The sequence below is a fragment of the Paraburkholderia sp. BR10882 genome, assembly GCF_040948855.1.
Lineage (GTDB): Bacteria > Pseudomonadota > Gammaproteobacteria > Burkholderiales > Burkholderiaceae > Paraburkholderia > Paraburkholderia nodosa_A.
The window spans coordinates 513,590-571,260 of record NZ_JBFPKP010000003.1; the positions used below are offsets into that span (position 1 = coordinate 513,590).

Consider the following 57,671-nt stretch of genomic DNA (forward strand, 5'->3'; position numbering starts at 1 on the left):
GACCGCGGACACGGTCAGCACGACGCGAAAGAGCGTCAGGAGCGGTTCGTGATGGTCGCGGATTGGCGCCGCGATCGCTTCGTCGGTGCGGGTTTGCATGGCTGCATCGTGCGGGCGAAGGTCCGTGCGGATCTGTGCGCGAAGGCACGCGGTTCGCGCAACTCACTGGAAGGCGTGGACAATGCGCAATCTGCGCGCCGGCCTCGCGTCAGCGCGATTGCGGCGCGTCGCTCAGGCGCTCGTTGCGGCGATCTTCGCGTGCGGCTTGCGTGCCCGCCGGCTGCGTCGCGCTACAGACGCCGAAGCGCTCGATCAGCGCGGCCACGCCTTCCACGGGCACGGGGCGCGAGAACAGGAAGCCCTGCGCCTCGATCGGGCCGAGCGCGGAGAGCCACGCGATCTGCTCTTCGGTTTCGGTGCCCTCGACGACTACCGTGAGCCCGAGCGAGCGCGCGAGATTGACGATCGCCGAGACCATCACGCACACGCTGCGGTCGGCGGGGATGGCCTGCACGAACGAGCGGTCGACCTTGAGCGTGTCGACGGCGAAGCGGTTCAGGTAGGACAGCGACGAATAGCCGGTGCCGAAGTCGTCGAGCGCGACGCGCACGCCAAGGCGCTTCAGCGCGAAGATCTTTTCCGAAACGAGCTCCGGGTACTCCATCATCGCGGTTTCGGTGATCTCGAGTTCGAGCCGGTGCGCGGCAATGCCGGTTTCCTCGATGGCGCGCGCTACGGTCTCGTACAGGTCGCCGCGCCAGAACTGCACCGCCGAGATGTTGATGGCGAGCGTGAGCGACTCGTAGCCCTGCTGCTGCCACTGCGCGAGTTGCGCGCACGCGGTACGGATCACGAAGTCGCCTACGGGCACGATGAGGCCCGTGGATTCGGCCACAGGAATGAATTCGCCCGCAGGAATGAGCCCGTATTGCGGATGGTTCCAGCGCACGAGCGCCTCGAAGCCCGTGATGCAGCGCCGGCGCAGATCGATCTTCGGCTGGTAGGCGAGAAAGAGCTGGTCCTCGGCGAGCGCGACGCGCAGCTGCTGCTCCCACTTCATCAGGTGGTCGGCGCGGTGGGCGAGTTGCGGCGAGTAGAAGCGAAAGCAGTTGCGTCCGGCCTCCTTGGCGGCGTACATCGCGAGGTCGGCTTTCTTGAGCAGATCGATTTCGCTTTCGTGCGCGACCGCGAAGAGCGCGATGCCCGTGCTCGCGTGCAGCACGAAGGCGCTGCCGCGCACGTCGAACGGATGCGTGAACGCGGCGTTGGTGGCTTCGGCGAGCGCGATGGCGCGTTTTTCGATGTCGTCGCCCTTCACGATCACCACGAACTCGTCGCCGCCGATGCGCGCAAGCGTGCCCGCGCCGCCCACGGCGTCGGCGAGGCGCGCGGCGCTCATCTGCAGCACGATGTCGCCGGCGTTGTGGCCCAGCGTGTCGTTGACCGTCTTGAAATTGTCGAGGTCGATGAAGAGGATGGCGAGCCGCCCGAGGTTGCCCGGCTGCGAGACCTCATGACGCAAACGCTGCAGCGTGGCGTAGCGGTTGGGCAGGCCCGTGAGCAGGTCGTACTGCACGAGTTGCGACATCTCGCGCTCGCGCCCGAGCAGCTTGCCGATCAGTCCCGTGGCCACGGCGAAGAACGAGAGCATGGCGAGCGAGATGAACGTCGCCATCATCAGGTAGACGTCGCGCGTGTGGTTGTAGTCGGCGAATTCCTCGGCCTGCGAGAGACCGACCAGCACGGCGAGCGGATAGCCATCGATATGGCGGTACGAGACGATGCGCGTGACGTGATCGATCGGGTCGACGTAGGTGCCCGACACATGCTCGGAAATGGGATACACGCCGCTCGCGGAGAACGTGCCGTTCGCGCGCTCGGCGCTGCCCGTGCGGCGCGCGAGCACGGCGCCGCTGTCCGAGATCACGGCGATCACGCCGTCGCGGCCGATCGCGGCGTTGTTGTAGAAGTCGCTCGTGAAGTAGCTCGGGTCCTCAGAAACCACGACGACGCCCGCGAACGAGCCGTCCGGGTGATTGAGGCGGCGCGTCATCTGCAGGGTCCAGTGGCCGGACACGCGGCCGAGCACCGGCTTGCTGATATAGAGCTGGTCGTCGTTCTCGTGCTCGTGCACCTTGAAGTGCTCGCGGTCCGAGAGGTCGATGGGCTTGGGATTCGGATCGGCCGTGTTGGCGACGAGCGTGCCGTGCTCGTCGATGATCGACACCTGCACGAGCGAGTCGCTCTGCACCACACCCTTTTCGACTGTGCTGCCGAGATCGAAGCGGCCCGGCGACTTTTCGAACTCGTACTTCACGAAGCGCGTGATCTGGTCGACCTGGTGGATCGCCTTGACGGTGTGCTGTTCGAGCGCCGCCGAGAGAATCGCGGCCGAGGCCGTGGCCTCGCGCATGGTCGCTTCCTTCTCGACGGACAGACGCGTGAAGATGACGGCCCACAGCAGCACGAGCACCAGCACGCCGAGCAGCGGAATGGCGAGCAGTGCGCGCGGACGCGTGTATGCCGGGCCGGGCGCGTTGCGCAGGCTCGAATCGCGCGAGAACGGACCCCGCGTGGCGCTCATCGCGGCCGCCGTAGGCGCGGGAACTCACACCGCGGATGCGGCGGCCGGAACGGCAAGGATGCGCTCGGTTGAGTCGGCGGCATGAAGGACGGATGGCTGGGGGAATACGTGCATTGCGCGCGCGCAATGCACGCCGGACGCGTCGTGCGTCCGATGTTTCGATATTACTGGTTGGGGAATGATTAAGGAAGCTGTGGTCCCTCGGGTATACGCGAGGGTCGCCTCAACCGGCGCGCGATGCTGATGTGCGGTGCATAGCTGCGAGGCGGTGCATCGTGGTCGATGCACCTTGCATGAATCGGGGCGCCGCTGCGGGCGCTTAGCCGAGCCGGCAGGTCCCGTCGACGACGGTCACCGAGTGGCCGCCAATCCAGATCTTTTTCGCCGCATCGTCATAGTCGACGCGCACGCGCCCGTCGCGGCCGAGCGCCGTGCCCTGGCGCACCGTATAGCGTGCGCCCGGACGCCGGTTCTGCTGTTCGAGCAGCATGGCGATGGCGGCGTTCGCGCTGCCGGTGACGGGGTCTTCGCCCTTGCCGAGCCCGGTCATGAGGCAGCGCACTTCGAAGGTTGCGGGACCATCGGCCTCGTGCGGGCCGTAGGCGGCCACGCCATGTGCACCCACGCTCGCGGCAACGGCTTCGATCGCTTCGTAGTCGACGTCGAGCGCGAGCACCGCTTGCGCCGACGCGAGACGCACGACGAGCCAGGGCGCGCCGTTGTCGACGCCGCAGGGCGCGGCCGAGAAGTCGACGGCGTTCGAGCGCAGCGCCGCGCGCAATGCGTCGAACTGTGCGGCGGCGAGCGGCGTCACGCGCGCGGGCGGCGCAGCGAAGGCCCATGCGCCGTTCTCCGCGGCGGCCAGATCGATGAGACCGGCGCCGCATTCCTGCACGAGGCGCCCTGGCGTCTTCGGCGTGCGGCCGCTTTCGAGAAACGCATGCGCCGTGCCGAGCGTCGGATGGCCTGCGAAGGGCAGTTCGCCCTTGGTCGTGAAGATGCGCACGCGGTAGTCGGCGCGCGCGTCGGTGGGGGCGAGCAGGAAGCTGGTTTCCGAGAGATTGGTCCAGCGCGCGATGGCCTGCATCTCGTCGCCGCTCAAACCGTCGGCGTCGAACACCACGGCGAGCGGGTTGCCCTTGAAGGGTACCGACGTGAAGACGTCGACCTGTTTGAAGCGGACGCTGGGCTGGGTCATGGCGGGACGATCATGGAAGGGGGAGAGCGGCGCAAGAGGCGCGCCAGGTTGCGCGAACGCACAACAGAAAATGCAGTAACGTGCGCGGACCCCGATGCAGGTCCGCGCGCACTGGCAAAGGTCGCTAGTGTTGTTTACTCGACTTCGGCGATCAGCTCGATCTCGACGCATGCGCCAAGCGGAATCTGCGCGACGCCGAAGGCCGAGCGCGCGTGCTTGCCCTTCTCGCCGAACACGTCGGCGATCAGCTCCGAAGCGCCGTTCGTGACGACGTGCTGTTCCGTGAAGGTGAGCGTCGAGTTCACGAGGCTCATGAGCTTGACCACGCGCTTGACCTTGTTGAGGTCGCCCGTGTGGGCGTGCAGCGTGGCGAGCAGGTCGATCGCGATCGAGCGCGCGGCGGCCTTGCCTTCCTCAGTCGTGAGCGACTCGCCGAGCTTGCCGGCCCACACCTTGCCGTCCTTTTTGGCGATGTGACCCGACAGGTACACCGTGTTGCCGCTCTGGGCGCTCATCACGTAGGCCGCGGCGGGCGCGCCTGCCTGGGGCAGGGTGATGCCGAGCTGTTCGAGACGGTCGTAGATGTTGATGTCAGCCATGATCAGGATTCCTCGTTCGGGTGTTGAGTCGGAAAGAGCCTGGCGCTGCGCCAGGCCTTCGCCGGGCTTGCGTCAGGCGTGCGCGCGGATCAGGGCCGCGAGCTTCGCGACGCCTTCTTCGATCTTCGCGGGCGGCACCGTGACGAACGACAGGCGCAGCTTGTTGTGTTGCGGCTCGTCGGCGAAGAACGGCGCGCCGGGCACGAAGGCCACGTTCTGCGCGACGGCTTCGGCCAGCAGCTTCATGCTGTCGATGTTCGAGGGCAGCGTCACCCAGATGAACATGCCGCCTTCGGGGCGGTTCCAGCTCACGCCTTCGGGCATGTTGCGCTTGAGCGAGTCGAGCATCGCCTCGCACTGGTCGCGATAGAGCGCGCGCACCTTCGGGATGTGCGTGTCGAGGAAGCCGTCCTTCACCACCTCGTAGACGATGCGCTGCGTGAAGCTCGGCGTGTGCAGATCGGTGGCCTGCTTGGCCTGCACCAGTTTGAAGTGCAGGTCTTCGGGCGCAATGATGTAGCCCACGCGCAGGCCCGGGGCCAGGATCTTCGAGAACGAACCCAGATGCACGACATGCTCGGGCGCGAGCGAATGCACCGTCGGCAGCGGCTCGCCCGCGTAGAGGAGCGCGCCGTAGGGGTCGTCTTCGATCACGGGGAACGGCGAGTGCTTCGCGAATTCCGCGAGTGCCCGGCGGCGTTCGAGCGGCAGGCGGCGGCCCGTGGGGTTCTGGAAGTTCGGGATCGCGTAGAGCAGGCGCGCGCCGGCCGTTAGGTCGGGCGTCAGGCCTTCGGGCACGAGGCCCTTTTCGTCGGTCGGGACCTGGACGTACTTCGGCTCGTAAAGCGAGAACGACTGCAGCGCGCCGAGGTAGGTGGGCGTTTCCACGAGCACGGGGCTATTGGGGCAGACCAGCACCTTGCCGATCAGGTCGAGCGCCTGCTGCGAACCCGTGGTGATGAGCACCTGCGAGGGACGCACCGTCACGCCGCCCACCGAGTGGCGCGCGGCAATCCATTCGCGCAGCGGCATATAGCCTTCAGTCGCGCTGTACTGGAGGGCGCCCGAGGGGTCGTCGCGCAGGATGCGGTCGGCGGCGGCGCGCATTTCCTCGGCCGGGAAGCTGGCCGGCGCGGGTAGGCCGCCCGCGAACGAAATGACTTCGGGACGCTCGGTGACCTTCAGGATTTCGCGAATCGCCGAGCTGGTCAGCTTGATTGCACGCTCGGACAGTTGCCACGCGGGCGCGGCCTTGAGATCGCTCTGGTCCATGGGGTCTCCTTGTTGGGGTGAGGCGAGTGGCTGTTCAGCGGCGGCATGGGGCGCGATCGCGCGCCGCCGGAGGCCGCCGAAAACCTTGAATTATGACGTGAAACCGGCTCATGCGCGCGCGGGCGCCGGGGCCGTGCCGATCGCCGCGCGGCGACCGAGTACGACTGTGGCGATCACCGCGGCCGCGTAGAGCCACGCCGAGGGCGCGACCTGCTCGCCGAAAAAGAGCGCCGAGAACGCCATCGTGAAGAAAATCTGCAGCAGCTGCACCTGGCCCACGCGCGCCGTACCGCCCATGGCGAGCCCCGCGTACCACGCGAAAAAGCCGATGAACTGCGAAAACAGCGTGACGTAGCCGAAGGCGAGCCAGGTCTTGAGCGCGACGGGGCCCGGGTGCGCGACGTGATGCGCCCATGCGAGCCAGCCTACCGGCAGCACGAGGAACGGCGCCGAGAGCACGAGCGCCCAGCAGATCACCTGCCAGCCGCCCAGTTGACGCGCGAGGCGCGCGCCTTCGGCGTAGCCGAGCGCACCGATGCCCACCGCGATGAGCATCCACGCGTCGCCCGCATGCAGCGAGCCGCCGCCCGCCTGGAGCGCGAACGCGACCACGAGCGCGCTGCCGATGAGCGCGCTGGCCCAGAACGCCTTCGAGGGCCGCTCGTGCGAGAGCCACGCCGCGTAGATCGCCACGGCGAGCGGCTGCAGGCCGTTGACGATGGCGCCGTGCGAGGCCGGCACGGTCTTCATCGCGAAGGCGGAAAACACCGGAAACGCGACGATCACGCCAAGCGACACCACGGCGAGGCTCTTGACCTGCGGCCAGGTGGGCCATGTCTCGCGACGGATGGCGAGCAGCAGCGCGGCCGGCACGGCGGCGGCGAGTGCGCGGCCGAGGCCGTTCAGAAGCGGGTGGAATTCGGCGACGACGATGCGCGTCATCGGCAGCGTGAGGCTAAAGATCATGACGCCGACGAGGCCGAGCAGCATGCCTTGGGTTTCGCGTGCTTTCATGCGGGACTTTGCGCTCGACGGATCAGCGTGCCGGCGCGCCGAGCGTGCGCGGACCGGACGGGGTTTCGAACTGCGCGACGAGCGCTGGCGAGAGGGCTTCCTCCACGGCGATCAGGTGCGCCGCGCCGAGCCACTGCAACTGCTCGCGCGCCGTCTGCGCCTCTGGGTGAAACCCGGTGAGGGACGTGAGCGCGATGCCGGTGTCGGCCAGCACCTGTGACGGATGATGCGCCGTGTCCCACTGGATCAGCGAGGGCAGAATGCCGTCGCCCGCGCCTTGCCAGAACGGGAAGGCGCCGTTTTCCGGAACGGTGAGCTGCCACGAGAAGTCGCCGCGCGTCATCGGCACGAGCGAGGGAATGCGCTGGGGATACTGCTCGCGCCAGCGTGCGAGGCTCTTCGGCGGATCGACGCGCGCGACCCAATGCGACAGGTACGGGCCCTGTTCGAGGCGCGCCAGTACGGCGGGGTCGTCGAGCGCGAAGAGGCGCGCGCGGGCGTTCGCGTCGCTTTTCGCCGCCGGATCGAGCGCGATGACTTCCAGATACGCACCGCCCCACAGCCCGAGCAGACGGTTGTGCGTGCGCATGAGCGGGTGAGCGCCGCCGCCCGAGGGCGCGGCGCCGAGCGCGTCGCTCACGTACTGCACGCCTTCTTCCAGCGTGCGCGCGGCAACGACGAGGTGATCGAGGCGAAGCGGCGAGGCGTTCATGGGCGGTCGAGCGGAGCCAAAAATACGGAGGGGCCGGAGAGAAGGGGGACAGGAGCCTGCGCCTGGACAGTGTGCCGACGCCGCTACCGAATCCTTACCGGTACGCATGCGATCAAATGTACCGGTATGGTGGCAGACAGTAACGGTACAATCGGCCCGATAGTGCTCTGTACAGTTCGAGTTCAGGGAGTCCTCATGTCCTCCGTACCGCTAGACCAGATTCCCGCCCCGCACGACGCGGCGACGCTTACGCTCGTCGACCAGCTCGTGCAGTGGGGCCGCCGCCGCATCGAGGAGCGCGTGTTCCGGCCCGGCATGCGCATGCCGTCCATCCGCAAGCTCGCGCTCGACAAGGGCGTCTCGCGCTTCACCGTGGTCGAGGCGTACGAGCGTCTGGTCGCGCAGGGCTACCTCGACTCGCGGCGCGGTTCCGGTTTCTATGTGCGCGAGCGGCTGGCGCTCGTGGCCGGCGGCGAACGCCAGCCGCTGACTGCGGGCGCCCCGGCGCGCGCCGACGCGGTTGCTGCCCCCGCGCCGCCCACCATTGACGTGGTCTGGCTGCTGCGCAACATGCTTCACACATCCACGCGGCCGGAAAAAGGGCCGGGTTTGGGCTATCTGCCCGCGCGCTGGCTGGATGGCGAGCTGCTGACTGGCGCGATGCGCTCGCTTGGCCGCCAGAGCGGCACGCAACTGCTCGGCTTCGGCTCGCCGCAAGGCTTCCTGCCGCTGCGCCAGCAACTCCAGACGCGCATGGCGGAACTCGAGATCGGCGCGACGCCCGACCAGATCGTGCTCGTCTCCGGCATCACCCAGGCGATCGACCTGCTCGCACGCATCTACGTGCAGCCCGGCGACACGGTGATCGTGGGCGACCCCGCGTGGTTCCAGATGTTCGGGCGCTTCGCCTCGCAGGGCGCGCGGCTCGTCGGCATGCCGTACACGCCAGACGGGCCGGACCTCGACGCGCTCGAAGCGCTGGTCGAGACCTGGCGGCCGAAAATGCTCGTCATCAATTCGGTGCTGCAGAACCCCACGGGAACGTCGCTTACCGCCGCGCAGGCGTTTCGTATTCTGCGGCTTGCCGAACAGTACGATTTCATCGTCGTCGAAGACGATATCTACGGCGACCTCTGCCCGGCCGGCTATCCGGCCACGCGCCTCGCGAGCCTCGACCAGCTTCGCCGCGTGATCTATCTCGGCAGCTTTTCGAAGACGCTCGCACCGAACCTGCGCGTGGGCTATATCGCGAGCGCGCTCGACGTGACCCAGGCGGTGACGGACCAGAAAATGCTCGTCGGCATGACGAGCCCGGAACTCAATGAGCGCGTGCTGTACCGCGTGCTCACGGAGGGTCACTACCGGCGTCACGTGGAGCGCCTGCGTGCACGGCTGGACGGCGTGCGCGACAAGGCGGAGCGCATGCTGGAGCGCGCCGGCCTGCGCCTTTTTGCGGCGCCGGGCGCCGGCATGTTCCTATGGGCGGACACGGGCGTCGACGCGGATGCGCTCACCGCGGCGGGCCACGAAGCGGGGTTCCTCCTCGCGCCGGGGAGCCTGTTCTCGCCGCACCAGTCGCCGACCACGTGGATGCGCTTCAACATCGCCAACTGCGGCGACCCGGCGCTGCCCGCGTTCCTCGCCGACTACCTCGAAGGCGTGGGCCGGCGGGGCGGCTCTTGAAAACGGTGCCGTCTGTCCCCAACTGGGCGGGCGGCGCGTCGCGATGCGAATTGCCGAGAACTCGCGGCCACAAATTTGTCAGACTAGAACTGCAACGTAAGAGGACTCGACCATGGCACAAGAAACCATGAGCTTCCAGGCAGAAGTGAAACAGCTTCTGCACCTGATGATCCATTCGCTGTACAGCAACAAGGAAATCTTCCTGCGCGAACTCATCTCGAACGCATCGGACGCGGCGGACAAGCTGCGCTTCGAGGCGATCGCGAATAGCGCGCTCTATGAGAACGATCCGAATCTGCGCATCCGCGTGGGCTTCGATAAGGAAGCGCGCACCATCACGATCGACGACAACGGCATCGGCATGAGCCACGACGAAGCCGTGTCGAACCTCGGGACGATCGCGCGCTCGGGTACGAAGGAATTCTTCGGCAAGCTCTCGGGCGACCAGCAGAAGGACGCGGCGCTGATCGGCCAGTTCGGCGTGGGCTTCTATTCGGGCTTCATCGTCGCGGACAAGATCACCGTGGAAAGCCGCCGCGCGGGCCTGACGGCGGCCGAAGGCGTGCGCTGGACGAGCGCGGGCGAGGGCGAGTTCGCCGTCGAGGCGATCGAGCGCGCGCAGCGCGGCACGACGATTACGCTGCATCTGCGCGAAGGCGAGGACGAGCTGCTTTCCGCATGGAAGATCAAGTCGATCATCCAGAAGTATTCGGATCACGTCGGTCTGCCCATCGAGATGAAGAAGGAAGAATGGGACGCCGAAAAGAGCGAGATGGTCACGAAGGACGAGTACGAGACCATCAACCAGGCGAGCGCGCTGTGGACGCGTTCGAAGAGCGAGATCAGCGACGAGCAGTATCAGCAGTTCTATCAGCACCTCGCGCACGACCACCAGAACCCGCTCGCGTGGACGCATAACCGCGTGGAAGGCCGCAGCGAATATACGCAGCTCCTTTACGTGCCGTCGCATGCGCCGTTCGACCTGTGGAATCGCGATCACAAGAGCGGTCTGAAGCTCTACGTGAAGCGCGTGTTCATCATGGACGACGCCGAGCAGCTGCTCCCGAACTATCTGCGCTTCGTGAAGGGCGTAGTCGATTCGAGCGATCTGCCGCTCAACGTCTCGCGCGAAATCCTGCAGGAAAGCCGCGACGTCAAGGCGATTCGCGACGGCGTGACCAAGCGCGTGCTCTCGATGCTCGAAGAGATGGCGAGCGCTGTTACGGACGCCGAAGCAAGCGAAGAGGACAAGGCGAAGTACGCGACGTTCTGGACCGAGTTCGGCCAGGTGCTCAAGGAAGGCATCGGCGAGGATCACGCCAATCGCGAGCGCGTGGCGAAGCTCGCGCGTTTCGCGTCCACGCACAACGACACGAACGAGCAGACCGTCACGCTCGCCGACTACGTGGCGCGCATGAAGCCCGAGCAGACGAAGATCTACTACGTCACGGCGGATACGTGGCAAGCCGCGAAGAACAGCCCGCACCTCGAAGTGTTCCGCAAGAAGGGCGTGGAAGTGCTGCTCCTCACGGACCGTGTGGACGAGTGGATGCTGTCGTTCCTGAACGAGTTCGACGGCAAGCCGCTCGCGAGCGTGGCGCGCGGCGACCTCGACCTCGGCGCGCTCAACGACGAAGAAAAGCAGCAGCAGGAGAAGGTGAGCGAAGAGTTGAAGCCGCTCGTCGAGCACATGAAGGAAGCGCTCAAGGACAAGGCCAAGGACGTCCGTCTCACCTTCCGCCTGACCGATTCGCCCTCGTGCCTCGTGGCCGACGAAGGCGACATGAGCGGCTATCTGCAGCGCATGCTGAAGGCGGCGGGACAAAATGCGCCGCAGATGCAGCCGATCCTCGAAGTGAACCCGGAGCATCCGCTCGTGAAGGCGCTGCGCACCGATAGCGCGGACTTCGGCGACTGGTGCAATCTGCTGTTCGATCAGGCGTTGCTGGCGGAAGGCGGCGCGCTGGAAGATCCGGCCAGCTTCGTCAAGCGTACGAACGCGTTGCTGATTGCCCGCGCCGGTTAAAGCGCGCGGCTTCGTCGCATGAGCGAAACCCCTTGCGGCTACTGGCTGCAAGGGGTTTTTCTTTGGCTCTTCGCGAATTTTAGTTGAGGATGGACAATTCTTGCCGCTGTTGGCAATCAATTGTCAGTCGACCGTCCTGCATAGGTCGTTGACAATGCAGGTAGCGAGTCTTGTGGGACGATCCGATCGCCATGGCCATGCAAATAGATGTCCAGTGTTTCGGCGTACGCGATGGGCGAGCGCTATCAGGTGGACGCCAGTGCCCGGCTCTCAGCTCACCGCCGGATCGCTTGCCGCATTGTTCTTGCGCGAGACCTCGCGCGACTGGGTGCGCCTCTTTTTACTGGCGCTGCTGTGGCGGAAGCGGTAGATCGCGTCCCGGTTTGCACGACGAGGTAGTGAGGGGTCCGGCGGTCCAGCAGCGCTGTCGTCATACGAAGAATCTGGGAAGGTTGTTCGAAAAGCCGCCTGTAACTTACCTCATAGACCTCCAGACCTGAAATCTTGCGTCACATACGCTTAGTACTCGGCGATGGACTTTTTAACCAGTGCTTCCCTCATCGTCGCTTAGCCCCCTACGACCGAGGGATTAGAAATTCATGAAAGATGGGAAGATGAAAAAACATATCGCGAGCTGCGTCCTGACGCTCGGGGCCTTGCTTTTGCTATCGCCGGGATTGGCGAACGCGCAACTTGACGATGGGTATATAGAGCGACTCTTTTTGGACCAGTTTCACGTCGGCGTCGGCGAGCGTGCGATTGCCTTCGGGGGCAAGTCCGATCATCCGTATACGGTCACCGTGTTTGGCGCGGGGGTGCTCTATCTCGATGGCTACGATCATGACAAGAACCGCATATGGCGTTCCGCGCCGTTGCCACTCGGGGAATGTTATGCGGCAGGCCGGCTCGGCGATATGAGAATTTCGGCGCTGTCGGACGACAGGCTACTCCTCGGTGCGCCCTGTGCCGGGGCGAGCTCATTCTATATCCGGCTTCCCAGCGGTCTTATGCTTTCGTTCTCCGCGACGACGCCCGGCGAGGTCACGGTCTGGCCGGCCGGCGAGGAGCCGTCTGCCGATACGGCGGTGCTGGAAGCGGCATTGCGGGCCGTGTGGCAGGGTTCGCCCTTCAATCAGAACTTCGCCGGCAGCCCTCCGTCTGCATTCCATTTCCACACCGCGCCCCGCCCCTCGCCCACGGAATGGGCCGATACGATTGAACGGGCGCGCGCGCTGTTCCGCCAGCCAGGGCAACGTGCGAGCGCGGCAAATGTCCTGGAGCCCTTGCTGACTCGCAGCGACTGGCGCAACGCGGGGCTCGATACCGGGCAGCTCAACGACGCGGCTTACTTCCTGTCGTCCGGCGACCGTTGTGACGGCCAGTTCGAAGCCGTCAACATGCTGCAGGACATTCTGCGGCGCGACCCCGCCCGGACAGTGGCGCATCTCAATCTAGGCGACATTTATGCGCAAACCGGGCCGCAGGTTTGCCGTGAACGATTCTACCAACATGCCTCGCAATACGGGCAAGAGGAATATCGTCTGTACTGTTCGGCCTTGGGTCCGGCAAAAGTGCCGCGGGTCACGGCGGCTCGATTGAGCAAGGCCCTGGGCAGCGAAAAGCTCAATGAACAGGTTTGTCATCCTCACTATGGACTGTTTCGCGCCATAGCGGCACGGGATGCCGGCGCGTTTGCCCAGGCGTTGGCGGATCCGGACATCGACGTGAACGAGCTGAATCCCGCTGGCGTCACGGCCGTGCTGGCGGCGCTGCAAGCCAGGCAGGGCGAGTTTGCGCGCCAGTTGATTGCGCACGGCGCGGACCCGAACACAGCGCTCGGCGACGGAGTCGCACCGCCGCTGGTGCGGGCCATCTATAACAACGATGCAGAGACGGTACAGGTGCTGCTCAAGGCCGGTGCGGAGACGGAATATTTTGGCAGCAATCGAAGCGTTAATCCGTTTCCGCTGGCCGCAAGTCTCTCCTCCTGGACTCCCGAGGCTGCCGCCGCAAAAATGGCAATCCTTCGCACTTTGCTGGCGGCGCATCCCGCGTTGATCAGCCAGGTGGATGACGAAGGCGACAATGCGCTCTATCGTGCGGCGGGAGCGTTGAGCAAATTTGGTGGGGATGAGGTCATAGATCTCCTGTCGAAAGCAGGCGTGGCGGTCAATCAGCCGAACAAATACGGCCGGACTCCGATCTTCGCTGTGGCGCCGTTCAAAGACAACAATGCAGCAGAAAAGCTAATGCAATTGCTGGCAATCGGGGCAAATCCGAACCAGCAGAATGCGGGAGGAGAAACGCCTTTGATCTATCTGTTCGACTGGTCAGGGGCGGTCCCGAGCGTGCAGGCGGCGATGGTTGAGGTGCTGTTGGATCATGGCGCGAACCCGAATCTGACGGCGGCCGACATTGATCGAACCACCGCCCTGACCCGATCCGCCCTGATGGCGAATCCGGAGGCGGTCGCCACGCTTCTTGCACATGGTGCCCGTGTCCCCGCCGCGAGCCCAAATTGGCCGCCCCTGCTGGCGCGCGTTCATGAGCGTGGCGACATTGCGGCGCGTTGCGGCTGCGACGCCGGATCGGCCGCACGGTACCGGCGTGTGGAGGTCTTGCTGCAGGCTGCGGACAAGCCCGAGTTGGTCAAATAGGGTAGCCAGAATCTGGACAGTGGAGCCATACAGTCGCGGTGGATCGCGCTTCGGAAACCGACGACGGCGCTCTTGTACGTCGCCTGGCGCTGGCCGGACATGGCACTGTGCACAAGACCATCTGGGATGCCGCTGCCGACTTGCGCTACGGTCCACTCAAGATCTTGATGCCCGACTATATCGTTCCCGAAGACGGCGTATATGGGGTTCTACATCGCACGCTATGCGGTTCCACGGGTACGCCAGCTAATCGATTTTTTGGTCGGGGGCTTTGCACAAGCAGGTGGGGAACTTGTGGCATGGCTTGATTGGATTAAGTGCACTTCGGCGCAGCCCTGAGAGCACACGCATGTCGCTTTGCTAGCCTTCTGTGGGTGGCGGGGAATCTCGGGAGCGTACGGCGCGTGATTTTATCGCGCGACAAACACCGCCGCCCGTCATCGCTTGTCCGCCGCGCTTGCAGCGAACTGAAATCCTCGCAGCCTATAATGCGCGCCATGCCTCTTCGATTCGATGCCGCTAACGCGCACTGGCGCGTCACGCCCTTGCCCGCCTTGAGCGCCGACCAGAAGGACTGGCTCACGCGCGGCGGTTCGCTCACGGCGCATTTGCGCATGCTCGGCCGCGTCGTGGTGCGGGTCACGCGCGAAGCCGTCGACATGCCCTGGTCCGATGAATGTGCCGCGCTCGGTCTGGCGCCGCGCGAGCGCGCGTGGGTGCGCGAGATCGTCCTCGAAGTCGATGGTGTGCCGTTCGTCGCCGCGCACAGCGTGACGCCACTCGCCGCGAGTCAAGGCGTGTGGCAGGCCATGCGCCGCTTACGTACGCGGCCGCTCGCGGAACTTCTCTATAGCGATAGCGGTGTGGCGCGCTCCGCGCTCGTGAGCCGGCGCGTAAGCGCGCGGCATCCGCTCTATACACTCGCGGCGCGCGAGCTCATGCTAGAACCGAAGCACACGCCGCATGCGTTCGTCGCGCGCCGCTCGGTATTCGAGCGCGCAGGCGCGCCGCTGCTCGTGACCGAATGCATGCTGCCCGCGCTGTGGTCGCGCCTCGCAAGCGGACCTTTGGCGCAAGAAGCCGGCGTGCATCTCGGACGCGAACGCGGCCCGCTCGATCACACCGCCTCGCGCGCGCATCACGCGCCGCGTTGAACGTGCAGCATCCGTTGCCATGACCTTCAAGCGCTGCTTCGATCCCGTCGTCGATGCACGCACGCGTGTGCTCATCCTCGGCAGTCTGCCTGGCGAGGCGTCGCTCGCGCATCAGCAGTATTACGCGCACAAGCAGAACAAGTTCTGGCATTTGATCGGCGATGTGATTGGCGAAGCGCTGCCGGGCATGAACTACGAAGCGCGACTGCAAGCGCTGCTCGAGCATCGCGTGGGGCTGTGGGACGTCATTGCGCAAGCGAAACGCGAAGGCAGTCTCGATAGCCGCATTCGCGACCACGCGGCGAACGATCTCGTGGCACTGATCGCCACGTTGCCCAATCTGGCGTGTATTGCGTTCAACGGCGGGACGGCTGCGAAGATCGGCACGCAGGCGCTGGCGGTGAGCCGCGTATCGCTCGATCTCGTCAAGCTACCGTCGAGCAGCCCAGCGTATGCGGCCGTGCCTTATGCGGGAAAGTTGCGCGAGTGGGAGAAGCTGCGCAAGTGGGTTGCGCCGTGACCGCTGCACCTGTCAATACACGGCAAAAGTGCGCGGCCGGATAGTCGCTCCAGCCGCGCCGTCGAAGCGTTACTTCTGCAATTCGGGCGCCGTCGCGAGCGCCGACTGCAACCTGGTCACCGCATCGGCCGTTGCAAGCTGGCCAGCCAGGCTGAAGTTGCGCTTGAACTCACTAAACTCCGCGTGGCCGGTTCCCGTCACGTCCGTTGTGGTCACGGTCTGGCCGCTCGGGTCCGTGACGGTGCAGGCAAGCGTGACCGAGAAATCCGTGGGCGGCCAGGTGAGAAGGCTAGGGGACGACGACGTCGTCTTGATCGTCGGCGTGATCACGTAGTCGAGATGCTTGGCCTGAATCGTTGCCGCATCCGGTGCGCTTTTGAGCTTGGTCACGTTCTTGAACACGTGACCGAGTCCAACGTACATCGGCAGTTCGAGGTCGTGGTACGGGTGATAGCTCACCTTGTCGCCGCCGCCGCCGGGCGTGATCACTTCCTTCGACAACTCGTCGTCCGTAATGACGAGACCCACGGACTTGTCGAGCGGTTGCGTCGAGAGCGTCGGAATCTTGCTTGCGTCGCCGGTCAGCGAAATTTCGTGCGCACAGCCTGAAAGTGCGGCGACCACGCTTGCCGCCGCGATCATTCGAATCATTGTCATGGTGTTCGTTCCCCGTTGGATGGCTGGTTGAGTTATTGGATTGCCTGAATGAAGGCAGGGTCGGCGTAGAGTTCGCCGAGCAACTTCTGCACGGCGAGCGGATATTCTTCGCGCGCCTTCGGTACTGCGATCATGGCCGCGAACGCCGAATCCCATTGCGTGTGCGCGAACTTCACCTGGTCATAACGCACGCTGCCCGATCGCATCACGATGAAGCGTGCCGACAGTCGTGCAGCGCCGGTTGCAACGCCGACGTCGATGTCGTTTTCCAGTAGCGTCGCCTTGATCTCGACATCGCTTTCCGGAGAAAGCTTGCCGGCCATCTGCAATTCCTTCGTCATTGCATCGGCAAGATAGGCGCCGAATGAATTGCCGACCGGCGACTTCAAGCTATTTGCACGCAAGGGAACCGGATACGGATTTTTTGCGTCTGCCTGGGAATCGAATGCGCCGACTTTCGCGTGCGCTGCGGTCACGTTCTTGAGCGACTGGATATTGTCGACGTCGGGAGAGTACGGCGGAGCGACCACAGCACATGCGGTCAGAAACAGGAGCGGCGTGATCACGCCGATGGTTCGCACGGTGTTGAACATATTTGTTTTACCTTGTGATTGCGGAACTCTGCTGCCTCGGAGACTTTCGGTCTTGTGCGCCGGATCAGTTTTGGTCTCCTGGAGGAATATCGGCGCTGAATTGCGAATCTTGAGTCTGCGAGACTGCGCACCGATGCGCCTATGAGTGCTGGCGCACGCAAACATAAGCGCGCTGCAAACTCGCCCCGCTAGCATCGTTCCGCAGCACGCTGCGGCGCGCGCTGATCCCGTCGGGACACGGGACCATAACGAACAAGAAACGTCTGCCCCTGATCATTTTGCCAATGACGCACATGCCAGGCGCTCCAGGCGACAGTCACTGACTCGCGCAGCGCGTGGGCCAGGCGCTCGAAGTGCCTGCGAAATCAGGCCCGAAGCGCCGCGAATGCTATGCTCTCGGTCGCCTGAGCAAATGCACCTGCATTTGCGCCCCCACAGCAAGCGATTTTCTACATGACGACTCTCATCAAGCGCGCCTCAGCCGAGGCCCGCGCATTCAAGCAAACCGGCAACGCGACGCAATCGGGCGACACCGCGAGCAAGACCGCAAAGGTCACGAAGCGCCCGCGCCGCGCCGCTGCCGCCGAAGAACTCGACAACGCCCCGGTCATCGAAGCGCCGCGCAAGCCGCGTTTCGCGCCGGTCACGTTCTCGGAAGAGAACGGCGTGCGCTATCTGCACTTCGGCACGGAGTGGGTACAGGGCGCGATGCGTCTGGCGAAGCCGCTGCACATCGAACTGGAATACGCGCAGCAGATGATGGCCTGGCTGCTGTTCCTGGCCACGCCCGAGCGCATCGTGCAACTGGGTCTGGGCGCCGCCGCGCTCACCAAGTTCGCGCACCGCTATCTGCGTCCCGCGAAGGTCGAGGCGATCGAACTGAATCCGGCGGTCGTGGTGGCCGCGCGCACGATGTTCGATCTGCCGTACGACGACGCGCGCCTCACAGTGCGCGAACTCGACGCGTGGGACTTCGTGCAGGATCGCGCCAATCACGGCACTATCGGCGCGCTGCAGATCGACGTGTACGATGCGACCGCGCGCGGCCCGGTGCTCGACAGCGTGGCGTTCTACCGCGCCGTGCGCGCCTGCCTGACCAATGCCGGCGTTGCGACCATCAACCTGTTCGGCGACCACCCGAGCTTCGTGCGCAACATGAAGCGCCTGAACGAAGCCTTCGAGGGCCGCGTGATCGCGCTGCCCGAAGTGCACGAAGGCAATCGCGTGGCGCTCGCGTTCTCGGGCCCGGCACTCGAAGTCACCTTCGATGCGCTCGAAAAGCGCGCGCGTCTGCTCGAAAGCAAGCTCGGCCTGCCGGCGCACCAGTGGGTCAAGGCGCTGCGAGAATCGAGCGGCCAGCACGGCGCAACGTTCTCGATCTGATCCGCGCGAACGGCGGCAACGCCGTTGCGGCACGGAAAACCGGCTTCAGGGGCATCCCTGGGCCGGTTTTTTTTCGCCTGCATAGCGCATTTCCGGCCAATTATCAGGACGCGGCTCAAGCCGTTGGCTCTTGACAACGTCCTCGGAATTGGGGTCCGCCCTGCTTGACCGTGCGGCGTGGCCTCGATACTCTTTTCTGCGCTTTCGGGGACCTTGCGGACCATCCGTCCGTGAGGCCATCGGCCGCCTCACGCCGGGCGGCGGACCGCAGACAAAGCAAGGCCGCATAACTACATAAGCAACGAGGAGACGTCATGGCTCACGACGCCGACGCCGGAAAACCAAGCAAGCATTGGCTGTGGCTTTTGCTGCTGCCCTGGATCGCGATGGTCTGGGTGCCGTCTTACAACAGAATCGAGCCCACTCTGTGGGACTTCCCGTTTTTCTACTGGTATCAGCTTCTCTGGGTGCTGATCAGCGCAGTCATTACCGCGCTCGTCTACTTCAAGACGAAGACCCGCAAGGGCGATGAAGGGGGCGCGCAATGAACGTCACAGCAACGATTGTCTTTATTCTGTTTTTCCTCGGCGTCACGGTGCTCGGCTTCGTCGCCGCGCACTGGCGCAAGGGCGACCTCGCGCACCTCGAAGAGTGGGGCCTCGGCGGCCGCCGTTTCGGCACGATCGTCACCTGGTTCCTGCTCGGCGGGGACCTCTACACCGCGTACACCTTTATTGCCGTGCCGGCGCTCGTGTTCGGTGCGGGCGCAACGGGTTTCTTCGCGCTGCCGTACACGATCCTGATCTATCCGTTCGCGTTCGTCGTGTTCCCGAAGCTCTGGGCCGTCGCGAAGCGCCATCAATACGTCACCTCGGCCGACTTCGTGAGCGCGCGCTATGGCAGCCGCATGCTCGCGCTCGCCATCGCCGTGACGGGCATCGTCGCGACCATGCCGTATATCGCGCTGCAGCTGGTGGGTATCGAAGTGGTGATCGGCGCGCTCGGCTTCGACACGACGGGCTTTGTCGGCGACCTGCCGCTCATCATCGCGTTCGCGATTCTCGCCGCGTACACGTACACGTCGGGCCTGCGCGCGCCGGCCATGATCGCCGTGGTGAAGGACATCCTCATCTACATCACGATCATCGTCGCGATCATCGTGATTCCCGCGCAGATGGGCGGCTTCGGCCACATCTTCGGCGCGGTGCCGCCGGCCAAGCTGTTGCTCAAGTCGCCGGATGCCACGAGTCTGAACGGCTATAGCGCCTACGCGACACTGGCGGTAGGGTCGGCGCTCGCGCTGTTCCTGTACCCGCACTCGGTCACGGCCATCCTGTCGTCGTCGTCGGGCAACACCATCCGCCGCAATATGGCGATGCTGCCGGCGTACTCGCTGGTGCTCGGTCTGCTCGCGCTGCTCGGCTACATGGCGCTCGCCGCCGGCGTGAAGGACATGCCCGAATTCGCGCCGTACTTCAAGGCCTTCGGTCCGAACTTCGCGGTGCCGGCGCTGTTCCTGCACTTCTTCCCGTCGTGGTTCGTGGGCGTGGCGTTCGCGGCCATCGGTATCGGCGCGCTGGTTCCCGCGGCGATCATGTCGATTGCGGCTGCTAATCTGTACACGCGCAACATCCACAAGGAGTTCATCAACCGCAACATGAATCACGAGCAGGAGACCAACATCGCCAAGCTGGTCTCGCTGATCGTGAAGGTCGGCGCGGTGGCGTTCATCCTGGGCCTGCCGCTCACGTACGCGATCCAGCTGCAGCTGCTCGGCGGTATCTGGATCATCCAGACGCTGCCCGCCATCGTGCTCGGTCTCTACACGCGCATGCTGGACTATCGCGGTTTGCTGATCGGGTGGGCGGCCGGCATTGCCACGGGCACGTGGATGGCGATCTCGCTGCAGTTGAAGGGCTCGATCTTCACGATCCACCTGTTCGGCATGGCGATTCCGGGCTACGCCGCGGTGTGGTCGCTGATCGTGAACCTCGTGGTCGCGATCGTCGTGTCGGCCCTCGTGCACGTGGTCGGCATGCAGAAGGGCGCGGACCGCACGCGTCCGGAAGACTATCTCGACGTCGTCGAGGGCTGATGTCCCCATGCCCGGCGCGAGCCGCGGGGCGTGGCGTTAGCGAAAATGCCCGCAACACAACAGTTGCGGGCATTTGTTTTTCTGGTGCACGATGATTGCTGATCCGGCTCACGTTCAGCCCGTGCCATGGCCTCGTCCCAAACCGAATCCCGTTCCCGATCCGGGCGCAGCGGCGCGCAACGCCTGCGGGCGCCGCGCCGCCGCTCGCGTCTCGCGCGCATGTGGCGCGCGTTGGCCTCGCCGTACTATCGCTACCTCAACGCCAAGGTGATCCACAGCGTGCGCGTGGGTCTCGCCATGCTCGCCTCGATTCTCGCCACGTCGGGCATCCATATTCCGCACGGCATCTGGGCGTCGGTCACGCTGCTCGTCGTGATCGGCGGACTGCAGCACCAGGGCAACATCCGCAAGAAGGCCGCCGAGCGCGCGCTCGGCACGCTGCTCGGCGCCGTGATCGGGCTCTCGCTCATCGCCGTGCAGGCCATTTCCGGCTCCGTGGCGCTCACCTACGTGCTGATGTCGCTCGTCGCCGCCGTGTGCGGCTACTACGCCATCGGCAAGCCCGGCTACGTCGCGCTGCTGGCCGCCATCACCATGTGCATCGTCGCGGGGCACGGCGACAACCTCATCGATACGGGCCTCTGGCGCACGCTCAACGTGATCCTCGGCATCGTCATCGCGCTCGTGTTTTCGTTTGCGTTGCCGCTGCACGCGACGTATTCGTGGCGCTACAGCCTCGCCGACAATCTGCGCGACTGCGCTCGCGTCTATGCGCAGGTGGCGAACGGCGTGCACGTCGACGCCGACGAGCAGGTGCAGACCTTCATGCGCCTGAACGCACGGCTCGTGCAACTGCGCGCGCTGATGCCCTCGGTCGCCAAGGAGATCGACGTGCCGCTCGCGCGGCTCGAACAGGTGCAGCGCCTGCACCGGTCGCTGCTGAGCGCGCTGGAGATGCTCTGTACGGGCACGGGCAGCTACGAGCAGGCGCTCGTGCGCGTGGCGTTCGCCGAGCGTAGCGAGACCGTGCGCCGTGCGCTGCTCGCCACGGCGCGGGCGCTGCGTTTTGGCGGCGGGCGTCACCCCGAGGCGGCGCAGCAGGCGCTGCGCACGGTCGGGGCACGGGGAGAGGGCGGTGGCGGAGGCGACGGCGTGGCCGAGTCCGACCAGGAAAGCACGCAGGCTCAGCCGCAGGGCTGCCCCGAGCCGCAGATGCAGGGACCCTACTGGCTGAGCCTGCGTGTGGAGGAGCAGGTGGAGCGCCTTCGTGCGCTCCTGCTCGAGACCGAGCCGCGCTGGAACATCGAGCGCGCCGCGACGCACCGCATGGTGTGACGCCGGGCGCGCTTCTCCGGTCGTGCCGGCGGACGATCAGGCGGGCTGCTCGTGCGGCGCCGAGACCATCCACGGCACGCCGAACTTGTCGGTCAGCATGCCGAAGCCGGGCGACCAGAAGGTCTTCTGGAACGGCATCGTGACCGTACCGCCTTTGGCGAGCGCGTTGAAGTAGCGTTCGGCCGTGGCGAGGTCGGACCCGGTCAACGAGACGCCGAAGCCGAGGAACTTGTCGTTCTGCGTCATGCAGCCGCCGTCGGACACCATGATCTGCGCATCGCCGATCTGGAGCGTCGCGTGCATGATCTTTTCGGCGAATTCGGGCGGCATGGGGCGCGCGGGGTCCGGCGGCGCTTCCTTGAAGCGCATCTTCATCACTTCCTTCGCGCCGAGCGCTTCGCCATAGAACGCGATCGCTTCATCGCAGTTGCCGGGGTAAAAGAGATAGGGCTGGATTTGCATCGTCGGTTTCCTTGCGGACGGGACGTTGGCCGGCCTTGATCGTGCGATTCCGTGCGAGGGTGTGCACGGGGCCGGATCGCGCGGCGGGTTGCGCCGCTGCCCTGATTCTAGGCGCGCGCGATGACGTGACCGAGCGGTGTGTCGTCAGGGTTTGCGAGCGTGCAGACGGGAACGGTCGTTGCAGTCCGCCCCGTAAAACAAAGGGCCGCACGTGCTCCCTGTGCGGCCCTCCTCGGTCATCGATACGGCAATGCGCGCTGCGTGGGCGCGCCGGCGCATTACTTCGCGCGCAGTTCTTCGATCATCTTTTCGAGCTTGATCGCGTCTGCGGCGAACGCGCGGATGCCTTCAGCGAGCTTTTCGGTCGCCATGGCATCGTCGTTGAGCTGGAAGCGGAACGACGACTCGTCCACGGCCACGCGCTCGATCTTCGCGTCCTTGAACGCTTCCGGCGAGAGCTTGCGCTCGACCTTCTCGTTGCTGTCGTGGAGCTTCTGCAGCAGGTCCGGGCTGATGGTGAGCAGGTCGCAGCCGGCCAGCTCGACGATCTGGCTCGTGTTGCGGAAGCTTGCACCCATCACCTCGGTTTTGTGGCCGAACTTCTTGTAGTACGCGTAGATCTTGCGCACCGACTGCACGCCCGGGTCGTTTGCGCCGCCGTCCTTCGCATCGTCCCAGTCGGCCCCCTTGGCCTTCTTGTACCAGTCGTAGATGCGGCCCACGAACGGCGAGATGAGCTGCGCGCCCGCTTCGGCGCACGCGGCGGCCTGCGCGAGCGAGAACAGCAGCGTCATGTTGCAGTGAATGCCGTCCTTTTGCAGCGCTTCGGCGGCGCGGATGCCTTCCCAGGTGGAGGCGAGCTTGATCAGCACGCGTTCACGGCCGATGCCGGCCTGCTTGTACAGGTCGATGATGTGGTGCGCCTTTTCGATCGACCTTTTTGTATCGAACGAGAGGCGGGCATCGACTTCGGTCGAGACGCGGCCCGGAATGATCTTGAGGATTTCGGTGCCAAAGGCGATCAGCAGATGGTCGATGATCGACTCGAGCGACTCGCTCGCGTGATCGCGCACGGTTTTTTCGAGCAGCGGACGGTACTCGGCTTTCTGGACCGCCTTGAGGATCAGCGACGGGTTGGTCGTCGCGTCCTGCGGCTTGTACTGCACGAATTGCTGGAAGTCGCCCGTATCGGCGACGACGGTGGTGTACTGCTTGAGCTGGTCGAGTGCGGTAGTCATGTCAGGCCTTGTGGGCGCGTGCGCGCCTGCATCGGTGAGAGTTGAACGGCCGGCGCGCTTCAGGCGTGAACCCGAGGTGCGCCGGGCGGAACGAGAAAGGCGCTGCGCCTTTGCGGCACGGCCCGCGCGGATTGGGCGGGGAACCGGGTGGGGCGCATCTTGCCGCGCGTCCGGGCGCGGCTCACATCGTCATTTTATGGCGGAAACGCATGGCGTTGCGTTTCGCGCGGGCAGGGCGCATGACAAACGCGCCGCGCACACCGTGCCAGCGGCGTTGGCGGGCGCACGCGGCGGGGGCTCGCCCGCGTCAGGCGCGCCGCGCGTTGAGCACGAACTGTGTCATGACCCCCGCCACGAGCCCCCAGAACGCCGCGCCGATGGACAGCAGCGTAAGCCCGGAAGCCGTCACCATGAAGGTGATGAGCGCGGCTTCGCGCTCCCTCGGGTTCTGCATGGCGTTGGTGAGGCCGCTCATGATCGAGCCGAACAGCGCGAGCGCCGCGATCGACACCACGAGCGCCTGCGGGAACGCCGCGAACAGCGCCGCGATGGTCGCGCCGAAGGTGCCGGCGATCAGGTAGAAGATGCCGCACCAGACGGCCGCCATGTAGCGCTTCGTGCGATCTTCGTGGGCGTGCGGGCCGGTGCAGATCGCCGCGGTGATGGCCGCGAGGTTCACGCCGTGCGAGCCGAACGGCGCGAGCACGAGCGAGGCGATGCCCGTGGTGGCGATGAGCGGCGAGGAGGGCGCGGCCGTGTGGTCGTAGCCGTCGGCGCGCAGCACGGCGATGCCGGGCACGTTCTGCGAGGCCATCGCCACGACGAAGAGCGGAATGCCGATGCTCACCACCGCGGTGAGCGAGAACGCCGGCATCGTGAACACGGGTCTCGCCACCGCCACGCGGAAGTGGCTGAAGTCGAGCAGCCCGAGCATGGCGGCGGCGGCGATGCCGATCACGAGCGTCGCGACGATCGCGTAGCGCGGCACGAAGCGCTTCACGATCAGGTAGCCGAAGAACATCGTGAGCACGAGCGGCGTCTGCACCTGCGCGGCGGGGAAGATCTCGATGCCGATCTCGAACAGGATGCCCGCGAGCAGCGCCGCCGCGATGCCCGCGGGAACGCGCTTCATGAGCGCGTCGAACCAGCCGGTGAGGCCCACGGCCGTGAGCAGCACGGCGCAGACGAGATAAGCGCCGATCGCCTCGGCATAAGGCACGTGCGGCAGCGAGCTGATGAGCAGCGCCGCGCCCGGCGTGGACCACGCGATCACGATGGGCGCGCGCAACCACAGCGACAGGCCGATGGTGGTCAAGGCCATGCCGATGGACAGCGCCCAGATCCACGAGGAGATCTGCGCGTCGGACAGATGCGCGGCCTGGCCGGCCTGAAACATCAGCACGAGCGAGCTGGTGTAGCCGGTCATCATCGCGACGAAGCCGGCCACGATCGTGGCGACCGAGGTGTCGGCGAAGGGCCGCAGCGGTCCCGGCCTGAACGCCGCTGGCAGGTCGGAGGACGAGGGGGCGGTCATGCGGTTGGTCTCCAGATTTTGCTTAGGTATGACGGCATCGGGCGGCGCGGCCTGAAGACACCTTCAGGCACGCGCCGCCTCGAACTAGCGGAAAAGGGCGGGAGTGGTGGCGCCTATTTGCTCAGCACGCGCATGGCCGTTTCGAGCCCGGCGACGGTGAGCGGGTACATGCGGTGGCCGAGGATCTCGCGGATGATCGACACCGACTGGCGGTACTCCCATAGTCGCTCGGGCTCGGGGTTGAGCCAGGCGAAATGCGGGAACTGGTCGGCGAGGCGGCGCAGCCACACGGCGCCCGCTTCGGGGTTGTTGTACTCGACCGAGCCCCCCGGCTGCAGCACCTCGTACGGGCTCATGGTGGCGTCGCCCACGAAAATGAGCTTGTAGTCGGGTGTGAACTTGTGCAGCAGGTCCCACGTGGGCGTGCGCTCGGCGTGGCGGCGGCGGTTGTTCTTCCACAGGTGGTCGTACACGCAGTTGTGGAAGTAATAGAACTCGAGATGCTTGAACTCGGCCTTGGCAGCCGAGAACAGCTCCTCGGTGCGCTTGATGTGATCGTCCATCGAGCCGCCCACGTCGAGCAGCATCAGCACTTTCACGTTGTTGTGGCGCTCCGGCACCATCTTGAGGTCGAGCCAGCCCGCGTTCGCGGCGGTGCTGCGGATCGTGTCGCCGAGGTCGAGTTCTTCCGCCGCGCCTTCGCGCGCGAAGCGGCGCAGGCGCCGCAACGCGACCTTGATGTTGCGCGTGCCGATTTCGACCTGGTCGTCGTAGTCGCGGTACGCGCGCGCATCCCACACTTTCACGGCGCTGCGCTGGCCGCCTTCGCCGCCGATGCGGATGCCTTCGGGGTTATAGCCGCCGTGGCCGAAGGGCGACGTGCCGCCCGTGCCGATCCACTTGCTGCCGCCCTCGTGACGCTCCTTCTGTTCTTCGAACAGCTCTTTGAGGCGCTCCATGAGCTTGTCGAGGCCGCCCATCGCCTCGATCTGCGCGCGCTGTTCGGGCGTGAAGTCGCGCCCCAGCCGCTTCTTGAGCCAGTCTTCGGGGATCTCGAAGGCCAGTTCCGACTTCTTCTCGATGCCGCGAAAATACGCGCCGAACGCCTGATCGAAGCGGTCGAAGTACTGCTCGTCTTTCACGAGCGTCATGCGCGCGAGATAGTAGAAGTCGTCGAGCGAGGGCGCGATCACGCGCGCCTTGAGCGCTTCGACGAGCGTGAGGTACTCCTTCACGGAAACCGGCAGCTTCGCGTCGCGCAGCGTGTAGAAGAAGTCGATCAGCATGCGGTGTCTCCGGCTTTCGCGCGCGGTTTCCCGGTCAACGGTTGTGGCGGTTCATGTAGATGAGGCGCTCGAACAGCGTCATGTCCTGCTCGTTTTTGAGCAGCGCGCCGGCGAGCGGCGGCATGGACTTCGAGCCGTCGACCGCGCGCAGCGCCGAGGGCGGGACCTCTTCGGCGAGCAGGAGCTTGAGCCAGTCGAGCAGTTCCGACGTCGACGGCTTCTTCTTGAGGCCCGCGACGTTGCGCAGTTCGAAGAAGCTTTCCATGGCCGCGTTGAGCAGTTCCTTGCGGATGCCCGGATAGTGCACCTCGACGATACGTTGCATCGTCGCCGGATCGGGAAAGCTGATGTAGTGAAAGAAGCAGCGGCGCAGGAAAGCGTCGGGCAGCTCCTTCTCGTTGTTCGACGTGATGATGACGAGCGGACGCTGTTTCGCCTTGATGAGCTGGCGCGTCTCGTAGACGTAGAACTCCATGCGGTCGAGTTCGCGCAACAGGTCGTTCGGGAACTCGATATCGGCCTTGTCGATTTCGTCGATTAGCAGCACGCTTTGCTCGTCCGACTCGAACGCCTGCCACAGCACGCCTTTCACGATGTAGTTGGCGATGTCCTTCACGCGTTCGTCACCGAGCTGCGAGTCGCGCAGGCGCGAGACCGCGTCGTACTCGTAGAGCCCTTGCTGCGCCTTGGTGGTGGACTTGATGTGCCACTGCATGAGCGGCATACCCAGCGCAGCGGCCACTTCTTCGGCCAGCATGGTCTTGCCCGTGCCGGGCTCGCCCTTGATGAGCAGGGGGCGTTTCAGCGTGATCGCGGCGTTGACCGCGAGCTTGAGGTCGTCGGTGGCGACGTACTGCGATGAGCCTTCGAAACGCGTGGCGCGCATGGTGAATCCGCTCGCTGGGAAAAAAGCCCAGTATAAGTCAGATGGGGTGTTGCGTCGGCGCGCCACCGCGTATCGTTGGGTCCGCACTTTGGGGCACGGTCGCGAGGGCCGTCAGCCGCTTCGCGACGGCGCGCGGCGGGTCCGTTGCGCGTGCCAGGGTTCCTCCGGGTTGTCTGCGGGCGAGGCCGCGCGACAGGGCGCTGCGTGGCCGCCGCGGGCCCGTCGCGGGGCCTCGCGATGCGCTCCGAGGCCCGCCAGGCGTGGCGCGGCCGGTGGACGGGCGGCGCGGCGTCGCGGTATACTCGGACCGATTTTTTTCGGCCTGCACGGCGACCCCAAAAGTAAAACAGCAGTAATGCGGCGCAGGCCGTGGCCTGCGGTTCGGGCGTTCGAATCCCCTCAAGCCAGGTTGGATGCTATGAAAAAAATTGTCGGCAAGCACGTCATCACGGGCGCAATCACCATGCTGGCGTGCTTCGCGGTCACGGCTCACGCGGACATCGTGGGCAACGCGAAGGCGGGTCAGGACAAGGTGGCGATGTGTATCGGCTGCCATGGTATTCCCGACTACCGCACCGCTTACCCCGAGGTCTACCACGTACCCATTCTGGGCGGCCAGAACGCGCAGTACATCATGAACGCGTTGCTCGCCTACAAGAAGGGCGACCGGCATTTCGAGACGATGCACGCGATCGCGTCCTCGCTCACCGAACAGGACATCGCCGACATCGCGGCCTACTATGCGTCGCAAACGGCCGCGTCGAAAGACAATCCGAATAAATAACCGGCAGGTGGAGAACCCATGAACAAGCCCTACACGGCTATGCCTTCGTTTGCCGGTGCAACCATCAAGCTCGCGGGTACCGGGCTCGCACTGGCCGCCGCGCTCGCGCTCAACCCCGCATACGCGGCCGATGCCTCCAACGGCAAGGTCCTCGCCGACAGCCACAACTGCGCGGCCTGTCACGGTCCGGGCCTGAACAAGCCCGTGAGCCCCGAATATCCGAAGCTCGCCGGCCAGCACGCCGACTACATCTACTGGGCGCTGCGCCAGTACCAGATGGGTACGAGCAATCCGCACCTCGGCCGCAACAATGCGATCATGCAGGCGCAGGTGCAGAGCCTTTCGCAGAGCGATATGAAAGATCTCGCCGCGTACATCGAGTCGCTCGGCGGCGACCTCGTCAACAAGAAGTAAGCGTGAGCGCGGCGCGCCATGCGTGCCGCATCATGTGAAACGCCCCGCGGGGGCCTCGTTTGCGGCGAGGCGTTCGCGGGGTGTTTTTTTGCGGTGGCGTTTGCCTCCGTCGCGCTTTCAGTTGCGATTCAGTCGGGATTGAATCGCGCTTCAATCGCGATTCAATCGCGAGAAGCGCGGCGCTCGATGCGCATGAGATAGGCGTCGGTGTCGGGTGGCGTGTTCGTGCGTTGCGCTTCCCAGATCGTTTCGCCGAGGCACTCCATGATCGCGTGCTGCGCATCGTGCGTGGAGCCGAGGCGTGCGGCGAGCCGGTCGTGCGCGGCGCGGATGCCGGGCGGCTGGTCGATCGAAAGCTGCTCGCTGATCGCGAGATGCATCGACAGATGCAGGAACGGATTGCTCTGGCCGCGCTCGGGCGAGTAATCCTGCGCGGCGGCCGCATCGGCGTCGGCGAGTTCGGCGTGATATTCGGGGTGCTCGACGATCCAGTCGGCGGCGATCGCCTCGAGCGGCGTGAGGATTTCGCCCGCGCGCTGCTTGCGCCAGGTCTCGGTGAAAAAGCGGCGGACTTCGTCGCGGCTGGGATTGAACATCGTGAGTCGGTCGTATGGGTGTGCGCTACATCGTGCAGCGTCGTGTTGCGACATCTGAATCGATCATTTTACGCCCGGGCGCCTGCGCTCGCTCAGAGCTCAGGCGGCGGCGTCTTCGGCTTGAACTCGCACAGCGGCTCGATCACGCAATGCCAGCATTCGGGCCGGCGTGCCTTGCACACATAGCGGCCATGGAGGATGAGCCAGTGATGCGCGTCCTGGAGGAACTCGGGCGGCGTGAATTTTTCGAGCGCGGTTTCGACGGCGCGCACGTCCTTGCCGGGCGCGAGTCCCGTTCGGTTCGCAACCCGAAAGATATGCGTGTCGACGGCGATGGTCGGCTGACCGAAGGCCGTGTTGAGCACGACGTTGGCAGTCTTGCGTCCAACGCCGGGTAGGGCTTCGAGCGCCTCGCGCGTGGGTGGCACTTCGCTGCCGTATTGCTCGATGAGAATGCGGCACGTCGCAATGACGTTCTTGGCCTTGGTGCGATAAAGGCCGATCGTCTTGATGTAATCGGCCACCCCTTCTTCGCCCAGCGCGAGCACCGTTTCCGGCGTGTTGGCGACCGGAAACATCCGGCGCATGGCCCTGTTCACCGAAACGTCGGTGGCCTGCGCGGAAAGCATCACGGCGATCAGGAGTTCGAACGGCGTGTTGAATTCCAGCTCGGTAGTGGGATGCGGATTGAGGCTTTGCAGCGTTTCGTAGATGGCGCGGCGCTTGGTGGCATTCATGCTCGTTGTGCGTGGGGCCTTTGCGTTGCGTTGCGGAGCGCTATGGCGCGGATTTGTCTTCGTCAGTCGACGAGTCCGATGTATTCGACTCGATACCGATACGTTTGCGGCGCGCTTCTGCGGCATCGATCTGCGCCTGCACATCGGCGCTCACGTGTTCGACGTTGCGCGGTCCCACACCCTGTTCGGCCAGTTCCGCCTTCTTGCGGCGCGCACGTTCGAGCGCAGCCTGGATGATCGCTTTCTTCTTCGCTTCGGCGTCGTCGGCGGGGGCGCTCGCGGATGGCGTGGCGCTCGCTTGCACAGCGGCGTCCTGCGCTGCCTGGGCCTGCGGCGCGCTCGTGGCGGCGCGGCGCGCGGCGGCGCGCGCCTCGGCTGCATTGCGTTCGGCGGCCTGGCGCGCGGCGCGCCGGTCATGGCGCACGCGGGCTTCGTCGGCCTGCTGCTGCGTCCATGCGTCCCAGCCGGTCGCGTCGCCCGTAACGGGAATCATTGCGATGCAGTCGACCGGGCAGGGCGCGACGCACAGGTCGCAACCCGTGCACAGATCCTTGACGATGGTGTGCATCTGTTTTGGCGCACCCACGATCGCGTCGACGGGACACGCCTGCATGCACAGCGTGCAACCGATGCACAGTTGTTCGTCGATGAACGCCACCGGACGTGGACGCTCCACGCCGTTGTCCGGATTGATCGGGATGACGGGTTTGCCGAGCAGTGTCGCGAGGCGCTCAACGCCTTCCAGGCCGCCGGGCGGGCACTGGTTGTAGTTGGCGGTGCCGGCGGCGACGGCTTCGGCATAGGGCCGGCAGCCGTCATAGCCGCACTTCGTGCATTGGGTCTGGGGCAGCAGATCTTCGATGCGATCTGCGAGTGTTTTGGGATCGTTCACGTTCGCTACATCGGGGCGGGGCGGGCGGTGGCATGACCTTGGGCGCGCAGGGTTTCGCAACTGGCCTCAAGCGGCGCACACGCACAGCGCCAAAGCCTGCATTATCGCCGATTTCCCGCATTGCCATCGGCGGGCCATGTGCCATAATCAAAGCGCTTAATGCGAAGCACCGTGCAGTCCAGGGGAAATCAATAGACGTAAGCGGTACATGTCGGGCACGGCAGGAACGTGCTTCGCAAGAGGCAGACAGGGGGAAGGACGATGTCGGCTCGCAACGACATCAAACAAACAAGAAGGAACGCAAGACCGTAGGTCGGAGGGTGTCTGTCCATTAACCTGGCGCGCCCCGCACAACGTTGTCGATACCAGGGCGAGGAGAGGCCCGGCGCAGTATTGCCCGACAACGTAAACCGGACAACGCGGCTTAACGAGATCCTGCCACCATGAATCAGCCAAAAATCAAAAGAGATCCTGAAGGCACACGCCGCCGCATTCTGCTCGCCGCGGCGGAAGAATTCGCCAATGGCGGCCTGTTCGGCGCACGCGTCGACCAGATCGCGCGACGCGCCGAAACCAATGAGCGCATGCTCTATTACTACTTCGGCAGCAAGGAGCAACTCTTCACGGCGGTCCTCGAGCACGCATTCGGCGCGCTCAATGAAGCCGAGCGCGCCCTCGATCTTTCGGGGCTTGCACCCGTCGAGGCGATCACGCGGCTCGCGCATTTCGTGTGGGACTACTATCGCGACAATCCCGAACTGCTGCGGCTCGTGAACAACGAGAATCTGCACGAGGCGCGATATATGCAGAAGTCCACACGAATTCGCGAGATGATCTCGCCGATCGTGGCGACGCTCGGTTCGATTCTCACGCGCGGTGAATCCGCAGGACTATTCCGCCCGAGCATCGATCCGTTGCGACTCTATGTGACGCTTTCGGGCATGGGCTACTACATCGTCTCGAACCGCTACACGCTCAACGCCACGCTCGGTCGAGACTTCAGCACGACTGCCGAACGCGCGGAAGTCATTCAGCTCAACACGGAGATGCTGCTCGCGTATCTCATGCGCAAATAGCGCACGACTCGCGCGGCAAATTCGCAAAGCCGTTTCACGCTCCACAAACGCCACGCGCCGTCCTGGGACGGCGCGCGGATTCTGCTGCCGGTGCGGATTGCGTGCGCTCGAGTGAAGCGCAAGCCTTCGTCAGGCGACAGCGCCCTGTGCCGAGCGGCCGCGGGCAGACGCTTCCTTGCTCGTGTGGGCGGCGGGCTGCTGGTGCTGGCGGATGAAATCGCGCAGTTGCGGATAAATGATCGTGCGCCAGCGGCGGCCCGAGAAGATGCCATAGTGGCCGCATTTTTCGGCAGTCAGATGATGCTTGTTTGCCTCGGGAATGCCCGTGCACAGATCGTGCGCGGCGCGCGTCTGGCCCGCGCCCGAAATGTCGTCGAGCTCGCCTTCGATCGTGAAGAGCGCCGTGTCGTGAATGTCCTGCGGACGCACGCGTTCGCCGGCCACGTCCCACGTGCCTTCAGCGAGACTGAACTCCTGGAATACGGTGCGGATGGTCTCGAGGTAATACTCGGCGGCCATGTCGAGCACCGCGTTGTATTCGTCGTAGAACTGGCGATGTGCTTCGGCGTCCTCTTCGTCGCCGCGCAGCAGGCTCTTGTAGAAGTCCCAGTGCGCCGTGGTGTGACGGCCCGGATTCATCGCGACGAAACCCGCGTGCTGCAGGAAGCCCGGATACACCTCGCGGCCCTCGCCCGGATAGTTCGCCGGCACGGGATGGATCACGTTGTTCGCAAACCAGTCGAGCGAGTGTTCGGTGGCGAGCGAGTTGACGGCGGTGGGGCTGCGGCGCGCGTCGATCGGGCCGCCCATCATCGTCATCGTGAGCGGGGTGTCCTCGCCGCGGCTCGCCATCAGCGAGATGGCCGCGAGCACGGGCACCGTAGGCTGGCAAACCGACAGCACATGCAGATTCTTCGCGCCGATATGGCGGATGAATTCCTGGATATACGCAACGTAGTCGTCGAGATGGAACGGACCGGCTTCGAGCGGCACCATGCGCGCGTCGACCCAGTCGGTGATGTACACCTTGTGGTCCTGCAACAGCGTGCGCACGGTGTCGCGCAGGAGCGTGGCGTGGTGGCCCGAGAGCGGCGCGCACACGAGCACGGCCGGCTCGTCCTTGAGCGCGGCCACGGCGCCGGTGTCGTCGGCGTAGCGCTTGAAGCGCAGCAGGCGGCAAAACGGCTTCTCGATGATGGTCTGCTCGACGATCGGAATATTGAAGCCATCCTTCACGATCTGGCGAAGGTTGAACTCGGGCTTCTCGTAGTCCTTGCCCAGGCGATAGAGCAGTTCGTAGCCTGCGGCGAAGCGCGTGGCGCCCGGCACGAGTGAAAACGGGCTCGTCGGATTCGAGAACGATTTCGAGGCGGCCTGGGCCCAGGCGGTCAGCGGGCTGAGCAACGCGCGCTGGAATTCACGGATTTGATAGAGCATGGGCGCTCCGGCATCTTCAAGGAGCGGTTCGCACCCGGGTCGCGCGCGGTTGAGGCGCGGAGCAGATGCGGGCCGGCAAGGTTGGTCGGTCAGTCAGGTTGTATATCGGCCGCCGCCCGGAGGGCTTTAGCGCGAGCGGACCCGCATTCGTTCGCAGCTCGTGGCTGCAAGCGCGCTGCAAGGCGGTACACGCGTTTTGCCCCGTTGCCAGGCGGCGCGGGCGGCCTTGTTTTTGCCCGGCTGTTGTGCAACGCAGCATCCCTAGTGTACCCCAGCTCGCGAAAACGTCCAGGCGCTTTCGAACATTTACGATGCGGATGCAACAGCTGGTTCGGCCGACGCGCCGCCGACCGCGGGGTGCCCCGTCTCCTTCGCCATTTCCTGTTCGTGCCGCATGAGGTTCAGGCCCGTATGCACGAGCGCCACATGCGAGAACGCCTGCGGGAAGTTGCCGACGAGGCGCCCCGCAATGGGGTCATATTCCTCGGCGAGCAATCCCACGTCGTTGGCGAGCGAAAGCAGGCGCTCGTACATGTGGCGTGCGTCGTCCATGCGGCCTTGCAGGGCCAGGTTGTCGACCATCCAGAAGCTGCACGCAAGGAAGGTGCCTTCCCCGGGCGGCAGTCCATCGTTGAATTCGGTGGTGCGGTAGCGCATCACAAAACCTTCACACATCAGATCGCGCTCGATCGCCGCGACCGTGCCGGCGATGCGCGGATCCGCCGCGGGCAGGAAGCCGACCAGCGGCATGAGCAGCAGGCTCGCATCGAGATCGGTGCCGCCGTAGATCTGCGTGAAGGAATTCAGATCCTTGTCGAAGCTGCGCTCGCAAATGGTCGCGTGGATCGTCGAGCGCAGTTCGCGCCAGTGATCGAGCGGCCCCGGCAGTTCGAATTTTTCCGCCGACTTGATCGCGCGGTCGAAGGCGACCCACGCCATCACCTTCGAGAACGTGAAATGCTGGCGGCCGCCGCGCGTTTCCCAGATGCCCTCGTCGGGCTCGGTCCAGATCGTCTCGAGGTGCTCGAGCATCGCGCACTGGATCGACCATGCGGTGTCGTCGGCCTGCAAGCCGCCCACGCGCGCGAGGTGCAGCGCGTTCATCACTTCGCCGTACACGTCGAGCTGCAGCTGGCCGACCGCGTTGTTGCCCACGCGCACCGGTTTCGCGCCTTCGTAGCCGGGCAGCCAGTCGAGTTCGAATTCGGGCAGGCGGCGCTCGCCGGCCAGCCCGTACATGATCTGCAACTGCGAGGGCGAGCCCGCCATCACACGGCCCAGCCAGGCGCGCCAGGCGCGGGCTTCGTCGTAGTAGCCGCCGCGCATCATCGCGAGCAGCGTGATGGTCGCGTCGCGCAGCCAGCAGTAGCGGTAGTCCCAGTTGCGCGTGCCGCCCAGCTGCTCGGGCAGCGACGTGGTGGGCGCCGCGACGATGCCGCCGGTGGGCTCGTAGGCCAGCGCCTTGAGCGTGATGAGCGAGCGGCGGATGGGTTCGGCCCAGCGGCCTTCCACGGTGCTGCGTGAGGCCCATTCGGTCCAGAAGTTTTCGGTGCGCGCGAGCGCCGTGAACGGGTCGCGCGGCGGCGGCAGACGCAGGTGCGAAGCCGCATACGAAAGCGAGAACGGCACGCGCTCGCCTTCCTTCACGTCGAACTGCGCCACTGTGTGCATGTTCTCGCCCTGGAGGTCCACGGGCGTGCGCAGCACGACCGTGTCCGGGCCCACCGTGGCCTTGATGCCGCTCTCGTAAGTGAGGCGGCTCACCCATGGCACCGAAAAGCCATAGTCGAAGCGCAGCACGAGCTGGCTTTCCATGCGCACGGTGCCGCGCCGGCCCACGACGATGCGCACGAGTTCCGACCAGCCGTTGCCGGGCGGCATGAAATCGATGAGCGTCACCGCGCCTTCGGGTGTTTCGAAGTCGGTTTCGAGGATCAGCGTATCGCCGCGATAACGGCGCGTGGTCTTGATCTCGACTTTCGCGCCCTCTTCGGGCTGCGCGGGCGCGATCAGCCAGCGGCCGTTTTCTTCGGTGCCGAGGAGGGCGGCAAAGCAGGCGCCGGAGTCGAAGCGCGGCCAGCAGAGCCAGTCGATGGATCCGGCGCGGGAAACGAGCGCGGCGGTGTGGCCGTCGCCGATCAATGCGTAGTCTTCAATGGGTGCGGGCATAGTAAGCAGATTGACAGCGTTGCTCGAAAACGAAAGCCGCTTGCCGCAGCGGTGCGGCATGCACGCACAAGAGTAGTGGCAGCGGGGCCGCCTGCGCAATGCGTTTTGCGCAGCAGCACGCGCAAATACTCATCTCGGCTGTGTCAACAAACGCTGTCGAGCGCGACCTGAGCGGGTCACAGATGCCCGCCCACGCCGAATAGCCCGATGACCCCGATGATGATCAGATACAGCGCGACGATGTAATTGAGCAGACGCGGCACGGCGAGAATCAGAATGCCTGCGATGAGCGCGACGAGCGGCCCGATGGCGACGTGAATGTTCATGACGGCTCCCTGGTTGCGGCGGGTTTCGAACCTTGGCGTGGATGCCTTTGTTGCTTGTTGCTGCTTCGATTTTGGCCCGGACTTGCCGCTGCGCGCTTGCGGGGCGGGCGCTCGCGACCTCTCCTATACTGGGCCGGTGTCCCACGTATCAGACGAAAGCGGGGCGAATACGGTCGGCATTGCGACGAGGGCCGACCCGCTCCCCTGCATCGACAAGAAAAAGGAGGTCGACATGTTCCTTCGCCGTGCCGCCGCAAACGCCGTGCCTACGCCCTCCCGCTCATCGGCCCACTTATCTGCCCGTTCAGGTAGCCTTTCCCGATCGCGCCGGACTGAGGGCCGACCCGCGCATCTCCTTACCCAGCTCGTCAAAGGTGTTGTCATCATGGCTTCCGTCGCCGCGACGCATGCGTTCGCGCAATCCGCTTCCACGACCGCGCCCGCGGGCGGTGTCTACAACCTGATCGTCGGCACCTATACGGGCGGCAAGAGCGAGGGCCTCTACGTCTATCACTTCGATACGCAGACGGGCGACATGCAGCCGGTCAGCGTGGCGAAGACGGTGAACCCGTCGTTTCTCGTGGTGAGCAAGGACAACCGCTTCGTCTACGCAGTCAACGAGCTACCGGGCGACAACGGTCCTGCCAGCTTGCGCGGCGACGTGAGTGCGTTCGGCTTCGATGCCGCAAGCGGTCAGCTCACGTTTCTCAACAAGGTGTCGGCGCAGGGCAACGATCCGTGCTACCTGAGCCTCTCGCCGGATGGGCGCTACCTCTTCGTGGCGAACTACTCGGTTGCGGCCGACCCGGGCGGCAGCTTCGCCGTCCTGCCCGTGCAGCAGGACGGCAAGCTGGGCGAGTCCGTGCTGACCGTGCACCACGAGGGCGGCGGCCCCGTGAAGGGGCGTCAGGACAATGCGCACGTGCACTCGACGGTGTTTTCGCCGGATGGGCGCTATCTCTTCACCCAGGATCTCGGCACTGACAAGCTCTGGACCTATCTCTATACGCCGGACGGCAGCCGCGGCCTGGTGAGCCCGACCGAATGGCGTTATACCGATGTGAAGTCGGGCAGCGGTCCGCGTCATCTGATCTTCGGCAATGACGGCCGTCACGCGTATCTCACGAGTGAGCTGGCCGCCACCGTGACGGTGTTTGCGTATCACGATGGCCACATGAAGCTGGAACAAGTGGAGAAGCTGGCGGAGCCGGGCTTCGAGGGAACGCAGGGCGCGGCGGCGCTCCATCTTTCGCCGGACGGCAAGTTCCTCTACGTTTCCAATCGCGGTGACGCCAACGACATCTCGATCTTCGCCGTCGATGGCGAGAGCGGCAAGCTCAAGCGCGTGGGGCGCCAGTCGAGCCTCGGCAAGTCGCCGCGCGAGTTCGCGATCGATCCGACCGGGCAGTGGCTCATCGTCGGCAACCAGAACAGCGACACCGCCTACGTGTTCCGGCGTGATCAGCAGACGGGTTTGCTCGAGCCGAATCCGAAGCGCATCGATATCGGCTCGCCGGTCGATTTCAAGTTCGTTGCGCAGTAACGGCTTGAGATGACGAAAGAAGGCGCGAGGCGCGCCTTCTTGCTTATTCGCCCTGGCCGCCGCCCGGCACGAGCACTTCGCGGCTGCCGTTGATGCCCATCGGCGAAACGAGTCCCGCGGTTTCCATCTGTTCGACCAGACGCGCGGCGCGGTTGTAGCCGATGCGCAGTTGCCGCTGCACCGACGAGATCGACGCGCGCCGCGTGCGCACGACGAATGCGACGGCCTCGTCGTAGAGCGGATCGGCTTCGGCGTCGGGCGAGTCGCCGAACAGGTCCTGCGGCGCGCCTTCGGCCGCCGGGCCGTCGAGAATGCCTTCGACGTACTCGGGCTCGCCGAACTGCTTCAGATACTCCACGACCGCGTGCACTTCCTCGTCGGCGACGAACGCGCCGTGCACGCGCTGCGGGTAGCCCGTGCCCGGCGGCAGGAACAGCATGTCGCCCTGGCCGAGCAGCGACTCGGCGCCCATCTGGTCGAGAATCGTGCGCGAGTCGATCTTCGATGACACCTGGAACGCCACCCGCGTCGGAATATTCGCCTTGATGAGACCCGTGATGACGTCCACCGAAGGACGCTGCGTCGCGAGGATCAGGTGGATGCCGGCGGCGCGCGCCTTCTGTGCGAGACGCGCGATCAATTCTTCGATCTTCTTGCCCGCAACCATCATGAGGTCGGCGAGCTCGTCGATCACGACCACGATCATCGGCAGCGGCGAGAGCGGCTCGGGGGCTTCGGGCGTGAGCGAGAACGGGTTGCCGATCTTCTTTTCCTGGGCTTGCGCGTCGCGGATCTTCTGGTTGAAGCCCGCGAGATTGCGCACGCCCACCGCCGACATCAGCCGGTAGCGCTTCTCCATCTCGCCCACGCACCAGTTGAGCGCGTTGGCGGCGAGCTTCATGTCGGTCACGACCGGCGCGAGCAGATGCGGGATGCCTTCGTACACGGAAAGCTCGAGCATCTTCGGGTCGATCATGATGAGCCGCACGTCCTCGGGTGTCGCCTTGTAGAGCAGCGAGAGGATCATCGCGTTGATCGCGACCGACTTGCCCGAACCGGTCGTGCCCGCCACGAGCATGTGCGGCGCCTTGGCGAGATCGGTGACGATCGGATGGCCGACGATGTCCTTGCCCATCGCGATCGTCAGCTTCGACTGCGAGCGGTGGTACGGCGCCGATTCGAGGATTTCCGAGAGGCGGATCATCTGGCGGCGGGCGTTCGGCAATTCGAGGCCCATGCAGGTCTTGCCGGGAATCGTTTCGACCACGCGGATCGACGTGAGGCCGAGGCCGCGCGAGAGATCCTTCATCAAGCCGACGATCTGGCTGCCGCGCACGCCGAGCGCGGGTTCCACTTCGAAGCGCGTGATGACCGGGCCCGCCGAGGCGCCGACCACGGTCACGGGGACCTTGAACTCCTGAAGACGCTGCTCGATGAGCTGGCTCGTTTCGGCGAGCTTCTGCTCGGAGACGGGCTCGATCTCGGACGATGCGCGCTCGAGCAGATCGAGCCCCGGCAGTTCGACCGCCGATGCGCTGAGCGGCTCGAACACGAAGGACGTGGGCGCGTGGCCGCGCACGGGAGCGCGCTGGACTGCGGGCTCGGGAGCTTCGACCGCCTCGGGGGCTTCTATGGCTTCGATTGCTTCGGGTGCGGACTCGAAGTCGGGGCTCGCCGCGCCGGGTTCGGTCGCGATGGCGGGGTAGGGCGCCGCGATCGGGGTGGCAACCGGCGTCGCGGGCTGCGAGGGAGTCGGCGTGAGCGTGGCCTCGGCCGGTGCGGGACAGCTTTGCTTCGGCGTTTCGGCAACCCACGGCGGCGTTGCTGCGGGTGCGGGTGCCGGCGCTTGCACTGCGGACAGGGGCGTCGCGTCAAAAGGCGTTGCTTGAGTCGCCGGCGCGTCAGGTGCCGGCAACGCTTCAGCCGTTTCGTTCGCAACCCCTTGCGCTTCGTCCATCGACGCAGGGTATGCATCGACGCTGGCGGATTCGCTGTGCGCGACGGGCGCGAAAGACTCGCTCGCCTTCTGCTCTGCCACCGGCGAAGGCGCTGCGTCGAACGGCGTCGCGGGAGCCGCATGCGTAACCGTCGGCGCGACATGTGCAGGCGTCGCGGCGGCGTCGGGCTGCGTCTCGGGAGCGATGCGGGGGGAGTGCACGATGTTCGACGCGGCCGCTGTGTCGAGCGGGTCGTGTGCTTCGTGCGCAGCGTGCGCTTCGGTCGGAGCGGGTTGCTCGGCCTGCGCGTCTGCCGCGCCCGGCGTTTGCGTCGCTGCGGGCACTGACACTGGCGCCGGTGCCACAACGGGAGAAGCCGCTGCGGGCGCAGGCGCACGCACCTGCTCCTGCACCGTCGACGGGCTGAACGTGAAGAACGGTTCGGCAGTGTGCGTCTCGGCGGGGGCGGCAGCCGACGGTTCGTCGTCGAGCAGGATCCACGGCATGCCGTGATCCAGTGTCGGCCACGTCGAAGGCGTTGCGGCTTCCTCCGCCGCAGCTTGCACCGGCTCGATGCGCGTCGCCTCGTTCGAGGCGCCGTGCGTGGCTTCGTCCACGTGCTCAGCAATCGGTTGCCAGGCAGTCGGCGCAGCCATGTAGCCGACGCTGGCCGAATTCGGCTCGGACGATGCCGCGTTCTGAGGCGCGGCAGGGTAGGGGGCAGCGGGCGTCGCGCCCGGCGTCGTGTCGCCCGGTTGCGGCGAGGCGTGCATTTCCACGAACGATTGCCCAGCCGGGTTTGGCGAAAGGTAGTCACCGTCCGACAGCGCGACCGGAGCGGACGTCGTTTCCAGCGACGCGGCCGAAGGCATCACCGGCAGCGCCGCCGTCGCGATGTCCGGCGATGCGCTCGGGAATTGCGCGTGCGTGTGTTCCTCGCCCGCGAGCGTACCCGCTTCGTCCAGGGTGCGGCGTGCGAGGCTCGCGCCGGCGAGGGTGGTCCAGCGCGCGGCGTTCTCTTCGATCGAGCGCAATGTTTCGAGCACGCTCGTCGAGAGCGGCGCCTGCGCCTGCGGTGCGCTGGTGGGCGCGAGGCGCGAGTAGGCGGGCGTCGCGGGCGGCGTTTCGGCTGGATGCATGCCGAACGGCGCCGTGCGCGGCGCACTCATGGGCGGGCGAGGGTTCACGCGCGCGGGCTGCCCTTGCCAGACGTAGGGTTTCGGTGGCTTCGCGACGCGCGGCGGTGCGGCGGCCGCGGCGCGCGCGGCCGTGCTGCCTGCCGCAGGCGGCGGCGCCGTGCGGCGCGGCATGACGGGTTGTGCGAACGGCGAAGTCAGCGGATCGGGCGGTGGCGGTGTCGTGCCGAACGCGGCACTGCGCGCGGCGGCGGCGGCTGCGGCGGCACCGGCCGCGAGCGGCGCACCATGCACCACCGCGGAAGCCGAAGCCGTGCGCGCTGCCGCGCCCGTCATCGCGGCGGCCATGGCCGGTCGCGTTTGAGGCGTCTGCGTCCGCCACGGGGCATTCGGCTGCGCAGGGATGCCCTGCACCCCTTGCGCAGGCGCCACGTCCTGCACTGCGCTCGCACCGCGCACCGGCTGGCGGCGCCCGTCGCCGAGCGGCGCGGCTGCTGGCTGCAACGGCGCGCGTGGCGGCTCCATCGGGGCTCGCGACGCACCCGCAGGCGGCGTTTGCCCCGGCGCACGCGTGCCGCGCAGCCAGTCGGCGGTCGCGGTCGGTTCGGTGCGCGCCCACGCCGCGGCGGGATCGGCGGGACCACGGAAGCCCGGTTCGGCGCGCCACGCCCCAGCATCGGCAAACGCGTCCTGTGCGGTGGCAGCGGCCGACGCTGCGCCAGGTCCCGCAGCCATCGCACCGGCTGCGCGCGGGTTATCGCGACCCTCGCGCGCGTCACGCGCCGGCGGGCGCCAGATCGTCGGTCGTTTGCGCCGCGCGCCGTCGCCAGGCATCGGCGGATTGAAGGTAGCGGCGCCATGTGCGGGCAGTCCCTCTTCGGCTGCGGCGCGGCGGCTGCGGCGTTCGCGGTGCGGGCTGTCGTCAGTGTCACGCGCGGCGCGGATGTTCAGGCCGAGTCCGAGCGAAATATCCGCCCACGCGAGGAATTCGCGCCAATGGAAGTCGAGCAGCCACGGCAAGCTCACGAGGAGAAGCGCCGTCATCGCGAGCGGCGCGGCCACGTGGCCGATGAGCTTGCCGAGCCCGCCCGAAAGCGCGTGGCCGAATGCGTTGAACCCGGCGATGTCGATGAGCGTCGCCTCGAGCACGCAGCTCGCCAGGAGCACGCCGACGAAGCCGAGCCATAGACGGATCGTGCCAGGGCCGCGCAGGCCCGCGCCGCCCGGCAGCACGGACTTGACGAGACGCCAGATCAGGGGGATGAACCAGACGGCCGAAACGCCGAACCAGCCAGGAACTACCGTGTGCATGCCGAAGATGTACGTAGAGAAGGTGTGCGACGTGTGGAGTGTAACCGCTCGGCCCCTGCGCGCCGCCATCCACTTGAGGGCGATGTTGCGTGCGGCACGGCAGGCGTTGCGCGCCTGACACGCCAAAGACCCGGCGCGCGCCGGTTTGGTTCGCGCGCAACAAAAAAAGCGCCGCCCCGGGCAAGGGCGCGGCGGCTCATGCGCGCAGCGTTCACTGCGCCGGTTTGGCGTCGGAGGCGGCGCCGGGCGTCGCGGCCGGGCCCGTGCCCGGTTCGGCGCCCTGCTCGGCGAACGTCAGGCGGTCGCCGTTTTCGAGCACGAGAAAGAGCGATTGCGGATGGCGCATCTGCACGCCGGAGCGCGCGATTTGCGAGAGCGCTTCCAGATAAGCGCCCTCGATATCGCCGCCCGCGCCGATGCACGCCATGCGCGTGCCGCCGAGCTGGCCGAACGAGAGCAGGCCGTTCTTGAGCGTATAGGCGCCGAAATAGCGGTTGCAGCCCGAAAAGCCGCTTGCGCGGCGCTGGCCGCTCTCGGTCGAGAGGTCGAGCGTAATGGGGCGAGCGTCGGGGTTTTCGATGTTGCCGGCATCGGCGTGGCCGCCCGGCAGGGCGCGCATCGTGCCGTCGGCGCGCTTCCATTCCGCGAGCTGCCAGTGCGTGTTGTCGAGCAGCTGCGTCGTGGCGGGGTTGAACGGATCGGGCAGCGGCGCAGAGGCGTCCGTGTGCACGGGCAGCTTGCACGCGCACACCAGCAGGGCCGCAGCGAGCATCGCCGTGCGCGAGGCCAGCTTTCGCGCGAATTCGCCTCGGGCAGGGCGCGGGCGCTGGCGCATGGTCATGCGCGGGCTCTGGCTCGGTGCCTGGATCGGCGTCTGGCTCGCCGTCTGGCTAATAGGCATCGCATCGTTCCTCGTAATCGACGAAGGCGTAAGCGTAACGCACCGCGCTGCAGCATGCGAGCGCAAACGTGCGTGCGCCGTGCTGGAAGCGGGCGGCCGCCGACGCGCCAAAGCGCCGCGCCGCGGCAGGGCCGCGTGTTAACATCGGCGCTCTTACGCATTTGCGCCATACCGCCATTCTGGAGACATCATGCAAACCCGCCCCCGCATCGGCACGCCGCTTTCCGCTTCCGCCACCCGTGTCATGCTGCTCGGCGCGGGCGAGCTTGGCAAGGAAGTGATCATCGCGCTGCAACGTCTCGGCGTTGAGGTGATCGCCGTCGATCGTTACGAAAACGCGCCCGGCCACCAGGTCGCCCATCGCGCGCACGTGATCGACATGGCCGATCCCAAGGCGCTGCGCGCGCTCATCGACGCCGAACGCCCGCATCTCGTCGTGCCCGAAATCGAAGCGATCGCCACCGACGCGCTCGCCGCCGTCGAGGCCGAGGGTGTCGCCGAGGTGATCCCCACCGCGCGCGCCGCGCAGCTCACGATGAACCGCGAGGGCATTCGCCGCCTCGCCGCCGAGGAGCTCGGCCTCGCCACCTCGCCTTACGCGTTCGCCGATTCGCTCGACGAGCTGAAGGCGGGCGTCGCCAAGGTCGGCTATCCGTGCGTGGTGAAGCCGGTGATGTCGTCGTCGGGCAAGGGGCAATCGGTCGTGCGCAGCGACGCCGATGTCGAGCGCGCCTGGGACTATGCGCTCGCGGGCGGCCGCGTGAATCGCGGTCGCGTGATCGTCGAGGGCTTTATCCACTTCGACTATGAAATCACGCAGCTCACCGTGCGCGCCATCGACCCGGCGAGCGGCCAGGTGCAGACGTATTTCTGCGATCCGATCGGCCACCTCCAGGTGGACGGCGACTACGTCGAATCGTGGCAGCCGCAGCCGATGAGCGCGAAGGCGCTCGAGCGCTCGCGCGAAATCTCCCACAAGGTGACCGAGGCGCTGGGCGGCCGCGGTCTCTTCGGCGTCGAGCTGTTCGTGCGCGGCGACGAGGTGTGGTTCTCGGAAGTGAGCCCGCGCCCGCACGACACGGGGCTCGTCACGCTCGCGTCGCAGCGCTTCTCCGAGTTCGAACTGCATGCGCGCGCGATTCTCGGCCTGCCCGTCGATACGACGGCGCGCGGTCCGGGCGCCTCGGCCGTGATCTACGGCGGCATGGACGCACGCGGCATCGCATTCGAAGGCGTGGCGCAGGCGCTGGCCGTGCCGGGCGCGGACCTGCGCCTGTTCGGCAAGCCCGAAAGCTTCGTGAAGCGCCGCATGGGCGTCGCGCTCGCCACGGGCGCCGACACCGACGAGGCCCGCTCGCGCGCTCGCGAAGCGGCTGCGGCGGTGCGCCCCGTGCCGGGCGACGCTGCGCAGTGAGCGCGCAGTGAGCGCGCAGTGAGCGTATAGCGCGGCGCCAACGCAACCCACGGAGAACACGATGATCGATGCTCGAAGCGGTGCAATCCGGTTGGCGGCAGCGTGCGGTCTCGCCGCCGCGCTCCACGTGAGCGCGGCGAACGCGGCGGCCCCGCTCGAAGTGCGTGACATCCAGGTGCAGTCGCGCCATACGTTCAGCTACACCTGCGCCAACAGCAAGACCTTCAAGGTCACCTATCTGAACGCGGCCAACGGCCAGAGCTTCGCGCTCGTGCCGGTGAAAGGCCGCAAGCTCCTTTTCGTCGGCGTGATCGCGGCTTCGGGCGTGAAGTACGTCGCCGATCGCTACACGTGGTGGACCAAGGGACCCGGCGCCGATCTCTACGACGTCACCTCCGACGCGAGTTCGAAGCCGGTGCTCTCGGGCTGCGCGACGCTCATGCGCTGACGCCGAACGCACGCTTCACGACGCATTGCGCCTCGCGGTAGTAACCTGACGGCCTGTTCGCGAAGGCCGGCTGCCGCCCGCGCGCCGGCCACGCTCTTGCCAGCGAGGTGGTCGATGAAAGCATCGGATCTGTTCGTGAAGGCGCTCGAAGCAGAAGGCGTCGAGTATGTGTTCGGTATTCCAGGGGAAGAGAACCTCGATCTGCTCGAATCGCTGCGGCGCTCGAAGATTCGTCTGATCGTCACGCGCCACGAGCAGGCCGCGGGCTTCATGGCCGCCACTTACGGACGGCTGACGGGCCGCACCGGCGTGTGTCTGGCCACGCTCGGACCCGGCGCCACCAACTTCGTGACGGCCGCGGCCTACGCGCAGCTCGGCGGCATGCCCATGCTGATGGTCACGGGCCAGAAGCCCATCAAGTCGAGCAAGCAGGGCCACTTCCAGATCGTCGACGTGGTGCGCATGATGGAGCCGCTCACCAAGTACGCGCGTCAGATCGTCTCCATCGGCAACATTCCGGCGCTCGTGCGCGAGGCGTTTCGCCAGGCCGAGCAGGAGCGGCCCGGCGCCGTGCATCTCGAGCTGCCCGAAGACGTGGCCGACGAAGAGGGCGACGGCAAGCCCATTCCCAAGAGCTTCAGCCGCCGGCCCGTGGCCGAGGAAAAGGCCGTCGCGCACGCGGTCGGGGCGATCTGCAAGGCGCGCCATCCGCTTCTCATGATCGGCGCGGGGGGCAATCGCAAGACCACGCGCAACGTGTTGCGCGAATTCGTCGACGAAACCGGCATCCCGTTTTTCACCACGCAGATGGGCAAGGGCGTGATCGACGAGTCGCATCCGCTCTGGCTCGGCAACGCCACGCTGTCGGACGGCGACTTCGTGCACCGCGCGATCGAGCACGCCGACTGCATCATCAACGTCGGCCACGACGTGATCGAAAAGCCGCCGTTCTTCATGCGCAGCGCTGAAGAAAAAACCGTCATCCACGTGAATTTTCTCGGCGCGGAAATCGACCCCGTCTATTTCCCGCAGATCGAGGTGGTGGGCGACATCGCCAACGCCGTGTGGCAGCTCAAGGAGAGCCTGAAACCGCGCGAGCACGCGTGGGACTTCGCGCGCTTCGAGGAGATCAAGCGCCATTTCGAGGCGCATCTCGCCAAAGGCCAGCATGACGAGCGCTTTCCCATGTACCCGGTGCGGCTCGTGCACGACGTTTACGGCGCGATGCCCGACGATGGCATCCTGTGTCTCGACAACGGCATGTACAAGATCTGGTTCGCGCGCTACTACCGCGCACGTGAGCCCAACTCGATCCTGCTCGACAACGCGCTCGCCTCGATGGGCGCGGGGCTGCCCTCGGCCATCGCCACGAAGATCGTGCATCCGCAGCGCAAGGTCGTGGCGGTGTGTGGCGACGGCGGCTTCATGATGAATTCGCAGGAACTGGAGACGGCGGTGCGCCTGAAGCTCGATCTCGTCGTGCTGCTGTTGCGCGACGACGCGTTCGGCATGATCCGCTGGAAGCAGGAAAACATGAATTTCCCCGATTACGGGATGACGCTGCAGAACCCCGATTTCGTCGACTATGCGCAGAGCTATGGCGCGCATGGCCATCGCGTGGGCTCGGCGGACGAACTCAAGCCGCTCGTCGAGCAGTGCCTCGCGCAGCCGGGCGTGCACGTGATCGACGTGCCCATCGACTATTCGGACAACGAGCGCGTGCTCAATCGCGACATCAAGCGCCTGAGCGCGCAGCTTTGACGCCGCACTTACGGAGAACCCGTCATGCTCAAACCGACTTATCCGTACTATCTGGCCAACGAGGCCGTTGCCGCCAATACCGACCTCGAGGTCACCGACAAATACAGCGGCGAAGTCGCCACGCGCGTCGCGCTCGCCGACGCGAAGGCGATCGACCAGGCCATTGCGGCGGCCGAAGCCGCCATGCCCGCCATGCGTGCGTTCCCGCCATACAAGCGCCAGGCCGTGATCGATCATTGCGTGGCGCGCTTTCGCGAGCGCTTCGACGAGCTGGCGATGGCGCTGTGCATCGAGGCGGGCAAGCCGATCAACGACTCGCGCGGCGAGGCCACGCGCCTGATCGACACGTTCCGCGTGGCCGCCGAAGAGAGCGTGCGCATCGACGGCGAGATCGTCAATCTCGAGATTTCGGCGCGCGCGAAGGGCTATCACGGCTACGTGAAGCGTGTGCCGATCGGACCGTGCTCGTTCATCTCGCCGTTCAATTTCCCGCTCAATCTGGCGGCGCACAAGGTCGCGCCGGCGCTCGCCGCGGGCGTGCCGTTCGTGCTGAAGCCCGCGAGCCGCACGCCGGTGGGGGCGCTCATCATCGGCGAGGTGCTGGCGGAAACCGACCTGCCCAAGGGTGCGTTCTCGATCCTGCCCGCGCACCGCGACGGTGCCGACCTCTTCACCACCGACGAGCGCTTCAAGCTGCTTTCGTTCACGGGCTCGCCCGCAGTGGGCTGGGACCTCAAGAAGAAGGCCGGCAAGAAGAAGGTGGTGCTGGAGCTGGGCGGCAATGCGGCGGCTATCGTCGACGGCGATCAGGGCGGCAAGCTCGACTACGTCGTCGACCGGCTGGCGTTCGGCGCGTACTACCAGTCGGGGCAGAGCTGCATCGGCGTGCAGCGCATTCTCGTGCACGCGTCGATCTACGAGACGCTGCGCGACAAGCTCATCGCCAAGGTCAAGACGCTCAAGATGGGCGACCCGAAGGACGAGACAACCTTCGTCGGGCCGATGATCTCGGAGTCCGAGTCGAAGCGTCTGGCGGGCTGGATGGAGAGCGCGGTGCTCGCGGGGGCGAAGATCGTCGCGGGCGGCAAGGTGGACGGCGCGATGTTCGAGGCCACGCTGCTCGAAGACGTGCGCCGCGACACCGACCTCTACCGCAAGGAGGCGTTCGGGCCGGTCGCGATCCTCGAGCGTTTCGACGACTTCGGCAAAGCGCTCGACATCGTCAACGACAGCGATTTCGGCCTGCAGGCGGGCGTCTTCACGGATTCGCTCGCCAACGCGCATCGCGCGTGGGACGGGCTCGACGTGGGCGGCGTGGTGATCAACGACATTCCGTCATTTCGCGTCGATAACATGCCGTACGGCGGCGTGAAGGACTCGGGCCTCGGGCGCGAGGGCGTGCGCTACGCGATCGAGGATATGACCGAACTGCGGCTGATGGTGATGCGCGAGACGTGGTGAGCAGGGTGCAGCGGGCTGGCGAAAAAAGGGTGCGATTCTGCGCCGCATGGCGCGCGGGGATTTCCCGTGCGCCATGTTGCAGAACGCATGGCCCGCTGCCATAGGGATTTATGCCAAGGTGCTACAATACCGGCCTTTCGGCCCTTTGCGCCTGCCGCAGAGGGGGGCAGATCGCCGGCAGCAGGCACGCAGCAAGCGGGCAGCAAGCACGCAGCAAGCCGCCCCGAGGCTTGCTGGATCGGCCTGAACGGTCGATCGAGCCGTTTTGACACATCCGGTGCGCACGCGCGTCAAGAGACGAGGACGGCGCCGGAACCATCTGGAATCGAGCGAGTCTGGCTGGGTTGAACCCGAGCGAGCGCGGCGATGCAGCCAGCGCCCCGTCCCCGGCAGATTGTCTCGTCGTCCCACGGGCCATCCCGGGCCATCCGTTTGCCGGGAAGCCCTCGCGGGCGTGTGTTCCGCCCGTCGCAGGAGGGCGCCTGACGTGTTGTCCGGCGCCTTTGCATCGACCTGCAATGCCCAGCAGTGACCATTTGAGGCGCTTCCGCGCCTTGCGCGAATAGCGCCTTTATAGCGAAGCCACCATGTCCGACACAGCCGTCACGCCCAGCATTGCGAACTTTGACCAGTTTGGTCTGGCCCCCGAAATCCTCCGGGCCATCAAGGAGCAGGGCTACACGACGCCCACGCCGATCCAGGCGGAGGCGATTCCCGTGGTGCTCACGGGCCGCGACGTGCTGGCTGCAGCGCAGACTGGCACGGGCAAGACGGCGGGTTTCTCGCTGCCGATCCTGCAACGCCTCTTGCCGTTGGCGAGCACGAGCGCCTCGCCCGCACGGCATCCCGTGCGCGCGCTGATTCTCACACCGACGCGCGAGCTGGCCGACCAGGTCGCCAACAACGTGCGCACCTACGCGCAGCACACGCCGCTGCGCAGCGCGGTGGTGTTCGGCGGCGTCGACATGAATCCGCAGTCCGACGAGCTGCGCCGCGGCGTGGAAATCCTGATCGCGACGCCAGGCCGCCTGCTCGACCACGTGCAGCAGAAGACCACGAGCCTCGGTCAGGTGCAGATGCTCGTGCTCGACGAAGCCGACCGCATGCTCGACATGGGCTTTCTGCCCGACCTGCAGCGCATCCTGAACCTGCTGCCGAAGGAGCGCCAGACGCTGCTGTTCTCGGCCACGTTCTCGGGCGAGATCAAGAAGCTTGCCGCGACCTATCTGCGCACGCCGCAGACCATCGAGGTGGCGCGCAGCAACTCCACCGCGACCAATGTCACCCAGGTGGTGTACGAAGTCGCCGAGGGCGACAAGACCGGCGCGGTCGTTCAACTGATCCGCGAGCGGGGCCTGAAGCAGGTGATCGTGTTCTGCAACAGCAAGATCGGCGCGAGCCGTCTTGCGCGCCAGATCGAAAAGCAGGGCATCGTCGCGGCCGCGATCCACGGCGACCGCACGCAGAGCGAGCGCATGCAGGCGCTCGACGCCTTCAAGCGCGGCGAAATCGAAGCGCTCGTGGCGACCGACGTGGCCGCGCGCGGCCTCGATATTGCCGAACTGCCCGCCGTCATCAACTTCGACCTGCCGTTCAACGCCGAAGACTACGTGCACCGGATCGGCCGCACCGGCCGTGCAGGCGCCTCGGGTGACGCGCTGTCGCTGTGCAGCCCGAACGAGAAGAAGCAGCTCGCCGATATCGAGAAGCTCATCAAGCGCCCGCTGACCGTGGAGCGCCTCGTGGTCGACGTGCCGGTGGCGCATCACGAGGGTGGCGGCCGGCGCCGCGAGCGCGACGGCTATGAAAGCCGCGAAGGCCGCGGTGAACGTGGCGAGCGCGGCACGCACCGCCGCGCGGCCTCGTTCGAGCGCCCGCATCACCATCGTTCGCAGCCGATCGACGACTTTTTCCTGAAGCCCTACGAGCCTTCGGCGAGCGCGCGCAGCAAGGTGGAAGACAAGCCCGCGAACGCCGCGCCGCAGAAGCAGCAATCGAAGCAGCCGCTCGCGGCGCTGCTGGGCGGCCTCGGGTCGTCGTGGCGCAACAAGCCGACGTCGTCTTCGAGCTGAGTTCGAGCGCGAAAGAATCGCGCGACGCAAAAAACGGCATGTCGCTCCTGGCGGCATGCCGTTTTTGTTTATGCGGCTGGCAATTGCACGAGCCGCCGCTTCCACGCGTCGATCGCGGCCAGCTGGAACGCTGCGAGCGTCGCGGGCGCGGGATCGTGCAATTCGAGGCCCAGGTGCCGTGCGGCGGCCATCAGCGTTTCCAGCGGGCGTGACGCGTCGAGCGCCTGCGCCCCGGTCTGCTTCGACAGCTTTTCCCCATCCGCGTTCGTGACGACCGGCACATGCAGATACGCGGGCGTCGGCACGCCAAGACACTGCTGGAGCCAGATTTGCCGCGCCGTCGAGTCGAGCAGGTCCGCGCCGCGCACCACGTGTGTGATGCGCTGGTCGGCGTCGTCCACGACGACGGCGAGCTGGTAGGCCCACTGGCCGTCCGCGCGCAGCAGCACGAAATCACCGACTTCGGTCGCGAGGTTCTGGTGCTGCGGGCCTTGCCAGCGATCGTCGAAGCGGATCAGTGCGGGATTGGCGGCTGCGCCCGCAGGTTCGTCAACAGCGTCTTCGTCAGGCACGCGCAGCCGCCACGCGCGGGCGGGCTTACCGTGCAGGCCGTCGCGACAGGTGCCCGGATAGATCAGCGTGGTGTTGCGCTGGTGCATGCGCAGTTGCGAATCGGCGATTTCCTTGCGCGTGCAGCCGCACGGGTAGACGTGGCCTGAGGCGATCAGCCGGTCGAGCGCCGCGCGATAAAGACCGGTGCGGCGGCTCTGCCATTCGGGCGGCTCGTCGGCGTGAAAGCCGAAGGCCGCAAGCGTCGCGAGAATGTCTTCGGCTGCGCCCGGCACGGTGCGCGGGCCGTCGATGTCCTCCACGCGCACGAGCCAGGCGCCGCCGTGCGCCCGCGCGTCGAGCCAGCTCGCGAGCGCCGAAACGAGCGAGCCGAGATGCAGCGGGCCAGTGGGCGAGGGCGCGAAGCGCCCGCGATACCCTTGCGGCGTTGCGCTCACGCGCGTGGCTTAAGCGGCAGCCTGAGCCGCTGCATCCGTCGCGCCCGCGCGCTCCGGATGGCACGCCGGGCAGCTCTTGCCGACCACGTAAAGCGGCGAAGCCTGCTCCTGCGGCGTCACGACGGCGCGGCACGCGAAGCACTGCACGGTGTCCGTCGGTTCGAGCTGCGGATTGAGCGCGGTGCGCTGGTCGAACACGAAGCAGTCGCCGTTGTAGTGCGCGCCGCCCACTTCCTCGAAGTACTTGAGAATGCCGCCTTCGAGCTGGTACACGCGCTCGATGCCCACTTCCTTCATGTGGATGGCCGCCTTTTCGCAGCGAATACCGCCCGTGCAGAAGGATACGACCGTCTTGCCTTCGAGGTCGGCGCGGTTCGCCTCGATCACGCCGGGGAATTCGCTGAACTTGTCGATGCGGTAGTCGAGCGCCTTGTCGAACGTGCCGACGTCGATTTCGAACGCGTTGCGCGTGTCGAGCATGACGACGGGGCGGCCTTCGTCGTCGAAGCCGCGGTCGAGCCACTCCTTGAGCACGAGGGGCGCCACCGAAGGCGCGCGGCCTTCCTCGGGACGGATCGCGGGCTTCTTCATCGTGATGATTTCGCGCTTCAGGCGCACGAGCATGCGGTTGAAGGGCCGCGTTTCCGAGAGGCTTTCCTTGAACCGCAGCGTCGCGAACTTGCCCTCGAAGAGCGGATCGTGATTGATGTAGTCCATGAAGGCGCGCACGTTGCCTTCATCGCCGGCAACGAACAGGTTGATGCCTTCCGGCGCGAGCAGGATCGTGCCCCGCAAATCGAGCGATTGGCAGCGCTCGAGCACGAGCGGACGCCACTCGGCGGTCTTGTCGAGCGTGGCGAACTGGTAAGCGGAGAGATTGAGGATACGCATGGTGCAACTGGAAAAGCGCCATTAAAAAAGCGCGTGAAACCGGAGCCGGGCGCGCGTGCTTGCCTGTCAAAGTCGGGTCCTGACTGCGTCCCCCCGAAAACGGGAATTGGGGCAGAGCGCGCGGCGGGCGCAATCCGCTATTATCCCTCAATCGCGCCTCGCGCCGCTTGCGGCGTAGTCGACACGCCGTGGGGCGCCCCCGCGCCCGCGGCAAGGTCCAGGCCAGACTGGCCGATGTCACTTGCCCATGCGAGCGTGCGCCGAAAATCGCGTGCCCCTGAAGGTACAATGACGGCCATGTCAGATCCCCGCTTCGTCCATCTCCGCGTCCACTCCGAATTCTCGATTGCCGACGGCATCGTGCGCCTCGACGACCTCGTCAAGGCGGCGGCCAGGGACGGCCAGGGCGCGCTCGCGCTCACCGACCTCGGCAACGCATTCGGCCTCGTCCGTTTTTACACCGAAGCCCGTGGCAAAGGGGTCAAACCCATCGCCGGCTGCGACGTCTGGATCACTAATCACGACGACCGCGACAAGCCGTCGCGCCTCCTGCTGCTGGTGAAGAACAAGCGCGGCTACCTGAATCTGTGCGAGTTGCTTTCCAAGGCGTGGCTCACGAACCAGTATCGCGGCCGCGCGGAAGTCGACGTCGCCTGGCTCGAAGAAGGACTGGGCGAGGGCCTGCTCGCGATCTCGGGTGCGCAACAGGGCGACGTGGGTCTCGCGCTCGCGGCGGGCAATGCGGAAAGTGCGAAGCGCCATGCGCAGCGCTGGGCGAAGCTGTTTCCGAACGCGTATTACATCGAGTTGCAGCGCTGCGGCCAGCCCGGCGGCGAGCAGTATGTCGAGCAGGCGGTGGCGCTCGCGTCGCAACTGAAGCTGCCGGTAGTCGCCACGCACCCCATGCAGTTCATGACCGACGAGGAATACACCGCGCACGAAGCGCGCGTGTGCATCTCGGAGGGCGACATCCTCGCGAATCCGCGCCGCCAGAAGCGCTTCACGACCGATCAGCGGTTTCGCACGCAGGAAGAAATGGTCGCGCTGTTCGCGGACATTCCTTCGGCAATCGCGAACACCATCGAAATCGCCAGACGCTGCAATCTGACGCTCGAACTCGGCAAGCCGAAGCTGCCGCTGTTCCCGACGCCCGACGGCCTCTCGCTCGACGACTATCTCGTGCAGCTTTCGCGGGAAGGTCTCGAAAAGCGCCTCGTGCAGCTGTATCCGAACGAGGCCGAACGCGAGCAGGAGCGCGCGCGCTACAACGAGCGGCTCGAATTCGAGTGCGGGACCATCATCAAGATGGGCTTCCCGGGCTACTTCCTGATCGTTGCGGACTTCATCAACTGGGCGAAGAACAACGGCGTGCCGGTGGGCCCGGGCCGGGGTTCGGGCGCGGGCTCGCTGGTCGCCTACGCGCTCGGCATTACCGATCTCGATCCGCTGCGCTACAACCTGCTGTTCGAGCGCTTCCTGAATCCGGAGCGCGTGTCGATGCCCGACTTCGACATCGACTTCTGCCAGCACGGGCGCGACCGCGTCATTCAGTACGTGAAGGAGAAGTACGGCGCGGATGCCGTCTCGCAGATCGCCACCTTCGGCACCATGGCCGCGAAGGCCGCGGTGCGCGACATCGGCCGCGTGCTCGATCTGGGCTACAACTTCACCGACGGCGTCGCGAAGCTGATTCCGTTCAAGCCGGGCAAGCACGTCACCATCGCCGACGCGATGAAGGAAGAGCCGCTCCTGCAGGAGCGCTACGACAACGAAGACGAAGTGCATCAGCTGCTCGACCTCGCGCAGCTCGTGGAAGGTCTCACGCGTAACGTGGGCATGCACGCGGGCGGCGTGCTGATCGCGCCGGGCAAGCTCACCGACTTCTGCCCGCTCTACACGCAGGGCGACGAAAGCGGCGTCGTGAGCCAGTACGACAAGGACGACGTGGAAGCCGTCGGCCTCGTGAAGTTCGACTTTCTGGGTCTGACCACGCTCACGATTCTCGACTGGGCCGAGCGCTATATCCGCATGCTCGATCCGTCGAAGAAGGACTGGTCGCTCGCCCAGGTGCCGCTCGACGACGCGCCGTCGTTCCAGATCCTCAAGAAAGCGAATACGGTCGCCGTGTTCCAGCTGGAAAGCCGCGGCATGCAGGGCATGCTCAAGGACGCACAGCCCGACCGCTTCGAGGACATCATCGCGCTCGTGGCGTTGTATCGTCCGGGCCCGATGGACCTGATCCCGAGCTTCTGCGCGCGTAAGCACGGCCGCGAAGTGGTGGAGTACCCCGATCCGCGTGTCGAACCTGTTCTGAAAGAGACCTACGGCATCATGGTCTACCAGGAGCAGGTGATGCAGATGGCGCAGATCATCGGCGGCTACTCGCTCGGCGGCGCGGACTTGCTGCGTCGCGCGATGGGCAAAAAGAAGCCCGAGGAAATGGCCAAGCACCGCGAGATTTTCGCGGAAGGCGCGGCGAAGAACGGCCTCACGCGCGAGAAGGCGGACGAGACCTTCGACTTGATGGAGAAGTTCGCGGGCTACGGCTTCAACAAGTCGCACGCGGCCGCTTACGCGCTCCTCGCTTATCACACGGCGTGGCTCAAGGCGCACCATCCGGCCGAATTCATGGCAGCGAATATGTCGCTCGCCATGGACGACACCGACAAGGTGAAGATCCTCTTCGAGGATTGCCTAACCAACAAGATGGTCGTGCTGCCGCCGGACGTGAACGCCTCGGCGTACCGCTTCGAGCCGGTGGCCGACGCCAGCGTGGCCGAAGGCAAGCGCTCGCGCACGATCCGCTACGGTCTCGGCGCGATCAAGGGCAGCGGCCAGAACGCCATCGAAGAAATCTTGCGCGCGCGTGAAGAGGGCGGTCCGTTCAAGGACCTGTTCGACTTCTGCGAGCGCATCGACCGTCGTCTCGTCAATCGTCGCACCATCGAAGCGATGATCCGCGCCGGCGCGTTCGACACGATTCACGCGAACCGCGCACAGTTGCTCGCGTCCGTGCCGATGGCGATGGAAGCCGCCGACCAGGCGAGCGCCAACGCCATGCAGGCCGGCCTCTTCGACATGGGCGATGCACCGCTCGCCGCGCACGAACTGGTGGACGAGCCGGCGTGGGGCGAGAAGCGCAAGCTTCAGGAAGAGAAGGCGGCGCTGGGTTTCTACCTCTCGGGCCACCTGTTCGACGCCTACAAGGACGAAGTGCGCCGCTTCGTGCGCCAGAAGATCGGCGAGCTCAAGGAAGGGCGCGACAAGCTGATCGCGGGTGTGATCGCTTCGTTGCGCACGCAAATGACCCAGCGCGGCAAGATGCTGATCGCGCTGCTCGACGACGGCACCGGCCAGTGCGAAGTGACGGTGTTCAACGAGCAGTTCGAGGCGCACAAGGCGCTCTTCAAGGAAGACGAGTTGCTCGTCGTGCAGGGCGGGGCGCGCAATGACGCGTTCACGGGCGGTATTCGCTTCACCGTGGATACCGTGATGGATCTCGAGCGCGCGCGCAGCCGCTACGCGCAAGCCGTGAAGCTGCAGATGAACGGCAATGCCAATGCCGGCGCGCTGCGCACGGTGCTCGAAGCCTATCGCGCGAAGCCCGACGACTCGCTGCCGGCGCCTGCCGCGGAAACGCGTGGCCGCGGCGGTTTCGGGCGCGATCGCGGCGAGCGCGCGCATGCGGTCATTCCGAACGGGCTCGCGGTGCAGATCGCCTATCGCAACGATCGGGCGGAAGGCGAAGTGCGTCTGGGCGACGCCTGGCGCGTGAAACCTACCGACGACCTGCTCGCCGCGCTGCGTGGCGAGTTCGCGGGTAGCGAAATCGAGATTGTTTACTGACGGGATCGGACGGTATGGCGGTCTTCACCGCTGCCATGCCGCGCCGTGGTTCTGCGAAACGCGCGTCGTTCAGCTCGCGAGTTCGGCCAGACCGCGTTCGGCGCGCACGGTGCCGTCCGCGATACGCACCTTGACCCTTGCTTCATTGGAGCTTGCCTGCGCGCGCGCTTGCTCGCGGTGCCACAGGTGGAAGATTTCCGTGGCATAGGCGCCGAGCTTGCGGTGCACGCCGCCATTGGCGAGCCGGGCCACGAAATCGGCGTCCTCGTGCCCCCAGCCGGTGAAGCTGGTGTCGAATCCGTTCACGCGCTCGATGTCGCTGCGCCAGGCGCTCATGTTGCAGCCCTTGATGCCGCGCCACTTGAACTGCTCGATCACGCGCCATTTGCGATCCGGCAACTTGACGAAGAGGGGCGCGATCTTGTTGACGTGGCCAGCGAGGCGTTGCTGAACCCAGAAGCCGAAGCCCCTATCCGCAAGCGGAATCGTCTGTGCGATCACCTGTTGCGTGAGCGTTTCGTCGAGCAGGATGCGGCTGCCGGTGATGATGGCGCGCTCACTCGCGAGTTGCCGATGGCGCGCAACGAAATCGTGCTGCGCGACGCAGTCGCCGTCGAGAAAGATCAGGTAATCGCCGCGGGCCTGCACGATGCCCTTGTTGCGGATTTCGGCGAGGCGAAAGCCGTCGTCCGGGTGCCACACGTGCGCCATGCGCACCGGACTCGACGCCGCGCAGCGCTCCACGGTTGCTCGGGTCGCATTGGCCGAGCCGTCGTCGGCGACGATGATTTCGTAGCGCGTGTCGGACTGCGCGCTCAAGCTGGCCAGTACCCGTTCGAGCGCATCGGGCCGGTTGTAGGTGCTGACGATCACCGAAATCAGCATGTCGCGACGCGCGTTCATCGGCTCTCCGGCGCGGCGTCGCGGGCTTTTGCCGCCGCGGACTGCTGTGTCTCGAGGAGCATGAGCTTCAGGTAGCGGTAGTAGGTGCCTTCCGCGTTGGAGATCGCCAGCACGAAGCCCATCTTGCCGTCGAGAAAGCCGCGCTGAATGATCCAGCTGCGCACGAAGGACCAGAAGCCGTGCAGCAGCGCCTTGCGCAGGCCGCCGCGCTTGCCGCGCGCCGCGCCCTGGGTCGCGCCGTAGGTCGAATAGCTGTCGATTTTGCCGAGCACTTCGGAGAAGTCGCGGAAGCTGTAGTGAATCAGCGCCTGAGTGAGCGTGCCGACGCGCGCGTCGGGCGCGGCGATCACGCGTTCGTGCACGAGATCGTTCGAGAAGCGCGCCGCGTCGCGGCGAAAGAGCCGCGTCACATAGTCGGGCGACCAGCCGGAATGGCGGATCCACTTGCCGCAGTAGTTCGATTGGCGAGGCACGCGGAAAAGGTCGGCGCCGTTCGACTTCACGCTTGCGAGAATTTCGTCGCGAAGCTGGGGGGAGACGCGTTCGTCGGCGTCGAGCGAGAGAATCCACGGGCCGCGGGCCGCGTCGAGCGCGCGCTGTTTTTGCGGGCCGAAACCGGGCCAGTCGGTTTCGACGACCGTCGCGCCGAACTCGCGGCAGATGGCCTGGGTGCCGTCCGTGCTGCCCGAATCGAGCACGACGATTTCATCGACCCAGCCGTGCACGGAAGCAAGGCAGTCCCGAATATCGTGTGCTTCGTTTTTGACGATGACGATGACGCTGATCGCATCGGGTTTGGCGCTGTCGTTCATCGGCGCTGGCTCGCGATGGCTGGAAGAAGGTGAAGAGGATGGGAAGGCCGGCTGGAGCCGTCCTCGCGTTCGGAGAGCGCTTCGCATAGACGCTTGCTGCGCGCGCGTTCGTGCCCCGAAGCCGAATCGCTGAGTATATACAAAAACGCCGGCGACGACGAAACCGCCCCGGCGCCGGGCCCGTCCGGACGGATACATCGCCTCCTGGGCCGAACGTTTACAATGGCGTACCTGTTTGCCAGGGGGCGGGCAGATTACCCGCATTTTTTTCGAGGAAATTTTGGGCGAGAGATCAACCTTGAGCAAGCCGATCGGCTCCGACACCAAGTCGTCGCCGGTCGTGATTGGCCGGCGGCTGTGGCCGTATGTAAAGCCGCTTATGTGGGTGCTCCTCGCAGGCGTGATCGCGATGGCCGTAGTGGCCGCGACCGAAGCCGGCATTCCCGCGCTGCTCAAGCCGCTGCTCGATCACGGCTTCGGCACGCGCGGCGCTCCGCAAGCGAAGTGGCTGGTGCCCATCGCGGTCATCGGGCTGGCGCTGGTACGCGGCCTCGCGCAATACGCGTCCGGCTACCTGCTGCAATACGTGTCGAACCGCGTGCTGCTCGCGCTGCGCCTGAAGATGTTCGAGCGCATGATTCACGCGAGCGTCGGCTTCTTTCAGCGCGAAACCGCGAGTACGGTCATCAACGCGATCGTGTTCGAGGTCAACCAGATTCTCGGCGTGCTGCTCGGCGTGCTGGTCACGCTCGTGCGCGACTCGCTCACGGTGATCTTCCTGCTCGGCTACCTGTTCTACCTGAACTGGCGGCTCACGTTGATCGTCGCGGTGCTGCTGCCGGCGATCGGCTGGCTCGTCAGCAAGATCAACCGGCGTTTGCGCCGACTGAACCGCGAGCATCAGATGCT

The 57,671-nt window shown here is 65.8% G+C and carries 45 protein-coding genes and 1 pseudogene (2 of these 46 running past the window's edge); 20 read left to right on the forward strand and 26 right to left on the reverse strand.

Going from position 1 to position 57,671, the window contains the following annotated elements; all coding sequences use genetic code 11:
* From AB3X99_RS11565 to AB3X99_RS11595, 7 genes are all read right to left on the reverse strand, one after another.
* Positions 1-99 carry the beginning of a chromate transporter gene (locus AB3X99_RS11565; RefSeq protein ID WP_368616984.1) on the reverse strand. It extends 1,107 nt beyond the left edge of the window, so 99 of the gene's 1,206 nt are visible here — the first part of the coding sequence; the start codon lies at positions 97-99; its stop codon lies off the left edge, out of view.
* 109 nt (positions 100-208) lie between these two features.
* Positions 209-2,584, reverse strand: a complete 2,376-nt coding sequence (locus AB3X99_RS11570; protein ID WP_069265379.1) for an EAL domain-containing protein — start codon at positions 2,582-2,584, stop codon at positions 209-211.
* A 319-nt stretch (positions 2,585-2,903) separates the two neighbouring features.
* On the reverse strand, positions 2,904-3,782 hold the full coding sequence (locus tag AB3X99_RS11575; protein ID WP_368616985.1) for a PhzF family phenazine biosynthesis protein: 879 nt from the start codon (positions 3,780-3,782) through the stop codon (positions 2,904-2,906).
* A 134-nt stretch (positions 3,783-3,916) separates the two neighbouring features.
* A complete protein-coding gene (locus AB3X99_RS11580; RefSeq protein ID WP_069265377.1) occupies positions 3,917-4,381 on the reverse strand; it encodes a RidA family protein in 465 nt (154 codons plus the stop codon).
* Positions 4,382-4,453: 72 nt separating this feature from the next.
* The gene (locus AB3X99_RS11585) at positions 4,454-5,653 is read right to left on the reverse strand and encodes a PLP-dependent aminotransferase family protein (protein WP_368616986.1); all 1,200 of its coding nucleotides are present in this window, start codon (positions 5,651-5,653) and stop codon (positions 4,454-4,456) included.
* A gap of 108 nt (positions 5,654-5,761) precedes the next feature.
* Complete coding sequence (locus AB3X99_RS11590) at positions 5,762-6,667, reverse strand: DMT family transporter (protein WP_368616987.1); 906 nt, start codon at positions 6,665-6,667, stop codon at positions 5,762-5,764.
* A gap of 22 nt (positions 6,668-6,689) precedes the next feature.
* Positions 6,690-7,379, reverse strand: a complete 690-nt coding sequence (locus AB3X99_RS11595; protein ID WP_368616988.1) for a VOC family protein — start codon at positions 7,377-7,379, stop codon at positions 6,690-6,692.
* A 195-nt stretch (positions 7,380-7,574) separates the two neighbouring features.
* Between AB3X99_RS11595 and AB3X99_RS11600 the strand changes: the two genes are divergently transcribed.
* From AB3X99_RS11600 to AB3X99_RS11620, 5 genes are all read left to right on the forward strand, one after another.
* Positions 7,575-9,062 carry a PLP-dependent aminotransferase family protein gene (locus tag AB3X99_RS11600; protein WP_368616989.1) on the forward strand — a complete coding sequence of 496 codons (1,488 nt, stop codon included), beginning with the start codon at positions 7,575-7,577 and terminating at the stop codon, positions 9,060-9,062.
* A 112-nt stretch (positions 9,063-9,174) separates the two neighbouring features.
* Positions 9,175-11,088, forward strand: a complete 1,914-nt coding sequence (gene htpG / locus AB3X99_RS11605; protein WP_368616990.1) for a molecular chaperone HtpG — start codon at positions 9,175-9,177, stop codon at positions 11,086-11,088.
* Positions 11,089-11,687: 599 nt separating this feature from the next.
* On the forward strand, positions 11,688-13,745 hold the full coding sequence (locus AB3X99_RS11610; RefSeq protein WP_368616991.1) for an ankyrin repeat domain-containing protein: 2,058 nt from the start codon (positions 11,688-11,690) through the stop codon (positions 13,743-13,745).
* A 497-nt stretch (positions 13,746-14,242) separates the two neighbouring features.
* Positions 14,243-14,899, forward strand: a complete 657-nt coding sequence (locus tag AB3X99_RS11615; RefSeq protein WP_368616992.1) for a chorismate lyase — start codon at positions 14,243-14,245, stop codon at positions 14,897-14,899.
* A gap of 19 nt (positions 14,900-14,918) precedes the next feature.
* A complete protein-coding gene (locus AB3X99_RS11620) occupies positions 14,919-15,419 on the forward strand; it encodes a DNA-deoxyinosine glycosylase (RefSeq protein WP_368616993.1) in 501 nt (166 codons plus the stop codon).
* Between the two features lie 69 nt (positions 15,420-15,488).
* Here AB3X99_RS11620 and AB3X99_RS11625 read toward each other — a convergent pair whose 3' ends face one another.
* Together AB3X99_RS11625 and AB3X99_RS11630 are read right to left on the reverse strand one after the other, a co-directional pair.
* Positions 15,489-16,076: a hypothetical protein gene (locus AB3X99_RS11625; RefSeq protein WP_069265370.1), complete on the reverse strand. Its 588-nt coding sequence runs from the start codon at positions 16,074-16,076 to the stop codon at positions 15,489-15,491.
* A 32-nt stretch (positions 16,077-16,108) separates the two neighbouring features.
* Positions 16,109-16,834: a hypothetical protein gene (locus tag AB3X99_RS11630; RefSeq protein ID WP_368616994.1), complete on the reverse strand. Its 726-nt coding sequence runs from the start codon at positions 16,832-16,834 to the stop codon at positions 16,109-16,111.
* A 288-nt stretch (positions 16,835-17,122) separates the two neighbouring features.
* Here AB3X99_RS11630 and AB3X99_RS11635 point away from each other — a divergent pair, with 288 nt between their 5' ends.
* The 4 genes from AB3X99_RS11635 (at position 17,123) to AB3X99_RS11650 (ending at position 21,482) form a co-directional block, all read left to right on the forward strand.
* A complete protein-coding gene (locus AB3X99_RS11635) occupies positions 17,123-18,052 on the forward strand; it encodes a spermidine synthase (protein ID WP_368616995.1) in 930 nt (309 codons plus the stop codon).
* Between the two features lie 314 nt (positions 18,053-18,366).
* Positions 18,367-18,600, forward strand: a complete 234-nt coding sequence (locus AB3X99_RS11640) for a DUF3311 domain-containing protein (protein ID WP_342920986.1) — start codon at positions 18,367-18,369, stop codon at positions 18,598-18,600.
* The gene (gene mctP / locus AB3X99_RS11645; protein WP_069265366.1) at positions 18,597-20,147 is read left to right on the forward strand and encodes a monocarboxylate uptake permease MctP; all 1,551 of its coding nucleotides are present in this window, start codon (positions 18,597-18,599) and stop codon (positions 20,145-20,147) included. Before AB3X99_RS11640 ends, mctP begins: the two co-directional genes overlap by 4 nt.
* A gap of 219 nt (positions 20,148-20,366) precedes the next feature.
* Positions 20,367-21,482 (forward strand): FUSC family protein, encoded by a 1,116-nt coding sequence (locus tag AB3X99_RS11650; RefSeq protein WP_368617050.1) that lies wholly within the window; start codon positions 20,367-20,369, stop codon positions 21,480-21,482.
* Between the two features lie 36 nt (positions 21,483-21,518).
* Here AB3X99_RS11650 and AB3X99_RS11655 read toward each other — a convergent pair whose 3' ends face one another.
* The 5 genes from AB3X99_RS11655 to AB3X99_RS11675 form a co-directional block, all read right to left on the reverse strand.
* Positions 21,519-21,944 (reverse strand): VOC family protein, encoded by a 426-nt coding sequence (locus AB3X99_RS11655; RefSeq protein ID WP_342947921.1) that lies wholly within the window; start codon positions 21,942-21,944, stop codon positions 21,519-21,521.
* Positions 21,945-22,222: 278 nt separating this feature from the next.
* Positions 22,223-23,182 carry a transaldolase gene (gene tal / locus AB3X99_RS11660; protein ID WP_368616996.1) on the reverse strand — a complete coding sequence of 320 codons (960 nt, stop codon included), beginning with the start codon at positions 23,180-23,182 and terminating at the stop codon, positions 22,223-22,225.
* Positions 23,183-23,489: 307 nt separating this feature from the next.
* Positions 23,490-24,716, reverse strand: coding sequence for a benzoate/H(+) symporter BenE family transporter (locus AB3X99_RS11665; protein WP_368616997.1), 1,227 nt, complete (start codon positions 24,714-24,716; stop codon positions 23,490-23,492).
* Between the two features lie 113 nt (positions 24,717-24,829).
* Positions 24,830-26,002 carry a VWA domain-containing protein gene (locus AB3X99_RS11670; RefSeq protein ID WP_368616998.1) on the reverse strand — a complete coding sequence of 391 codons (1,173 nt, stop codon included), beginning with the start codon at positions 26,000-26,002 and terminating at the stop codon, positions 24,830-24,832.
* Positions 26,003-26,036: 34 nt separating this feature from the next.
* The gene (locus AB3X99_RS11675) at positions 26,037-26,888 is read right to left on the reverse strand and encodes a MoxR family ATPase (RefSeq protein WP_069265360.1); all 852 of its coding nucleotides are present in this window, start codon (positions 26,886-26,888) and stop codon (positions 26,037-26,039) included.
* A 418-nt stretch (positions 26,889-27,306) separates the two neighbouring features.
* Here AB3X99_RS11675 and AB3X99_RS11680 point away from each other — a divergent pair, with 418 nt between their 5' ends.
* On the forward strand, positions 27,307-27,672 hold the full coding sequence (locus AB3X99_RS11680) for a c-type cytochrome (RefSeq protein WP_069265359.1): 366 nt from the start codon (positions 27,307-27,309) through the stop codon (positions 27,670-27,672).
* Positions 27,673-27,690: 18 nt separating this feature from the next.
* Positions 27,691-28,086 carry a cytochrome c gene (locus AB3X99_RS11685; RefSeq protein ID WP_368607077.1) on the forward strand — a complete coding sequence of 132 codons (396 nt, stop codon included), beginning with the start codon at positions 27,691-27,693 and terminating at the stop codon, positions 28,084-28,086.
* Positions 28,087-28,247: 161 nt separating this feature from the next.
* Here AB3X99_RS11685 and AB3X99_RS11690 read toward each other — a convergent pair whose 3' ends face one another.
* The 3 genes from AB3X99_RS11690 to rsxB form a co-directional block, all read right to left on the reverse strand.
* Complete coding sequence (locus tag AB3X99_RS11690; RefSeq protein ID WP_028210468.1) at positions 28,248-28,682, reverse strand: DUF1841 family protein; 435 nt, start codon at positions 28,680-28,682, stop codon at positions 28,248-28,250.
* Positions 28,683-28,774: 92 nt separating this feature from the next.
* Positions 28,775-29,419 (reverse strand): endonuclease III, encoded by a 645-nt coding sequence (gene nth, locus AB3X99_RS11695; RefSeq protein WP_342947924.1) that lies wholly within the window; start codon positions 29,417-29,419, stop codon positions 28,775-28,777.
* Between the two features lie 40 nt (positions 29,420-29,459).
* Positions 29,460-30,311, reverse strand: coding sequence for an electron transport complex subunit RsxB (gene rsxB, locus AB3X99_RS11700; protein ID WP_368616999.1), 852 nt, complete (start codon positions 30,309-30,311; stop codon positions 29,460-29,462).
* 443 nt (positions 30,312-30,754) lie between these two features.
* Here rsxB and AB3X99_RS11705 point away from each other — a divergent pair, with 443 nt between their 5' ends.
* Positions 30,755-31,387: a TetR family transcriptional regulator gene (locus AB3X99_RS11705; RefSeq protein WP_069265354.1), complete on the forward strand. Its 633-nt coding sequence runs from the start codon at positions 30,755-30,757 to the stop codon at positions 31,385-31,387.
* A 201-nt stretch (positions 31,388-31,588) separates the two neighbouring features.
* On the opposite strand, the pseudogene AB3X99_RS11710 reads toward AB3X99_RS11705, so the two are convergent.
* From AB3X99_RS11710 to AB3X99_RS11720, 3 genes and pseudogenes are all read right to left on the reverse strand, one after another.
* Positions 31,589-32,824 (reverse strand): annotated as a pseudogene (locus AB3X99_RS11710) (polyhydroxyalkanoate depolymerase); the annotation flags it as partial.
* 306 nt (positions 32,825-33,130) lie between these two features.
* Entirely contained in the window at positions 33,131-34,993 is a 1,863-nt protein-coding gene (locus AB3X99_RS11715; RefSeq protein WP_368607073.1) for a glycoside hydrolase family 15 protein, read from the reverse strand.
* A gap of 176 nt (positions 34,994-35,169) precedes the next feature.
* Positions 35,170-35,319 (reverse strand): DUF3096 domain-containing protein, encoded by a 150-nt coding sequence (locus tag AB3X99_RS11720; protein ID WP_081771773.1) that lies wholly within the window; start codon positions 35,317-35,319, stop codon positions 35,170-35,172.
* Positions 35,320-35,704: 385 nt separating this feature from the next.
* Between AB3X99_RS11720 and AB3X99_RS11725 the strand changes: the two genes are divergently transcribed.
* The gene (locus AB3X99_RS11725) at positions 35,705-36,862 is read left to right on the forward strand and encodes a lactonase family protein (RefSeq protein WP_368617000.1); all 1,158 of its coding nucleotides are present in this window, start codon (positions 35,705-35,707) and stop codon (positions 36,860-36,862) included.
* 43 nt (positions 36,863-36,905) lie between these two features.
* Here AB3X99_RS11725 and AB3X99_RS11730 read toward each other — a convergent pair whose 3' ends face one another.
* Both AB3X99_RS11730 and AB3X99_RS11735 read right to left on the reverse strand, forming a co-directional pair.
* Positions 36,906-41,246 (reverse strand): DNA translocase FtsK, encoded by a 4,341-nt coding sequence (locus AB3X99_RS11730; protein WP_368617001.1) that lies wholly within the window; start codon positions 41,244-41,246, stop codon positions 36,906-36,908.
* A 211-nt stretch (positions 41,247-41,457) separates the two neighbouring features.
* Positions 41,458-42,018: an META domain-containing protein gene (locus AB3X99_RS11735; protein ID WP_368617051.1), complete on the reverse strand. Its 561-nt coding sequence runs from the start codon at positions 42,016-42,018 to the stop codon at positions 41,458-41,460.
* Positions 42,019-42,337: 319 nt separating this feature from the next.
* On the opposite strand from AB3X99_RS11735, the gene purT reads away from it, so the two are divergent.
* The 5 genes from purT (at position 42,338) to AB3X99_RS11760 (ending at position 49,303) form a co-directional block, all read left to right on the forward strand.
* Positions 42,338-43,561 (forward strand): formate-dependent phosphoribosylglycinamide formyltransferase, encoded by a 1,224-nt coding sequence (purT, locus tag AB3X99_RS11740; RefSeq protein WP_368617002.1) that lies wholly within the window; start codon positions 42,338-42,340, stop codon positions 43,559-43,561.
* A gap of 61 nt (positions 43,562-43,622) precedes the next feature.
* Positions 43,623-44,009, forward strand: coding sequence for an MliC family protein (locus AB3X99_RS11745; RefSeq protein ID WP_069265348.1), 387 nt, complete (start codon positions 43,623-43,625; stop codon positions 44,007-44,009).
* 114 nt (positions 44,010-44,123) lie between these two features.
* Positions 44,124-45,770, forward strand: a complete 1,647-nt coding sequence (locus AB3X99_RS11750; protein ID WP_368617003.1) for an acetolactate synthase large subunit — start codon at positions 44,124-44,126, stop codon at positions 45,768-45,770.
* Positions 45,771-45,794: 24 nt separating this feature from the next.
* Positions 45,795-47,231 carry an aldehyde dehydrogenase family protein gene (locus AB3X99_RS11755; protein ID WP_069265346.1) on the forward strand — a complete coding sequence of 479 codons (1,437 nt, stop codon included), beginning with the start codon at positions 45,795-45,797 and terminating at the stop codon, positions 47,229-47,231.
* A gap of 587 nt (positions 47,232-47,818) precedes the next feature.
* Positions 47,819-49,303, forward strand: coding sequence for a DEAD/DEAH box helicase (locus AB3X99_RS11760; RefSeq protein ID WP_368606724.1), 1,485 nt, complete (start codon positions 47,819-47,821; stop codon positions 49,301-49,303).
* A 68-nt stretch (positions 49,304-49,371) separates the two neighbouring features.
* On the opposite strand, the gene gluQRS is transcribed toward AB3X99_RS11760, so the two are convergent.
* A complete protein-coding gene (gene gluQRS, locus AB3X99_RS11765; protein ID WP_368617004.1) occupies positions 49,372-50,310 on the reverse strand; it encodes a tRNA glutamyl-Q(34) synthetase GluQRS in 939 nt (312 codons plus the stop codon).
* Positions 50,311-50,319: 9 nt separating this feature from the next.
* Entirely contained in the window at positions 50,320-51,201 is an 882-nt protein-coding gene (locus AB3X99_RS11770; protein ID WP_368617005.1) for a sulfurtransferase, read from the reverse strand.
* Between the two features lie 288 nt (positions 51,202-51,489).
* On the opposite strand from AB3X99_RS11770, the gene dnaE reads away from it, so the two are divergent.
* Positions 51,490-55,047: a DNA polymerase III subunit alpha gene (gene dnaE, locus AB3X99_RS11775; RefSeq protein ID WP_069265342.1), complete on the forward strand. Its 3,558-nt coding sequence runs from the start codon at positions 51,490-51,492 to the stop codon at positions 55,045-55,047.
* 69 nt (positions 55,048-55,116) lie between these two features.
* On the opposite strand, the gene AB3X99_RS11780 is transcribed toward dnaE, so the two are convergent.
* Positions 55,117-55,950, reverse strand: coding sequence for a glycosyltransferase family 2 protein (locus AB3X99_RS11780; RefSeq protein WP_368617006.1), 834 nt, complete (start codon positions 55,948-55,950; stop codon positions 55,117-55,119).
* Positions 55,947-57,068, reverse strand: a complete 1,122-nt coding sequence (locus tag AB3X99_RS11785; protein ID WP_368617007.1) for a glycosyltransferase family 2 protein — start codon at positions 57,066-57,068, stop codon at positions 55,947-55,949. The genes AB3X99_RS11780 and AB3X99_RS11785 overlap by 4 nt, the downstream gene beginning before the upstream one ends.
* Here AB3X99_RS11785 and msbA point away from each other — a divergent pair.
* A protein-coding gene (gene msbA / locus AB3X99_RS11790) for a lipid A export permease/ATP-binding protein MsbA (RefSeq protein WP_141710694.1) crosses the window boundary here: on the forward strand, positions 57,043-57,671 show its 5' end (the start). It continues 1,156 nt past the right edge of the window; the window shows 629 of its 1,785 coding nt (coding positions 1-629); its start codon is at positions 57,043-57,045; its stop codon lies beyond the right edge, outside the window. The genes AB3X99_RS11785 and msbA overlap by 26 nt on opposite strands.

What these genes read in the sequence shown, in the direction of transcription:
- AB3X99_RS11570 (WP_069265379.1), bottom strand. Translation starts at nt 2,584, where the DNA reads ATGAGCGCCACGCGGGGTCCGTTCTCGCGCGATTCGAGCCTGCGCAAC.
- AB3X99_RS11575 (WP_368616985.1), bottom strand. Translation starts at nt 3,782, where the DNA reads ATGACCCAGCCCAGCGTCCGCTTCAAACAGGTCGACGTCTTCACGTCG.
- AB3X99_RS11580 (WP_069265377.1), bottom strand. Translation starts at nt 4,381, where the DNA reads ATGGCTGACATCAACATCTACGACCGTCTCGAACAGCTCGGCATCACC.
- AB3X99_RS11585 (WP_368616986.1), bottom strand. Translation starts at nt 5,653, where the DNA reads ATGGACCAGAGCGATCTCAAGGCCGCGCCCGCGTGGCAACTGTCCGAG.
- AB3X99_RS11590 (WP_368616987.1), bottom strand. Translation starts at nt 6,667, where the DNA reads ATGAAAGCACGCGAAACCCAAGGCATGCTGCTCGGCCTCGTCGGCGTC.
- AB3X99_RS11595 (WP_368616988.1), bottom strand. Translation starts at nt 7,379, where the DNA reads ATGAACGCCTCGCCGCTTCGCCTCGATCACCTCGTCGTTGCCGCGCGC.
- AB3X99_RS11600 (WP_368616989.1), top strand. Translation starts at nt 7,575, where the DNA reads ATGTCCTCCGTACCGCTAGACCAGATTCCCGCCCCGCACGACGCGGCG.
- htpG (WP_368616990.1), top strand. Translation starts at nt 9,175, where the DNA reads ATGGCACAAGAAACCATGAGCTTCCAGGCAGAAGTGAAACAGCTTCTG.
- AB3X99_RS11610 (WP_368616991.1), top strand. Translation starts at nt 11,688, where the DNA reads ATGAAAGATGGGAAGATGAAAAAACATATCGCGAGCTGCGTCCTGACG.
- AB3X99_RS11615 (WP_368616992.1), top strand. Translation starts at nt 14,243, where the DNA reads ATGCCTCTTCGATTCGATGCCGCTAACGCGCACTGGCGCGTCACGCCC.
- AB3X99_RS11620 (WP_368616993.1), top strand. Translation starts at nt 14,919, where the DNA reads ATGACCTTCAAGCGCTGCTTCGATCCCGTCGTCGATGCACGCACGCGT.
- AB3X99_RS11625 (WP_069265370.1), bottom strand. Translation starts at nt 16,076, where the DNA reads ATGACAATGATTCGAATGATCGCGGCGGCAAGCGTGGTCGCCGCACTT.
- AB3X99_RS11630 (WP_368616994.1), bottom strand. Translation starts at nt 16,834, where the DNA reads ATGTTTGCGTGCGCCAGCACTCATAGGCGCATCGGTGCGCAGTCTCGC.
- AB3X99_RS11635 (WP_368616995.1), top strand. Translation starts at nt 17,123, where the DNA reads ATGACGACTCTCATCAAGCGCGCCTCAGCCGAGGCCCGCGCATTCAAG.
- AB3X99_RS11640 (WP_342920986.1), top strand. Translation starts at nt 18,367, where the DNA reads ATGGCTCACGACGCCGACGCCGGAAAACCAAGCAAGCATTGGCTGTGG.
- mctP (WP_069265366.1), top strand. Translation starts at nt 18,597, where the DNA reads ATGAACGTCACAGCAACGATTGTCTTTATTCTGTTTTTCCTCGGCGTC.
- AB3X99_RS11650 (WP_368617050.1), top strand. Translation starts at nt 20,367, where the DNA reads ATGTGGCGCGCGTTGGCCTCGCCGTACTATCGCTACCTCAACGCCAAG.
- AB3X99_RS11655 (WP_342947921.1), bottom strand. Translation starts at nt 21,944, where the DNA reads ATGCAAATCCAGCCCTATCTCTTTTACCCCGGCAACTGCGATGAAGCG.
- tal (WP_368616996.1), bottom strand. Translation starts at nt 23,182, where the DNA reads ATGACTACCGCACTCGACCAGCTCAAGCAGTACACCACCGTCGTCGCC.
- AB3X99_RS11665 (WP_368616997.1), bottom strand. Translation starts at nt 24,716, where the DNA reads ATGACCGCCCCCTCGTCCTCCGACCTGCCAGCGGCGTTCAGGCCGGGA.
- AB3X99_RS11670 (WP_368616998.1), bottom strand. Translation starts at nt 26,002, where the DNA reads ATGCTGATCGACTTCTTCTACACGCTGCGCGACGCGAAGCTGCCGGTT.
- AB3X99_RS11675 (WP_069265360.1), bottom strand. Translation starts at nt 26,888, where the DNA reads ATGCGCGCCACGCGTTTCGAAGGCTCATCGCAGTACGTCGCCACCGAC.
- AB3X99_RS11680 (WP_069265359.1), top strand. Translation starts at nt 27,307, where the DNA reads ATGAAAAAAATTGTCGGCAAGCACGTCATCACGGGCGCAATCACCATG.
- AB3X99_RS11685 (WP_368607077.1), top strand. Translation starts at nt 27,691, where the DNA reads ATGAACAAGCCCTACACGGCTATGCCTTCGTTTGCCGGTGCAACCATC.
- AB3X99_RS11690 (WP_028210468.1), bottom strand. Translation starts at nt 28,682, where the DNA reads ATGTTCAATCCCAGCCGCGACGAAGTCCGCCGCTTTTTCACCGAGACC.
- nth (WP_342947924.1), bottom strand. Translation starts at nt 29,419, where the DNA reads ATGAATGCCACCAAGCGCCGCGCCATCTACGAAACGCTGCAAAGCCTC.
- AB3X99_RS11705 (WP_069265354.1), top strand. Translation starts at nt 30,755, where the DNA reads ATGAATCAGCCAAAAATCAAAAGAGATCCTGAAGGCACACGCCGCCGC.
- AB3X99_RS11715 (WP_368607073.1), bottom strand. Translation starts at nt 34,993, where the DNA reads ATGCCCGCACCCATTGAAGACTACGCATTGATCGGCGACGGCCACACC.
- AB3X99_RS11720 (WP_081771773.1), bottom strand. Translation starts at nt 35,319, where the DNA reads ATGAACATTCACGTCGCCATCGGGCCGCTCGTCGCGCTCATCGCAGGC.
- AB3X99_RS11725 (WP_368617000.1), top strand. Translation starts at nt 35,705, where the DNA reads ATGGCTTCCGTCGCCGCGACGCATGCGTTCGCGCAATCCGCTTCCACG.
- AB3X99_RS11730 (WP_368617001.1), bottom strand. Translation starts at nt 41,246, where the DNA reads ATGCACACGGTAGTTCCTGGCTGGTTCGGCGTTTCGGCCGTCTGGTTC.
- AB3X99_RS11735 (WP_368617051.1), bottom strand. Translation starts at nt 42,018, where the DNA reads ATGCTCGCTGCGGCCCTGCTGGTGTGCGCGTGCAAGCTGCCCGTGCAC.
- purT (WP_368617002.1), top strand. Translation starts at nt 42,338, where the DNA reads ATGCAAACCCGCCCCCGCATCGGCACGCCGCTTTCCGCTTCCGCCACC.
- AB3X99_RS11745 (WP_069265348.1), top strand. Translation starts at nt 43,623, where the DNA reads ATGATCGATGCTCGAAGCGGTGCAATCCGGTTGGCGGCAGCGTGCGGT.
- AB3X99_RS11750 (WP_368617003.1), top strand. Translation starts at nt 44,124, where the DNA reads ATGAAAGCATCGGATCTGTTCGTGAAGGCGCTCGAAGCAGAAGGCGTC.
- AB3X99_RS11755 (WP_069265346.1), top strand. Translation starts at nt 45,795, where the DNA reads ATGCTCAAACCGACTTATCCGTACTATCTGGCCAACGAGGCCGTTGCC.
- AB3X99_RS11760 (WP_368606724.1), top strand. Translation starts at nt 47,819, where the DNA reads ATGTCCGACACAGCCGTCACGCCCAGCATTGCGAACTTTGACCAGTTT.
- AB3X99_RS11770 (WP_368617005.1), bottom strand. Translation starts at nt 51,201, where the DNA reads ATGCGTATCCTCAATCTCTCCGCTTACCAGTTCGCCACGCTCGACAAG.
- dnaE (WP_069265342.1), top strand. Translation starts at nt 51,490, where the DNA reads ATGACGGCCATGTCAGATCCCCGCTTCGTCCATCTCCGCGTCCACTCC.
- AB3X99_RS11780 (WP_368617006.1), bottom strand. Translation starts at nt 55,950, where the DNA reads ATGAACGCGCGTCGCGACATGCTGATTTCGGTGATCGTCAGCACCTAC.